Annotated in this window: 52 protein-coding genes and 4 tRNA genes (2 of these 56 cut by a window edge); 12 read left to right on the top strand and 44 right to left on the bottom strand. The window is 63.3% G+C overall.

Features of this window, described 5'->3' with window-relative positions; translation table 11 throughout:
* The 6 genes from greA to gloB all read right to left on the bottom strand — a co-directional run.
* On the bottom strand, positions 1-42 hold the 5' end (the start) of the coding sequence (greA, locus tag AWB65_RS12550; RefSeq protein WP_087667479.1) for a transcription elongation factor GreA. The gene continues 435 nt to the left of window position 1, outside the view; 42 of the gene's 477 nt are visible here — the first part of the coding sequence; the start codon lies at positions 40-42; its stop codon lies off the left edge, out of view.
* A gap of 121 nt (positions 43-163) precedes the next feature.
* Entirely contained in the window at positions 164-3,418 is a 3,255-nt protein-coding gene (carB, locus tag AWB65_RS12555; RefSeq protein WP_087667480.1) for a carbamoyl-phosphate synthase large subunit, read from the bottom strand.
* Between the two features lie 45 nt (positions 3,419-3,463).
* Positions 3,464-4,606: a glutamine-hydrolyzing carbamoyl-phosphate synthase small subunit gene (carA, locus tag AWB65_RS12560; RefSeq protein WP_087667481.1), complete on the bottom strand. Its 1,143-nt coding sequence runs from the start codon at positions 4,604-4,606 to the stop codon at positions 3,464-3,466.
* Positions 4,607-4,983: 377 nt separating this feature from the next.
* Positions 4,984-6,216, bottom strand: a complete 1,233-nt coding sequence (locus tag AWB65_RS12565) for an MFS transporter (RefSeq protein WP_087667482.1) — start codon at positions 6,214-6,216, stop codon at positions 4,984-4,986.
* A gap of 106 nt (positions 6,217-6,322) precedes the next feature.
* Entirely contained in the window at positions 6,323-7,948 is a 1,626-nt protein-coding gene (locus AWB65_RS12570) for a transglycosylase SLT domain-containing protein (protein WP_087667483.1), read from the bottom strand.
* 159 nt (positions 7,949-8,107) lie between these two features.
* Positions 8,108-8,920, bottom strand: coding sequence for a hydroxyacylglutathione hydrolase (gene gloB, locus AWB65_RS12575; protein WP_087667484.1), 813 nt, complete (start codon positions 8,918-8,920; stop codon positions 8,108-8,110).
* A 30-nt stretch (positions 8,921-8,950) separates the two neighbouring features.
* Here gloB and AWB65_RS12580 point away from each other — a divergent pair, with 30 nt between their 5' ends.
* The 4 genes from AWB65_RS12580 (at position 8,951) to AWB65_RS12595 (ending at position 11,133) form a co-directional block, all read left to right on the top strand.
* Positions 8,951-9,787 carry a class I SAM-dependent methyltransferase gene (locus AWB65_RS12580; protein ID WP_087667485.1) on the top strand — a complete coding sequence of 279 codons (837 nt, stop codon included), beginning with the start codon at positions 8,951-8,953 and terminating at the stop codon, positions 9,785-9,787.
* Entirely contained in the window at positions 9,787-10,242 is a 456-nt protein-coding gene (gene rnhA, locus AWB65_RS12585; RefSeq protein ID WP_087667486.1) for a ribonuclease HI, read from the top strand. Before AWB65_RS12580 ends, rnhA begins: the two co-directional genes overlap by 1 nt.
* Before the next feature lie 15 nt (positions 10,243-10,257).
* Positions 10,258-10,992: a DNA polymerase III subunit epsilon gene (gene dnaQ, locus AWB65_RS12590; protein ID WP_087667487.1), complete on the top strand. Its 735-nt coding sequence runs from the start codon at positions 10,258-10,260 to the stop codon at positions 10,990-10,992.
* Between the two features lie 66 nt (positions 10,993-11,058).
* A tRNA-Val gene (locus AWB65_RS12595) sits at positions 11,059-11,133 on the top strand.
* A gap of 84 nt (positions 11,134-11,217) precedes the next feature.
* Here AWB65_RS12595 and AWB65_RS12600 read toward each other — a convergent pair.
* From AWB65_RS12600 to AWB65_RS12610, 3 genes are all read right to left on the bottom strand, one after another.
* Complete coding sequence (locus AWB65_RS12600; protein WP_200821713.1) at positions 11,218-11,691, bottom strand: DUF2214 family protein; 474 nt, start codon at positions 11,689-11,691, stop codon at positions 11,218-11,220.
* 62 nt (positions 11,692-11,753) lie between these two features.
* A complete protein-coding gene (locus AWB65_RS12605; RefSeq protein ID WP_087667576.1) occupies positions 11,754-12,611 on the bottom strand; it encodes a hypothetical protein in 858 nt (285 codons plus the stop codon).
* A gap of 235 nt (positions 12,612-12,846) precedes the next feature.
* Positions 12,847-13,911 (bottom strand): glycosyltransferase family 4 protein, encoded by a 1,065-nt coding sequence (locus AWB65_RS12610; protein WP_087667488.1) that lies wholly within the window; start codon positions 13,909-13,911, stop codon positions 12,847-12,849.
* A 778-nt stretch (positions 13,912-14,689) separates the two neighbouring features.
* On the opposite strand from AWB65_RS12610, the gene AWB65_RS12615 reads away from it, so the two are divergent.
* Positions 14,690-16,507 carry an ABC transporter ATP-binding protein gene (locus AWB65_RS12615; RefSeq protein WP_087667489.1) on the top strand — a complete coding sequence of 606 codons (1,818 nt, stop codon included), beginning with the start codon at positions 14,690-14,692 and terminating at the stop codon, positions 16,505-16,507.
* A gap of 37 nt (positions 16,508-16,544) precedes the next feature.
* Here the strand turns inward: AWB65_RS12615 and otsA are convergent, their stop codons facing one another.
* From otsA to uvrC, 8 genes are all read right to left on the bottom strand, one after another.
* Positions 16,545-17,924, bottom strand: a complete 1,380-nt coding sequence (gene otsA, locus AWB65_RS12620; protein ID WP_087667490.1) for an alpha,alpha-trehalose-phosphate synthase (UDP-forming) — start codon at positions 17,922-17,924, stop codon at positions 16,545-16,547.
* Positions 17,921-18,673, bottom strand: coding sequence for a trehalose-phosphatase (otsB, locus tag AWB65_RS12625; RefSeq protein WP_087667491.1), 753 nt, complete (start codon positions 18,671-18,673; stop codon positions 17,921-17,923). Before otsB ends, otsA begins: the two co-directional genes overlap by 4 nt.
* A gap of 308 nt (positions 18,674-18,981) precedes the next feature.
* A complete protein-coding gene (locus AWB65_RS12630; RefSeq protein WP_087667492.1) occupies positions 18,982-19,464 on the bottom strand; it encodes a GNAT family N-acetyltransferase in 483 nt (160 codons plus the stop codon).
* Between the two features lie 139 nt (positions 19,465-19,603).
* Positions 19,604-19,677, bottom strand: a tRNA-Cys gene (locus AWB65_RS12635).
* Positions 19,678-19,762: 85 nt separating this feature from the next.
* Positions 19,763-19,838: transfer RNA gene (locus tag AWB65_RS12640), tRNA-Gly, on the bottom strand.
* A 58-nt stretch (positions 19,839-19,896) separates the two neighbouring features.
* A tRNA-Gly gene (locus AWB65_RS12645) sits at positions 19,897-19,972 on the bottom strand.
* Positions 19,973-20,096: 124 nt separating this feature from the next.
* Positions 20,097-20,693, bottom strand: coding sequence for a CDP-diacylglycerol--glycerol-3-phosphate 3-phosphatidyltransferase (gene pgsA, locus AWB65_RS12650; RefSeq protein WP_087667493.1), 597 nt, complete (start codon positions 20,691-20,693; stop codon positions 20,097-20,099).
* A gap of 112 nt (positions 20,694-20,805) precedes the next feature.
* Positions 20,806-23,136, bottom strand: coding sequence for an excinuclease ABC subunit UvrC (gene uvrC, locus AWB65_RS12655; RefSeq protein WP_087667494.1), 2,331 nt, complete (start codon positions 23,134-23,136; stop codon positions 20,806-20,808).
* Between the two features lie 125 nt (positions 23,137-23,261).
* On the opposite strand from uvrC, the gene earP reads away from it, so the two are divergent.
* The 4 genes from earP to AWB65_RS12675 all read left to right on the top strand — a co-directional run bounded on the left by earP (position 23,262) and on the right by AWB65_RS12675 (position 27,294).
* Positions 23,262-24,452, top strand: coding sequence for an elongation factor P maturation arginine rhamnosyltransferase EarP (gene earP / locus AWB65_RS12660; protein ID WP_235007610.1), 1,191 nt, complete (start codon positions 23,262-23,264; stop codon positions 24,450-24,452).
* 147 nt (positions 24,453-24,599) lie between these two features.
* On the top strand, positions 24,600-25,157 hold the full coding sequence (gene efp, locus AWB65_RS12665; RefSeq protein ID WP_087667496.1) for an elongation factor P: 558 nt from the start codon (positions 24,600-24,602) through the stop codon (positions 25,155-25,157).
* Positions 25,158-25,421: 264 nt separating this feature from the next.
* Positions 25,422-25,757 (top strand): BON domain-containing protein, encoded by a 336-nt coding sequence (locus AWB65_RS12670; protein ID WP_087667497.1) that lies wholly within the window; start codon positions 25,422-25,424, stop codon positions 25,755-25,757.
* A 151-nt stretch (positions 25,758-25,908) separates the two neighbouring features.
* Positions 25,909-27,294 carry a sigma-54-dependent transcriptional regulator gene (locus AWB65_RS12675; protein WP_087667498.1) on the top strand — a complete coding sequence of 462 codons (1,386 nt, stop codon included), beginning with the start codon at positions 25,909-25,911 and terminating at the stop codon, positions 27,292-27,294.
* Positions 27,295-27,364: 70 nt separating this feature from the next.
* Here AWB65_RS12675 and nagZ read toward each other — a convergent pair whose 3' ends face one another.
* From nagZ to AWB65_RS12795, 23 genes are all read right to left on the bottom strand, one after another.
* Positions 27,365-28,393: a beta-N-acetylhexosaminidase gene (gene nagZ / locus AWB65_RS12680; RefSeq protein WP_087667499.1), complete on the bottom strand. Its 1,029-nt coding sequence runs from the start codon at positions 28,391-28,393 to the stop codon at positions 27,365-27,367.
* 22 nt (positions 28,394-28,415) lie between these two features.
* A complete protein-coding gene (acpS, locus tag AWB65_RS12685; RefSeq protein ID WP_087667500.1) occupies positions 28,416-28,820 on the bottom strand; it encodes a holo-ACP synthase in 405 nt (134 codons plus the stop codon).
* Between the two features lie 12 nt (positions 28,821-28,832).
* Positions 28,833-29,600 (bottom strand): pyridoxine 5'-phosphate synthase, encoded by a 768-nt coding sequence (gene pdxJ, locus AWB65_RS12690; RefSeq protein WP_087667501.1) that lies wholly within the window; start codon positions 29,598-29,600, stop codon positions 28,833-28,835.
* On the bottom strand, positions 29,597-30,481 hold the full coding sequence (gene recO, locus AWB65_RS12695) for a DNA repair protein RecO (protein WP_087667502.1): 885 nt from the start codon (positions 30,479-30,481) through the stop codon (positions 29,597-29,599). The genes pdxJ and recO overlap by 4 nt, the downstream gene beginning before the upstream one ends.
* Entirely contained in the window at positions 30,468-31,367 is a 900-nt protein-coding gene (era, locus tag AWB65_RS12700) for a GTPase Era (protein WP_087667503.1), read from the bottom strand. Before era ends, recO begins: the two co-directional genes overlap by 14 nt.
* 62 nt (positions 31,368-31,429) lie before the next feature.
* Positions 31,430-32,458, bottom strand: a complete 1,029-nt coding sequence (gene rnc, locus AWB65_RS12705; protein ID WP_235007611.1) for a ribonuclease III — start codon at positions 32,456-32,458, stop codon at positions 31,430-31,432.
* A gap of 174 nt (positions 32,459-32,632) precedes the next feature.
* Positions 32,633-33,526 carry a signal peptidase I gene (lepB, locus tag AWB65_RS12710; protein WP_087667504.1) on the bottom strand — a complete coding sequence of 298 codons (894 nt, stop codon included), beginning with the start codon at positions 33,524-33,526 and terminating at the stop codon, positions 32,633-32,635.
* Positions 33,527-33,580: 54 nt separating this feature from the next.
* On the bottom strand, positions 33,581-35,371 hold the full coding sequence (gene lepA / locus AWB65_RS12715) for a translation elongation factor 4 (RefSeq protein WP_087667505.1): 1,791 nt from the start codon (positions 35,369-35,371) through the stop codon (positions 33,581-33,583).
* A 163-nt stretch (positions 35,372-35,534) separates the two neighbouring features.
* A complete protein-coding gene (gene ltrA / locus AWB65_RS12720; protein ID WP_087667506.1) occupies positions 35,535-37,235 on the bottom strand; it encodes a group II intron reverse transcriptase/maturase in 1,701 nt (566 codons plus the stop codon).
* A gap of 1,098 nt (positions 37,236-38,333) precedes the next feature.
* Positions 38,334-38,585: a glutaredoxin family protein gene (locus AWB65_RS12730; protein ID WP_087667508.1), complete on the bottom strand. Its 252-nt coding sequence runs from the start codon at positions 38,583-38,585 to the stop codon at positions 38,334-38,336.
* Between the two features lie 7 nt (positions 38,586-38,592).
* On the bottom strand, positions 38,593-40,134 hold the full coding sequence (locus AWB65_RS12735) for a DegQ family serine endoprotease (protein WP_087667509.1): 1,542 nt from the start codon (positions 40,132-40,134) through the stop codon (positions 38,593-38,595).
* A gap of 18 nt (positions 40,135-40,152) precedes the next feature.
* Positions 40,153-41,196, bottom strand: coding sequence for a MucB/RseB family sigma factor regulatory protein (locus AWB65_RS12740; RefSeq protein ID WP_087667510.1), 1,044 nt, complete (start codon positions 41,194-41,196; stop codon positions 40,153-40,155).
* Between the two features lie 3 nt (positions 41,197-41,199).
* Positions 41,200-41,823: a sigma-E factor negative regulatory protein gene (locus AWB65_RS12745; protein WP_087667511.1), complete on the bottom strand. Its 624-nt coding sequence runs from the start codon at positions 41,821-41,823 to the stop codon at positions 41,200-41,202.
* An 81-nt stretch (positions 41,824-41,904) separates the two neighbouring features.
* Complete coding sequence (gene rpoE / locus AWB65_RS12750; RefSeq protein ID WP_087667512.1) at positions 41,905-42,504, bottom strand: RNA polymerase sigma factor RpoE; 600 nt, start codon at positions 42,502-42,504, stop codon at positions 41,905-41,907.
* Between the two features lie 96 nt (positions 42,505-42,600).
* Positions 42,601-43,041 (bottom strand): protein YgfX, encoded by a 441-nt coding sequence (locus AWB65_RS12755; RefSeq protein ID WP_235007612.1) that lies wholly within the window; start codon positions 43,039-43,041, stop codon positions 42,601-42,603.
* Between the two features lie 34 nt (positions 43,042-43,075).
* Positions 43,076-44,314: a beta-ketoacyl-ACP synthase II gene (gene fabF / locus AWB65_RS12760; protein WP_087655683.1), complete on the bottom strand. Its 1,239-nt coding sequence runs from the start codon at positions 44,312-44,314 to the stop codon at positions 43,076-43,078.
* 146 nt (positions 44,315-44,460) lie between these two features.
* The gene (gene acpP / locus AWB65_RS12765) at positions 44,461-44,700 is read right to left on the bottom strand and encodes an acyl carrier protein (RefSeq protein ID WP_004197638.1); all 240 of its coding nucleotides are present in this window, start codon (positions 44,698-44,700) and stop codon (positions 44,461-44,463) included.
* Between the two features lie 230 nt (positions 44,701-44,930).
* Positions 44,931-45,671: a 3-oxoacyl-ACP reductase FabG gene (gene fabG, locus AWB65_RS12770; protein ID WP_087667513.1), complete on the bottom strand. Its 741-nt coding sequence runs from the start codon at positions 45,669-45,671 to the stop codon at positions 44,931-44,933.
* 18 nt (positions 45,672-45,689) lie between these two features.
* Positions 45,690-46,622: an ACP S-malonyltransferase gene (gene fabD, locus AWB65_RS12775; RefSeq protein ID WP_087667514.1), complete on the bottom strand. Its 933-nt coding sequence runs from the start codon at positions 46,620-46,622 to the stop codon at positions 45,690-45,692.
* 79 nt (positions 46,623-46,701) lie between these two features.
* The gene (locus AWB65_RS12780) at positions 46,702-47,691 is read right to left on the bottom strand and encodes a beta-ketoacyl-ACP synthase III (protein ID WP_087667515.1); all 990 of its coding nucleotides are present in this window, start codon (positions 47,689-47,691) and stop codon (positions 46,702-46,704) included.
* Entirely contained in the window at positions 47,691-48,845 is a 1,155-nt protein-coding gene (gene plsX, locus AWB65_RS12785) for a phosphate acyltransferase PlsX (RefSeq protein WP_087667516.1), read from the bottom strand. The genes AWB65_RS12780 and plsX overlap by 1 nt, the downstream gene beginning before the upstream one ends.
* A 129-nt stretch (positions 48,846-48,974) precedes the next feature.
* The gene (gene rpmF, locus AWB65_RS12790) at positions 48,975-49,154 is read right to left on the bottom strand and encodes a 50S ribosomal protein L32 (protein WP_087655688.1); all 180 of its coding nucleotides are present in this window, start codon (positions 49,152-49,154) and stop codon (positions 48,975-48,977) included.
* A 104-nt stretch (positions 49,155-49,258) separates the two neighbouring features.
* A complete protein-coding gene (locus AWB65_RS12795) occupies positions 49,259-49,900 on the bottom strand; it encodes a DUF177 domain-containing protein (protein WP_087667578.1) in 642 nt (213 codons plus the stop codon).
* Positions 49,901-50,156: 256 nt separating this feature from the next.
* On the opposite strand from AWB65_RS12795, the gene AWB65_RS12800 reads away from it, so the two are divergent.
* Complete coding sequence (locus AWB65_RS12800) at positions 50,157-50,765, top strand: Maf-like protein (protein ID WP_087667517.1); 609 nt, start codon at positions 50,157-50,159, stop codon at positions 50,763-50,765.
* Positions 50,762-51,481, top strand: a complete 720-nt coding sequence (locus tag AWB65_RS12805) for an SAM-dependent methyltransferase (RefSeq protein WP_087667518.1) — start codon at positions 50,762-50,764, stop codon at positions 51,479-51,481. Before AWB65_RS12800 ends, AWB65_RS12805 begins: the two co-directional genes overlap by 4 nt.
* A gap of 119 nt (positions 51,482-51,600) precedes the next feature.
* Here the strand turns inward: AWB65_RS12805 and AWB65_RS12810 are convergent, their stop codons facing one another.
* From AWB65_RS12810 to rluC, 4 genes are read right to left on the bottom strand one after another with little or no spacing between them, the layout of a single operon-like run.
* Positions 51,601-52,587 carry a S49 family peptidase gene (locus tag AWB65_RS12810; RefSeq protein WP_087667519.1) on the bottom strand — a complete coding sequence of 329 codons (987 nt, stop codon included), beginning with the start codon at positions 52,585-52,587 and terminating at the stop codon, positions 51,601-51,603.
* A 40-nt stretch (positions 52,588-52,627) separates the two neighbouring features.
* On the bottom strand, positions 52,628-53,008 hold the full coding sequence (locus AWB65_RS12815) for a Rieske (2Fe-2S) protein (protein ID WP_087667520.1): 381 nt from the start codon (positions 53,006-53,008) through the stop codon (positions 52,628-52,630).
* The gene (locus AWB65_RS12820; protein ID WP_087667521.1) at positions 53,005-53,664 is read right to left on the bottom strand and encodes an HAD-IA family hydrolase; all 660 of its coding nucleotides are present in this window, start codon (positions 53,662-53,664) and stop codon (positions 53,005-53,007) included. The genes AWB65_RS12815 and AWB65_RS12820 overlap by 4 nt, the downstream gene beginning before the upstream one ends.
* Complete coding sequence (rluC, locus tag AWB65_RS12825; protein WP_087667522.1) at positions 53,665-54,669, bottom strand: 23S rRNA pseudouridine(955/2504/2580) synthase RluC; 1,005 nt, start codon at positions 54,667-54,669, stop codon at positions 53,665-53,667.
* 877 nt (positions 54,670-55,546) lie between these two features.
* Between rluC and AWB65_RS12830 the strand changes: the two genes are divergently transcribed.
* A protein-coding gene (locus tag AWB65_RS12830) for an Rne/Rng family ribonuclease (RefSeq protein ID WP_087667523.1) crosses the window boundary here: on the top strand, positions 55,547-57,671 show its 5' portion. The gene runs 1,187 nt beyond the window's last position; the window shows 2,125 of its 3,312 coding nt (coding positions 1-2,125); the start codon lies at positions 55,547-55,549; its stop codon lies off the right edge, out of view.

Raw genomic sequence — 57,671 nt, forward strand, 5'->3', positions numbered from 1 at the left:
CAGGAGTTCTGCGCCGCGCTTCGTCAATGGAACTGTGCTCATAAACAACTCGAAGAACAAAAAACAGCCGTAAAAAAATTACCGCGGTTAAGTGCATCTCCCGGTAAGAAGGGAGACGCCGCTTAACCGCGGCCCATGAAGCCAAAAACCAATAATCGAGGCCTTAGTTTAGGCGAGCATGCAGACCTTGTAAATCATAGACTTCCAGGTCCTTCAGATAACGCAGCCCCTCGACCGCCGCCCGCGCGCCCGACATCGTCGTGTAGTACGTGACCTTGTTGGCCTGCGCGCTCATGCGGATCGAGCGCGAATCGGCAATTGCGGCGCGCGTTTCGTCGACGGTCGTGAAGACGAGCGCGATCTCGCCGTTCTTGATCATGTCGACGATGTGCGGACGGCCGTCCTTCACCTTGTTCACGACCTTCACCGGGATGCCCGCCGCCTGGATCGCGGCGGCCGTGCCCTTGGTCGCGGCGATCGGATAGCCGAGCTCGTGCAGCATGCTCGCGACTTCGACCGCCTTCGGCTTGTCGGCGTCCATCACGGTCAGAAGCACCGTGCCGGACTCCGGCAGGCGCGAGCCCGCCGCGAGTTGCGACTTGAAAAGCGCCTCGCCGAACGTGCGGCCGACACCCATCACTTCGCCCGTCGAGCGCATTTCGGGTCCGAGCACCGGATCGACCGCCGGGAACTTGACGAACGGGAACACCGCTTCCTTGACGCTGAAATACGGCGGAATCACCTCCTTCGTGACGCCCTGCTCTGCAAGCTTCTGGCCGACCATCGCGCGCGCGGCGATCTTGGCGAGCGGCAGGCCGGTCGCCTTCGACACGTACGGCACCGTCCGCGACGCACGCGGGTTCACTTCCAGCACGTAGATGACATCCTTCTTCGAGCCGTCTTCCTGCGGCACTTGCTGGATCGCGAACTGCACGTTCATCAGGCCGATCACGTTGAGCGCCTTCGCCATCGCCCCGGTCTGGCGCTTCAGCTCGTCGACAGTTTCCTGCGACAGCGAGTACGGCGGCAGCGAACAGGCCGAATCGCCCGAGTGCACGCCCGCCTGCTCGATGTGCTCCATCACGCCGCCGATGAACACCGCTTCGCCATCGGAAATGCAATCGACGTCGCATTCGATCGCGTCGTTCAGGAAGCGGTCGAGCAGCACCGGCGAATCGTTCGATACTTTCACGGCCTCGCGCATGTAGCGTTCGAGATCGCGCGGCTCGTGGACGATTTCCATCGCGCGCCCGCCCAGCACGTACGACGGACGCACGACGAGCGGATAGCCGATTTCCTCGGCGAGCTTCAGCGCTTCGTCCTCGGCGCGCGCCGTGCGGTTCGGCGGCTGGCGCAGGTTCAGGTCCTGCAGCAGCTTCTGGAAGCGCTCGCGGTCTTCGGCGGCGTCGATCATGTCCGGCGACGTGCCGACGATCGGCACGCCGTTCGCTTCCAGATCGAGCGCGAGCTTGAGCGGCGTCTGCCCGCCGTACTGCACGATCACGCCAACCGGCTTCTCCAGATCGACGATTTCGAGCACGTCTTCGAGCGTCAGCGACTCGAAATACAGGCGGTCGGACGTGTCGTAGTCGGTGGAGACTGTCTCCGGATTGCAGTTGACCATGATGGTTTCATAGCCGTCCTCGCGCATCGCGAGCGCCGCGTGCACGCAGCAGTAGTCGAACTCGATGCCCTGCCCGATCCGGTTCGGGCCGCCGCCCAGCACCATGATCTTCTTTTTGTCCGTGGGATTCGCTTCGCACTCGTCCTCGTAGGTCGAGTACATGTAGGCGGTTTTCGTCGCGAATTCGGCGGCGCAGGTGTCCACGCGTTTGTAGACCGGGCGCACCTTCAATTCGTGACGGCGGCGGCGCACGGCGGTCTGATTCGAGCCGGTGAGCTTCGCCAGTCTGCGATCGGAAAACCCGCTCTGCTTCAGATAGAGCAGTTCTTCCTTCGAAAGACTCTCAAGCGTGCGGCCTTGCAGCGCCTTTTCCTTGAGAATGATCTGTTCGATCTGCGCGAGGAACCACGGGTCGATCGACGTTTCCTCGAAGATTTCCTGCGCCGTGAGGCCCAAACGGAACGCATCGCCGAGGAACCAGATACGGTCCGGGCCCGGCTCGCCGATCTCGCGGATCGCTTCGTCGCGGCTGGTGGTCTTTTCGTCGAGACCGTCGACGCCGACTTCCAGCCCGCGCAGCGCCTTCTGGAACGACTCCTGGAACGTGCGGCCGATCGCCATCACTTCGCCGACCGACTTCATCTGCGTCGTCAGGCGCGAATCGGCTTCGCGGAACTTCTCGAACGCGAAACGCGGAATCTTCGTGACGACGTAGTCGATCGTCGGTTCGAACGAGGCCGGCGTCTGTCCGCCGGTGATTTCGTTCTTGAGTTCGTCGAGCGTGTAACCGACGGCCAGCTTCGCCGCGACCTTCGCGATCGGGAAGCCTGTCGCCTTCGATGCCAGCGCCGACGAACGCGACACGCGCGGATTCATTTCGATCACGACCATGCGGCCGTCGTTCGGGTTGATCGCGAACTGGACGTTCGAGCCGCCGGTATCGACGCCGATCTCGCGCAGCACCGCGAGCGACGCGTTGCGCAGGATCTGGTATTCCTTGTCGGTAAGCGTCTGCGCCGGGGCGACCGTGATCGAATCGCCCGTATGCACGCCCATCGGGTCGAGGTTTTCGATCGAGCAGACGATGATGCAGTTGTCCTTGGTGTCGCGGACCACTTCCATCTCGTATTCTTTCCAGCCGAGCAGCGACTCTTCGATCAGCAATTCGCGCGTCGGCGAAAGATCGAGCCCGCGACGGCAGATTTCCTCGAACTCTTCCTTGTTGTACGCGATTCCGCCGCCCGAGCCGCCCAGTGTGAACGAGGGACGGATGACGGTCGGATAGCCGCCGCTGCCGGTTTGCGCCGCGATAATGGCCTGCACCTGCAGCGCTTCTTCCATCGAATGCGCGATGCCCGACTTCGCCGACCCGAGGCCGATCTTCGTCATCGCGTCCTTGAACTTCTGGCGGTCTTCGGCCTTGTCGATGGCTTCCGGCGACGCGCCAATCAACTCGACCTTGTACTTTTCCAGCACGCCGTGATGGAAAAGATCGAGCGCGCAATTGAGCGCGGTCTGGCCGCCCATCGTCGGGAGGATCGCGTCCGGGCGCTCCTTGGCGATGATCCGCTCGACCACTTCCCACGAAATCGGCTCGATGTAGGTGACATCGGCCGTGTTCGGGTCGGTCATGATCGTCGCGGGGTTGCTGTTGACGAGAATGACCTTGTAGCCTTCTTCACGCAGCGCCTTGCACGCCTGCGCGCCCGAATAGTCGAACTCGCACGCCTGGCCGATGATGATCGGTCCCGCGCCGATGATGAGGATGCTCTTGATGTCTGTCCGCTTCGGCATAACTGCTCTCGGTAATGTGGTTCTGTTGCGTGCTTTGCGTGCTATTTACGCTGCGACTTTCTGCGTTTCCATCAGCTTGACGAAGCGGTCGAACAGATACGCGATGTCGTTCGGTCCCGGCGACGCTTCCGGATGGCCCTGGAAGCAGAACGCGGGCTTGTCGGTAAGCGCGAAGCCTTGCAGCGTGCCGTCGAAGAGAGAAACGTGCGTGACCTTCGCGTTCGCGGGGAGCGTCGCGGCATCGACGGCGAAGCCGTGGTTCTGCGACGTGATCACGACGCGCCCGTCTTCGAGATCCTTCACTGGATGGTTCGCGCCGTGGTGGCCGGTCTTCATCTTCATCGTCTTCGCGCCGACGGCGAGACCCATGATCTGGTGGCCGAGGCAGATGCCGAACGTCGGAATGCCGCGCTCGATGAATTCACGCGTCGCGCGGATCGCGTAGTCGCACGGTTCCGGGTCGCCGGGGCCGTTCGAGAGGAACACGCCGTCGGGGTTGAGCGCGAGGGCGTCGGCGGCGGTGGCTTCGGCCGGCAGCACGGTGACGTGGCAGCCGCGCTCGGCGAGCATGCGCAGGATGTTGTGCTTCACGCCGTAGTCGAACGCGACGACGCGGTACTTCGGCGCTTCCTGCTTGCCGTAGCCGGACTCGAGCCGCCATTCGGTTTGCGTCCAGTCGTAGCTTTCCTTCGTCGATACGACTTTCGCGAGATCCATGCCCGCGAGACCCGGGAACGAGCGCGCGAGTTCGAGCGCTTTCGCTTCGTCGGTCGGACCGGCGAGGATGCAGCCGTTCTGCGCGCCCTTGTCGCGCAGGATGCGCGTGAGCTTGCGCGTATCGATGCCCGCGATCGCGACGACGCCTTGCGCCTTCAGATAATCGCCAAGCGATTGCTCGGAGCGGAAATTGGACGCGAGCACCGGCAGGTCACGGATGATCAGGCCGGCGGCATGGACTTTGGTGGCTTCGACATCCTCGGCATTCACGCCGACGTTGCCGATGTGCGGATAGGTCAGCGTGACAATCTGGCGGGCGTAGCTCGGATCGGTGAGGATCTCTTGATAGCCGGTGATCGCGGTGTTGAACACCACTTCGCCGATCGTCGAACCGGTGGCGCCGATCGAATGACCACGAAAGACCGTGCCGTCGGCGAGTGCGAGAAGTGCTGGGGAAAATGACGGCAACACGGGAGGCTCCTTGGGGAACACCCTGTTGCCGACCTGTCTGTCCGACTTCTGGGGGTTGCGCGCAGCCTGTTTGGTGGCGCGCGCAGACCCGCATCGCGTGATTTGTGACGGGGCGCATGGTTCGCGGCGTGGCTGGCCCGGTCTTTTTCCGCATGGAGCGGGACAGTCGGCGCAGAGGGTCGGCGGCATGCGGCGCGTGCTACAAGGCGCGGCGGATGAACGGTATGTGGGAGGTAGGCGCTAGGGTGCGGGTTGATGTGCTCAAACCTTCGAATTATAGCGCGGAACCGCCCTTTCCGCCAAATTTTGAGACTCACGCAATGCAAGAGGCGTTCCAGGAACGCCTCGGGACTTGCCCGGACGGCGCATGCATCCGATTACGAGACGGCACGCCCGGTCTTCTGCAACACGCGGCTCGGGAGGACGTACCAGATCGCGCTCGCGATTTGCAGCGCAATCAGCACGCCCCATGCGGTCAGATGCGCGGCGGCGGGGTAATGTCCATCCTCGATCGGCCACTGCGAAAGCACGCCGCCGATTCCCACCTGGAAGCCGAAGATCAGCACGAAGATGACAAGCGTGAGCGTCGTGTTGGTCCGCCCGATCATGTGCGACGGAAAGTATTCGGCGAGGACGGCGTAGCTCAGGATGCCGGTGCCACCGAAGATGCCATAAGCGGCGAGCAGCGCGGCCGGCGGCAGCGGCGCGCGAAACACCATCAGCAGTTGCACCAGGACGAAAAGCCCCATGCCGATGCCGCAGAACGCGTACACCGGGACGCCCCGTCGCTCCAGGCTGCGCGCCGCCGCGCCGAAGCCGATGCAGCCCGCCATCATCGCGAAGCCGAGCACCGAGACGAGCGCCGCCGCGTGGCTCGCGTTGAGGCCCATCACGTCGAGCAGATAGGGTCGGATCCAGAGCGACTGCATCGCGTAGAAGACGCCTTGGGTCACGACGGAAAACGACGCGATCTTCCAGAACGCCGCGCTGCGCAGGATGTGCCAAGTGCCCTTGAACTGCGTGACGATGTCGGCCTGATGATGCGCGTCGCGTTTCTCGGGCGCGAACAGCAGAATCGCGCCGGCGACGACGAGCGTGAACACGCCGAGCCCCGCGCACACGCCGCGCCAGCTCGCGACGGCCAGAAGCGAAGCCAGCGGCGAACCGACGACGACGCCGCCGAGTCCGCCCATCGCCATCGTCAGGCCGTTGACGAGCGGCAGCCGCGCGACGGGGAAATACTGCGCGGACGCCTTGAACGCCGCGCTCAGGCACACCGAAACGCCCACGCCGATCAGGAGCCGCCCCGCCATCATGCCGGCGAGCCCGTGCGCCATGCCGAACACCCAGATGCCGAGCGCCGCGAAAACCAGCATGCCGCCAGTGACACGGCGCGGGCCGAAGTGATCGAGCAGCACGCCGACGGGAATCTGCGCGGCCGCGAAACCGATGAAGTAGAGCGAGGTGAGCAGGCCGAGGTCGGCGGCGGAGAGGCCGAGATCGTGCGTGATGAGCGGCGCGAAGCCGAGATTGACGCCCCGGAACACGTACGAGACGAAGTAACCGGCGGCGAACAGGAAAAAGACACGCAGACAAACGGAGGGCGTCATTCGGTGCAGGCGCTTAATTTGGCTTTAAAGCGGGAGTTTATCTGCGCGACCAATTGAAAACGCCGTCACCTTGGTGACGGCGTGGGATAAAGGCATCGCGCGCGGGCTATTTCTTCTTGGTCTTCGCGGTCGCCGTTTTGGGCGCAGGCGCCGCGGCCTTGGGCTCGCTCTTGGAAGACACTTTCGTCACCTTGGCTGAAGCCGTCCCAGCCGATTTCCCCCCGCGCGACGATTTCGATTCCGGCGCGCTCGTGCCGATCTTCGTCACGCCGCCCCGGTTGCGGCTTGACGCCGACACGGTCTGTACACGCACCGGACCCGGCTCGGCCGGCACCGCGCGTCCGTACGGCACGTGCAGCACCATCACCTGACCCGGCATGATCGCGTCGCGACGCGTGCGGTTCCATGCCCGCACCTGCGCGACCGACACGTCGTAACGATCGGCAAACGTCTCGATCGATTGCTGGCGGCGCACGCGGATCACCATGCGGCGCGTGTCGGGCACGTCCGGCTCGACCGACAACACGGCGCTTTCGGCGACGTCGGCGCTGATGTCTTCGTCGTCATCGTCGTTGCGCGGCACGACGATCGTCGAGCCCGGTTTCAGACGCATGCCCGCGGGAATGCGGTTGACCGACATCAGCGTGTCGGCATCGACGCCGATCTTCTCCGCGATCGCGGCCGGGCGCGAGCGCTCGGTGACGGTATAAGTCGTCCACGACGATAGCGCCCCGTTATACGTCTTGAGGTTGCGCTGGAACGCGGTGGCGTTGTCGAAGGGCAGCAAAATCTGCGGGTTCGTCGCGCCGAGAATCACCGGCTTCGAAAACGACGGATTCAGCGAGCGGAATTCCTCCATCGGCATGCCGGCGAGCTTCGACGCCATCGTCACGTCGATGTCGCGCGCCGTGGTGACCGTCACAAAATAAGGGTGATTCGGAATTTCCGGAAGCGTCAAGCCGTACATCTGCGGATTCGCGACGATGTTCTTGACCGCCTGCAGCTTCGGCACGTAGTTGCGCGTCTCATTGGGCATGCGCAGGCTTTCGTAGTCGGTCGGCAATCCCGCCGCTTCATTACGCGCGATCGCGCGCTGCACGTTGCCCTCGCCCCAGTTGTACGCGGCGAGCGCGAGATGCCAGTCGCCGAACATGTCGTGCAGGCGCGTGAGGTAGTCGAGCGCCGCGCTGGTCGAGGCCAGCACGTCGCGCCGGTCGTCCTGCCACATGTTTTGCTTCAGCTTGTAGTCGCGGCCGGTGCCCGGCACGAACTGCCACATCCCGGCCGCCTTCGCGACGGAAAGCGCCTGCGGATTGAACGCCGATTCGATGAACGGAAGCAGCGCGAGCTCGGTCGGCATGTGCCGTTGCTCAAGCTCTTCGACGATGTGATACAGATATTTCTGAGAGCGCCCGGTCATGCGTTCGACGTAGTCCGGACGCTGCGCGTACCAGGACACCTGCATGTCGACGAGGTCGCTTTGCAGATCGGGAATCTGGAAGCCGCCGCGAATCCGGCCCCACAGATCGGCGTCGCGGCCCGCGAGCGAATCGACCGACGTCTTGTCGACGTTGATGGTTTCCTTGGCGGCGGCGGTTCGTCGGATCGTGTCGGCTACGGCTTGCTGTTTCGAAGCGGAAGGCAGTGAAGAAAGGGAATTGGGCGCTGTCGGTCCTTGGCTGGCACATGCGGCTAGCGTGAGGACGAGTAGCGCACTAAGAATCTGTCGCATGAACGTCTCGGGATTCCAAAAAATATGCTTGGAAATTTGGAGCCGATGGTACGGAAGCGTACAGCCGTCGTCAATATAAAAGACGGAAAAGCCAGCAAAATCCAGCCTCTGGCGACGTTTCCAACGTTTCGGATGAAGTTCGCTTCCAGTTCGCTGGGGTTAGCGGAACTTATCTTTCCAGCCGCGCATCAGGCGAAACGCTTCGAGACGATCGGTGACCGGGTGGTTGTAGTGAGCAGCGAGTGTCGCCTGGATGTCGGCTTCGTCGACGCGCAAGAACGGGTTCACCGATTTCTCGTGGCCGATGGTCGTTGGCAGCGTCGGTTGGCCGGCTGCACGCATGGCTTGGGCGTCGTCTTGCCAGCGGGCGAGCGCGTCGTTGGCCGGTTCGCAGGCGCGCGCGAAGCGGATGTTCGAGAGCGTATATTCGTGGGCGCAGTGAACCTGCGTATTCTCGGGAAGCGCGGCGAGGGCATCGAGAGAGGTCAGCATCTGTTGCGGCGTGCCTTCGAACAGGCGACCGCAGCCGCTCGCGAAAAGCGTATCGCCGCAGAATAGATGCGGCGTGCCGCGCGGATCGAGTTCCTGAAAATAAGCGATGTGGCCAGCGGTGTGGCCGGGGACGTCGATCACGGAGAAGTCGAGCGCCGGACTCCCGATGCTCACCCGGTCGCCCTGTTTCAGGCGCTGCGTCAGGTGGTCGATTCGCTCGCCGGCCGGGCCGTAGACGGGAATCGCGCCGTTCGCGCGCTCGGCCGAACGGCTAACGAGCAGGTCTTCGACGCCGCCGACGTGGTCGTGATGATGGTGCGTGAGTAAAATAGCGGTCAGCTTCCAGCCGCGTTTCGCGAGATAGGCCTCGACGGGCGCGGCGTCGCCGGGATCGACGACCACGGCGTCGCTGCCGTCCGACACGAGCCAGATGTAGTTGTCTTCGAAAGCCGGCACCGGCACGTACTCAAGCGTTTTCATAGCGAGCTCTTCAAGGCGGCAATTCCGAACATGTCTGACCGATCGATTATAGACTGGCCCGCCTGGACCGGCTCCGCGCCCGGACGCTATGTCCTCGACTGGGAGCAGGCGCAGCTCGATCGCGTGGTGTCCGACATCTTCGGCTACCACGCGCTGCAACTCGGCATGCCGCAACTCGACGCGCTGCGCGAGAACCGCATGACCGGCCGCGCGATCGTCCTCGATCCCGCGAGCGGCGCCAGCGCGCCTTATACGTATCCGCCTGCGAATCCGCGGCCGGGCGTCGCGTCGCTGCCGTCGGCCAGTCGCGGATTGCACGCGCCGGCGGGACGCAGCACCGTCTGGTGCGACCTGCTCGATCTGCCGTTCGAGGCGCAGAGCGTCGATCTGCTCGTACTGCCGCATACGCTCGAATTCACGAGCGATCCGCATCGGCTGTTGCGCGAAGCCGAGCGCGTACTGATGCCCGAAGGCCAGTTGATCATCCTCGGCTTCAATTCGCTGAGCCTCTGGGGCGCGCGGCAATCGTTCGGGAAGGTTGCCGGGCGGCCGTTCGTGCCAGATGCGCACGACATGATCGCATTCACGCGGATCAAGGACTGGATCAAGCTGCTCGGATTCGACCTTGAACGCGGGCGCTTCGGCTGCTATCGTCCGCCGCTCGTCGCTGAAAAATGGCTGCAACGGTATCAGTTCATGGAAGCAGCCGGCGACCGCTGGTGGCCGATCTTCGGCGCCGCCTACATGATCACGGCGATCAAGCGCGTGCGCGGCATGCGCCTGATCGGCCCGCGCAAGCTGAAAAAACCCGCACTCGCGCCGGGGCTCGCTCCGGTCGCGGCACCGCACACTCGCAACGAGCATTGATGACTTCAGACTCCGCAAAGGTAATCGACATCTATACCGACGGCGCCTGCAAGGGAAATCCCGGCCCCGGTGGCTGGGGCGCCCTGCTGCGCTTCGGCACGCAGGAAAAGGAATTGTTCGGCGGCGAGCCCGCCACCACGAACAACCGCATGGAACTGATGGCCGTGATCGCCGCGCTCGAGGCGTTGAAGCGACCGGTCCACGCCGTGATCCACACCGATTCGCAATATGTGCAAAAAGGCATCAGCGAATGGATTCACGGCTGGAAAAAGAAGAACTGGATGACGGCCGCGAAGACGCCCGTCAAGAACGCCGATCTCTGGAAGCGGCTCGACGCGCTCGTCGTGCAGCATCAGATCGAATGGCGCTGGGTCAAGGGCCACGCCGGCCACCCGGAAAACGAACGCGCCGATGCGCTCGCGAATCGCGGCGTGACATCGCTCGCCGACAGCTAACTATTCAATAAACCAATGCGCCAACTCGTACTCGATACCGAAACTACCGGCCTCAATGCCCGCACGGGCGATCGCATCATCGAAATCGGCTGCGTCGAGCTGATCAATCGACGGCTCACCGGCAACAACCTGCACTTCTACATCAACCCGGGCCGCGACAGCGATCCGGGCGCGCTCGCCGTCCACGGCCTGACGACGGAATTCCTCAGCGACAAGCCGAAGTTCGGGGAAATCGCCTCAGAGCTGCGCGAATTTCTCGCGGATGCCGAGCTGATCATTCATAACGCGCCGTTCGACATTGGCTTTCTGGACGTCGAATTCGGGATGCTCGGGATGCCGCGCGTGACGGAATGCTGCGGCGGCGTGATCGACACGCTCGTGCAGGCGAAGCAGATGTTCCCCGGCAAACGCAATTCGCTCGACGCGCTGTGCGACCGCTTCGGCGTGAGCAACGCGCACCGCACATTGCACGGCGCGCTGCTCGACTCGGAGTTGCTGGCGGAAGTCTATCTGTCGATGACGCGCGGCCAGGAAAGCCTCGTCATCGATATGCTCGGCGACGTGCCGGCGGCCGGTGCAACGCTTTCGCCGCGTATCGCGCTCGATGATCTCGATTTGCTGGTGATCACAGCATCGGCCGAGGAACTGAGCGCCCACGACACCGTGCTCAACGATCTCGATAAAGCCGTCAAAGGCACGAGCGTGTGGCGCGCCGAACCCGTGGTGGAAAATGCCGAGGCAGCCGCATAAATTCGTGCAATGCTTTAATCAATCGCTTTACGAAGTCGAATATCTCTGACATAATTTCGTTTCTTCGGGTGGTTAGCTCAGCGGTAGAGCACTGCCTTCACACGGCAGGGGTCACTGGTTCGATCCCAGTACTACCCACCACGATAGAGGCAAGCGTTTTCAGTCCGGAACGCTTGCCGGAAAACCCCGGTGCCGAAAGGCGTCGGGGTTTTTTCTTTTTCTCCCCTACCCCGCCCAAACCCCCCGCGCCATCCCGCTCGCCGCAACCACCATCACGATCACCAACCCCGCTTCCAGATCACTCATCCAGGCAAAGCGCCGCGCGCGCCCCAGATCGATCGCCCCGCCGTGTCCCGCCGCGACGCGCCAGCGGATCAGCGCCATCATCGGCGAGATTTCGATGGCGACAATCAGCGCCAGCGCCGTCATCTTGAGATGGAACAGCGGCTCATGCAGATAGTAAGAACCGCCCTTTTCAAATCCGCCGAAAGCGCGCATCAGGCCGCTAATCAGGAGAAAAAGCGCCGTGACGCCCCACATGCTGTCGGCGCGAAAGACATCGCGCAGAACCACCGCGTTGGCGTGCACCGAATTCGACGCATCGAGGCGTCGCAAAGCCCGCGCTCGCGCCAGCACCGACGCCAGCGCGAAACCGAATGCGAGCAGATGAATCGCTGCGAGCAACCAACGTATCAGCATGCTTTCCTCCCTGCGTTCGACAAGAAAGACGTGGACTGCATGACTACGCGAAATCGACGAAGCTAGGCGACCCGACCGCCATCGAAAGTGATGAGCGGTACCGGCGGCGCACCCGCATTGACCTGTCGCAACGTGCTGTCGAGCGCGCGCGCGGCGCTCCGGTCGCCCTCGGTGACGAGCGGCGCGCGGAACACCGTCGTGCGATTGTGACCGGCCGCGGCCGGCGAATCCCACAGCAATTCCATCTTCGGTCGATTCGGTAACAAGCCCCGCCAGCCGCGCCGCCGCGCGGGCGCAAGCGACGGCGCAGGCACGGCATAAACCGCATCGCCGGACGGCGGCCACTTCACCGACAACTCCCGCGCGTCATACTGCCCGAGCTTGCGGCTTTCGGCCCAGACGACGGCGGTGCGCGTCAGTGGATCGAGCGAAATCGCGTACCGGCCGATCGCGAAGCGCCGCGCGGCGATATTCGTGCGCCAAAGCGCGCGCGGCCGGCAAATCCACATCACGACCGCATACAACGCAGGCGCCACAGCAAGCCAGCCGTTCGACTCGCCAAGCGCATGCACCGCGCGCCGCCAGCCGGCCTGCCACGTGAATAATCCGACGGAAAATACCGCGAACCCGAAGCTCAGCAGCGCAAGAAACCGCAGGGCCTGCCGCAGCCACTGCGGCAACGGATGCAGCGGCCGATCGGCACGCGCTCGCGCGCCGGGCACAAAAATCAGCAGGAAAAGAAGCACCAGATTGACGCAGGCCCAAGGCGAAGAAGTCATCGCGCGCAATGACGACAGATACCCCATCTGCGACATCGAAAAGATCCAGCGCGCGGCGAGCACCAGTCCGATCGCCCGCAGCGCGAAGACGGTGCCGGCGCCCGGTGCCGGGCTCGCGCTGGTGTGCTTCGTTCTCGCCAAAACATTCGCTCCTGTCCACGATTCATGCGGACCGCGCGCCAGATGCGCGGCAATCGGCCGTCGAAGGGGACGATCCGGCCCGCTTTGCGCGAGCCCGGACATTATATGAAGATTGCCGCATCAACTTTCGATTTCGTGCGCGCACGCGGTATTCCGCACGCAGAGCGTCCGATTGTGACAACGCCCCGGCGCCAGACGGCGCACGGGGCGTTGTTGCGGTCAAAGCAACCGGCTTTTACTTCGCGTTGACTTCGCGCAGCACGGTGCGGCGCTTCTGCCGCAGCAGTTCTTCATACGACTGGACATAGCGCTCTGCCATCACCTTCGACGAGAAGCGCGTTTCGAACGCCTTGCGCACCTTGGCGCGCGGCAGCGTGTCGAGGCGCTTGACCGCCGCGATCGCGCTCAGTTCGTCTTCAACCACGAAGCCCGACACGCCGTTCTCGATCACTTCAGGCACCGAACCGCGATTGAACGCGATCACCGGCGTGCCGCAAGCCATCGCCTCGATCATCACCAGGCCAAACGGCTCCGGCCAGTCTATCGGGAACAACAGCGCATGCGCGTTGCCGAGGAATTCAGTCTTCTGCTGCTCGTTGATTTCGCCGATGTATTCGACGTGCGGCAGTGCGAACAGCGGCTTGATCTGCTCTTCGTAATAGGCGCGGTCGGCCTTGTCGAGCTTCGCCGCGATCTTGATCTTCATGCCCGCGGCTTGCGCGATGCGGATCGCGCGGTCGACACGTTTTTCCGGCGAAATGCGGCCGAGGAACGCGAGATAGCCCGGTTCGACGTTCGGAATCGGCTTCAGCAGGTTTTCCGGCAGGCCGTGATACACGGTCGACAGCCAGTTTGCCTGCGGCAGCGGCTGACGCTGGTTGTCCGAGATCGAAACGACCGGCACGTCGCTGAACGTGTTGAAGATCGGCTGCAGTTCGGGCAGGTCGAGACGGCCGTGGAGCGTCGTCAGGAACGGCACCGGCTGGCGCGCGAACAGCGAAAACGGGTAGTAGTCGATGTGGAAGTGCAGCACGTCGAACTCGTCGGCGCGGCGGCGGACTTCTTCGAGCAGCAGCATGTGCGGCGCCATCGTGTCGCGGATGGTCGGGTCGAGGCGCAGCGCCTGCGGCCAGAACGCTTCGAGCTTGGCCGACGTTTGCGAATCACCGCTCGCGAAGAGCGTGACGTCATGTCCGGCATCGACCAGAGCTTCGGTCAGGTAGGACACCACGCGTTCCGTGCCGCCATACAGTTTCGGCGGAACGGCTTCGTGAAGGGGCGCGATTTGAGCGATTCGCATATCGGAAACTCCTAATAAAAATTCAGGCTAAGGACTACGTGTCGTGTCGAAGTATCGGAAGCGAATCGCTCGGCTCGGGCGGAAGTTCACGCTGGAAAACAGCGGTGTGTCTGTTGCTCGAGTGAAAAAGCGTGAGTTCGCTGATCACCAGGTTTCGTGCGGATTGGCAGACTAGAGCAAGTTCGATTCCATCTCTAAATTCGCCGCGCACCTGCAATAAACGCGTAAGTGGCGGCAGGGTTGACCGGAACCTACAAAAACCTGTCAAAAAATCTAGGTGGAAACCCGACGCAAAGTATGGAGGTTTTTACACGTCCACCGCGTACCCATTTCAACTTATTTACCTTGTTACAAAGGGGAAACACTTTGCAAACCCCTGTTTATTAAGGCTGTTCTACATTGGAGGTCGAATGTTCGCGCGGGCGGCGGGCCGCAGGCCTCTCGCCCTCATCTCCTCTTGACGCGCCGGTCCGGCAACCGGCAGCGGGCCCGCGTTGTGCTGCGCCGCTCGTTCGACGCTGAGTCACCCGGTGCAGGGCCGCATTCTGACCCGCATTGCTTACAATGCGCCCGCCGAGCGCCGCGGGTATCGCGTTTCATACCCGGCGGAAGGCGAAAGCATCGCAACACGGCGATTTGGCCGCTTCGACCCATCTCATAACTGGCTACAATTCAGCCAGGGATCGCATGCCGGCGCCGCGCCGCTTTTTCAAGACGACGGCGACACCAGACTCAGGCGCACTACGAGCTCAACCGATCTACGACCAAAAACGACCAATTGGACCAACTCACCGTCTCCCAACGTAACGCGCACAACGAAAAGCTGGCGAGCTATGCGCATCGTCCGCTGGCGTTCCTGCTCCGTTACATCCGCCGTCATCCGATCGCCCACGCCACGGTTCTCACGAGCGTGTTCCTCGCGGTCGGTTGCGCCCTCGCCTCGCAGTACGCGATCAAGCATCTGATCGACGTGCTTGGCCAGGGCCGCGGACATCCGGGCCCCCTGTGGGGCGCATTCATGATCCTGGTCGGGCTGATCGCCGCCGACAACATGCTGTGGCGCGTGGGCGGCTGGGTCGGCGCGCACGCGTTCGTCACCGTGACGGGCGACTTGCGGCGTGACCTCTTCCAGTACCTGAGCGGACACTCGCCGACCTACTTCTCCGAGAAGCAGCCGGGAATGCTCGCGAGCCGCATCACCGCGACGTCGAACGCGATCTACACGTCCGAAAACGTGATGGCGTGGAACGTTTTGCCGCCGTGCATCGCGGTGCTCGGCGCGATCGTGATGATCACGAGCGTCAATCCGCTGATGGCGGCTGGCCTGATGACCGCCTCCGCGATCCTCGCGTTCATCCTCTACCGGCTCGCCAAGCGCGGCTCGGCGCGGCACCACAATTTTGCGTCGAAGGCGGCATCGGTCGATGGCGAACTCGTCGACGTGATCGGCAACATGGCGCTCGTGCGCGCCTTCGGCATGACGTTTCGCGAGCAAAAGCGCTTCGGCTCGACGGTCAAGGCCGAAATGGTCGCGCGCCAGCAGAGCCTGCTGTATCTCGAAAAGCTGCGGCTGTTCCACGCGGTTGTGACGGCGATTCTGTCGGCGGGGCTGCTCGGCTGGGCGCTGTGGCTGTGGTCGCTGGGCCGCGCTACTTCGGGCGACATCGTGCTCGTCAGCTCGCTCGGTTTCACGATTTTGCATGGCACGCGCGATCTGGCCGTCGCGCTCGTCGACGTAACGCAGCACGTCGCGCGGCTGTCCGAAGCCGTCCAGACGCTGCTCGAGCCGCACGGCATGCCGGACCGTTCGGACGCGACCGAGCTCGTGTCGCAGGGCGGACGCGTGGATTTCGAAGGCGTGACGTTCGCGTATCCGCGCCGCCGGCCGATCCTCGACAACTTCCACCTGCATATCGAACCGGGCCAGCGCGTCGGGCTGATCGGCAAGTCGGGCGCGGGCAAATCGACCGTGCTCGCGCTGTTGCAGCGTTTCTACGAACCGCAGGGCGGCGTGATCCGGGTCGACGGGCAGGATATTTCGTCGATCACGCAGGACAGCCTGCGCCAGTCGATCGCGCTCGTGCCGCAGGATATTTCGCTCTTTCACCGCACGGTTTACGAGAACATCGCGTACGGGCGGCCGGAAGCGAGCCGCGAGGAAGTGCTCGCGGCGGCCCGCGAGGCCCGCTGCACCGATTTCATCGAGGCGATGCCGGAAGGTTTCGATACGATCGTCGGCGACCGGGGCGTGAAGCTCTCCGGCGGACAACGCCAGCGAATCGCGATCGCGCGCGCCATCCTGAAGAACGCGCCGATCCTGCTGCTCGACGAAGCGACTTCCGCGCTCGACAGTTCGTCGGAGGAAGCGATCCAGCAGGCGCTCGACCGGCTGATGGTCGGCCGCACGGTGGTCGCGATCGCGCACCGGCTGTCGACGCTGCAGAATTTCGACCGGATCATCGTGATGAGTTCGGGCAAGGTCATCGACGACGGTTCGCCGCAGGAATTGCGCGACCGGCCGGGCTTGTATCGCGAATTGCTGTCAAAGCAGCATGGCAAGCTGCCGGCGGTCGTTGCGCCGACGCAGCCGGCCTGAAGCGAAACGGGGCCCTCGACGCCCCGTTTTTTGCAGCTCAGTCCCGCAGATCCCGCATGAAGTTGTCCCGCCACACGGACACGTTGTTCTCCCGCAGCGAATCGAACATTTCCCGATAACGCGCCTGCCGATCCGCGAGAGGCATCGCGAGCGCGGTTGCCAGGGCGTCAGCCATGCCGTCGATGTCGAGCGGGTTGACGATCAGCGCCCCGTTCAGCTCACGCGCCGCGCCCGCGAACTGCGACAGCACGAGCACGCCGGGATCGGCCGGGTCCTGCGCCGACACATATTCCTTCGCCACCAGGTTCATTCCGTCGCGCAACGGCGTGACGAACCCGACGTGCGATTCGCGAAACAGCGCCGCAAGCACCGGCCGCTCGTACTGGCGGTGGATATAGCGGATCGGCGTCCAGTCGAGTTCGGCGTAACGGCCGTTGATCCGTCCCGATTCGGCTTCGAGTTGCAAACGGATGTCGCGATACGCATCGACATCGGAGCGCGTCGGCGGCGCGATCTGCAGGAACGACACGTTGTTGCGCTGCTGCGGCGCGTGCTCGATCAGCCGCTCGAACGCGCGAAAACGCTCCACGAGGCCCTTCGAATAATCGAGCCGGTCGACGCTCATCACGAGCTTGCGCTGATGCAGCGTCGCCTTGACGGTGCGCACGTCACGGCCGCTTTCGCCGTCCTTCGCGAGCGCGGCTATCTCGTCCGGATAGACACCGATCGGATACGCCGCCGCCTTCAAGGTCTTGCCGAACGCGCTGATTTCACACGGTTTCGACGCGTGACGCTCGATCGACCCGTTCGCCTCGCACTCAATGTAATCGCAAAAAGCGCGCAGATCGGGCGCGGTCTGAAAACCGAGCAGATCGAAGGAACAGAGCGCCTCGGCGAGTTCGCGATGACGCGGCACGGACAGCAGAATCTGCGACGCCGGAAATGGAATGTGCAGGAAAAATCCGATCCGGTTCGTCACGCCGATTTCGCGCAGCGCCTGCGCGAACGGAATCAGGTGATAGTCGTGGACCCAGATCACATCGTCGGGCTTCAGGAGCGGCGCGAGCTGTTGCGCGAGCCAGCGGTTCACACGGCAATAGCCGTCGAATTCGTGGCGGTCGAACTGGATCAGGTCCGGCCGGTAGTGGAACGCGGGCCAGAGCGTCGCGTTCGAAAAGCCGCGGTAATACTGGTCGTAATCGCGTCGCACGAGGCCGATCGTCGCGAAGGTCACCGGCCCGCGCTCTTCCAGCGTGATGCCCTCCGGCGGCGCCGACACCACGTCGCCGCTCCAGCCGAACCACATGCCGCCGGTTTCCTTGAGCGCATCGTAGACGCCGACCGCGAGCCCGCCCGCCGCCGGGCCGCCTTCGGAAATCGGCGCGACGCGGTTCGACACGATGATCAGACGGCTCACGCGCGCGGCTCCGCGTCGCCCGCGATTTGCTGGAGCCAGTCGAGAAACGCCGGCACCGACTCGATGCGCGCGTGCGCGATCGTATCGCCGGCGCCGACCTTGATCGACAGCCCGCCGGTTTCGTTGACGACCGCGAAGCCCTTTTCGTCGGTCAGATCGTCGCCGACGAACACCGGCCGGCGGCCCGTGAACGGCGGCTCGCTCAGGAACGCGCGCACCGCGCGGCCCTTGTCGACGTCCTTCGGCTTGATCTCGTAGACCATCTTGCCGGGCTGCAGCACGTAGGCATCGGCGTATTCGCGCACGAGCCGCTCGGTGGCCTCGCGCGCGGCCGGCTCGCGATCCGGCGCATTGCGGTAGTGCAGCGCGAGCGCCGCGCCCTTGATTTCGAGCAGCATCCCGGGATGGCGGCTGACCACGTCTTCGAGGATATGCTCCATGCGGAGCAACCGCTCGTCGTTGAAGCCGATGCGCTGCACGTCGCCGTTCGAATCGCGCCGCTCGGCGCCGTGCAGGCCCGCGATCGGCAGATCGGGAATCGCGAGGTACGTGTCGATGCTGTCGATGCCCCGCCCCGATACCACCGCGACGGCGCCGTTCGTCGCGCGCCGGAGCGTCGTCAGAAGGTCGGGCACGACGCGCGGCACGACGATGCCATCGGGCGTCGGCGCAAGCTCGACGAGCGTGCCGTCGAAGTCGAAGAAGAACGCGGTATCGGCGAGGGAGAGTGTGCGAGGGAGAGCTTGCATCGATGGTTGCCTTTGCACCGGAGATGACCGGAAAAGTTTGCGCATCTTACCGCGAGCGATGGGGATTTCGAGATGCGGGCGGGCGATCGTTCAGTCGCGAAGGTGGGTTTGCTTTTGCGCGTGTCCGTTATAGCGTCTTGATACGCGAGCATCATCGCGATGATGCACCCTGACAGTGCTGAAGCCGTTTTTTTGCGATACGACTTCAGCGCCGCCTCATCTGATCGAGTCAGAATGGGGTTTTTTGTTCCGGGCGCGAGGCAGCGATGAGGGCGCGGATTGAGGGGGCGAAGAGTCTCGGCAACGGCCTACGAACGCCGCATCCAGACATGCAGGATGCCGTCCTCATCATGGACATCGGAGATCGGCTCGAAGCCGAACGCCCCGTAGAACTTCTGCAGGTGCGCCTGTGCGTGCAGACGAATCGGCTGCTGCGGCCATTGCGCGACGATCTGCCCGAGCACGCGCTCGAGCATCGCGTTACCGAGCTTCAGGCCACGATAACCGGCCGTCGTCAGCACCCGGCCGATGCGTATATCCGTTTCCGAGCGATCCCACTGACCCGGCAAAAGCACGCGCAGATAGGCTGCGAGTTCGGGACGCTTGTCGCCCTCGCCGTACACCAGCAAATGCCACGCGTCGATGTCGAGCCCGTCGATATCGTTGTAGAGACAGTCCTGCTCGACGATGAACACGGCGCTGCGCGCCGCGAGCATGTCGTAGACCTCCATGGCCGAGAGATCGTTGAAGTGTTTCCAGCGCCAGTCGAAACGAGAGAGGTGGTCGGTCATGTTTGATCGCGGGCCGGGCGGCATCATCGCGCCCCGCCGATGAGAAAGTCTGCAATTATGCCGCGATGTTGGCGATGCGAAGCACGCACCGGACGCGCAAAAAGAAAAAGCCCTGACAAGTCAGGGCTTTTTCTCTTACTGGAGGCGCGAACCGGAGTCGAACCGGTCTAAACGGCTTTGCAGGCCGCTGCATAACCGCTTTGCTATCGCGCCGTAAGCGGTGTCTGGTGTCGGCCGACGTTCAGAAGCATTCGGCCGGTCCACCAAACAAAAAGGGAAGCCTAGCTTCCCCTTTGATTGGAGCGGGAGACGAGGCTCGAACTCGCGACCTCAACCTTGGCAAGGTTGCGCTCTACCAACTGAGCTACTCCCGCATTGTCCTGCATTTCCTGCCGTGCCACCGATGCGCCATACACCGACGGCTTCAAAACCTGGAGCGGGAGACGAGGCTCGAACTCGCGACCTCAACCTTGGCAAGGTTGCGCTCTACCAACTGAGCTACTCCCGCATTCACTACTTTTCCGCCTTGCGTGCGCTTCGTTTCAGCGCTCACTCGACAGAAACGAGATTATGTAGAAGCCCTGAAGCCCTGTCAATAGTTTTGTATGCGCCCTTTCACTCTGCGACGCAATTTATAGCATCCCGCCCCGCTCGCGGATTTGCGGCCACGCGAGCTTCATGTAATAGAGCATCGACCACACCGTCAGGAAGGCCGCGACGTAGATGAGCAATAGGCCCCAGACGCGCGTATCGATCACCCACTGCGTGCCCGCGATCCGCAACTGCCCGTAGAAAAGCAGCATTGGAATGGCGACCATCTGGCAGACGGTCTTGAACTTGCCGAGCGAGTTCACGGCGACGCTCTTCGACGCGCCGATCTGCGCCATCCATTCGCGTAGCGCCGAAATCGTGATCTCGCGACCGACTATGACAAGCGCGATCACCGCGTTCAGGCGCATCAGTTGCACGAGGACGAGCAGCGCTGCGGTGACCATCAGCTTGTCGGCGACGGGATCGAGGAACGCGCCGAACGACGACGTCTGGTTGAGCTTGCGCGCGAGAAAGCCGTCGAACCAGTCGGTGAGGGCGGCGAGCACGAAGATGATCATCGCGAGCAGATTGCGATGCTCCGGGCTCATCATCACGTCCGGCAAGTAGAAGATGCCCACGACAAGCGGAATCAGCACGATTCGCAGCCACGTCAGGAAAATCGGGAGGTTGAACGGCATCGGCTGAGGCGAGGCATCGTGTGAGGGAGGTGCCATTGTGCCGCGTCGACCCTCATGTCACAAGGCGAGGGGCGGGCGCCAGGCTGCGCGGCGCACTGCGGTTCGCCCCACCTCAATGCAACTGCCGATAAATCTGCTCGGCGAGTGCAAGCGAAATCCCTTCGACGCTCGCCAGATCCTCGACGCTCGCCGCCTGTACGCCGCGCAGTCCGCCGAAACGCGACAACAGCCGCTGCCGCCGCTTCGCCCCAACGCCTTCCAGCTCCTCCAGCCGCGACGTCTGCCGCGTCTTCGCGCGCTTTGCGCGCATGCCGGTGATCGCGAAGCGGTGCGCTTCGTCGCGGATCTGCGCCACGAGCATCAGCGCCGCGCTCTCCTTGCCGAGTTCGAGCGGCGCCCGGCCGTCGGCGAAGATCAACGTCTCCAGCCCGACCTTGCGCCCCTCGCCCTTCGCGACGCCGACCAGCATCCCGCGATCGAGTCCCAGTTCCGCGAACACTTGCCGCGCGATTTCGACCTGCCCTTTGCCGCCGTCGATCAGGACGATATTCGGCAACAGGCCGCCCGCCGCGACGGGTTCGGCCGCGTCCGGCGTGACGTTGGGATCGGCGGCGTCTTCGGGCTGGAGCGTCGTGGCTTCGTCGGCAGCGTTGGCGGCGGCTTGCGCGAGCATCTTCTCGTAGCGGCGCGTGAGGACCTGACGCATCGCGGCGTAATCGTCGCCGGGGGTGATGCCGGTGATGTTGTAGCGACGGTACTCGCCCGACTGCATCTTGTGCCGGTGATAGACGACGCACGACGCCTGCGTCGCCTCGCCCATCGTGTGGCTGATGTCGAAACACTCGATGCGCAGTTGCGCGAGGTCGTCCATTTCCAGGCTCAACGTGTCTGCGAGCGAGCGCGTACGGGCTTGCTGCGAACCCTGTTCGGACAGCAGACGCGCGAGCGCGAGTTTCGCGTTCTGCTCGGCCATCGAGAGCCACACGCGCTTCTGGCCCTGCGGCTGGCGCAGCAGCGTGACCTTGTGGCCGGCCTGCTCGATCAGCAGATCGACGAGTTCGCGGCTCGCGGGCGCGTGGCTCACGACCAGTACCGGCGGTACGCGATTGCCGATGTAGTGCTGCGCGATGAATGCTTCGAGCACTTCGGATTCGAGGGCGCCTTCGCGGGCGGGGAGTGTGGGTTCCGGGCCGGCGTCGGCGGAGTCGGGAATATTGTCAGCCGCAGTTTCCGGGCGAGCGTCCCCGGCGGCGGTGGAAAACGCTTTGTCGGCGCGTGTGGAAATAAGGTGCCGCGATGCGGCTCCAGTGCCGACGTCCTCGTCGGCGCCGGAAATCTCCGCGCCCGAATGCACCGCGTCAAGCTGGTCCGCCGTCGCCGCTGCGCGAACCTCCTCGCCCACGGTAGAAAGTGGCTCGGCACCCGCCCCAACCGCCGCGTCCGCGCCGATCCCGTCGTCAGCACCGGCAAGCGCTTCCTCCGCCCCCACCTCCTCCACCACGATCGGCGCGATCCCTTCGATCAACTCCCCCTCGTCATCCTCGCCTACCGCATCCCCGAGTCCGAGTGCCGCTTCGACATGCGTCGGGAAATACGCCTTGTCGCCGAGGTGCCGCCCGCCGCGCACCATCGCGAGGTTCACGCAGATTTTGCCGCCCAAGGCGACCACCGCAAGGATATCGACGTCGTTATCGCCGCCGACTTCGATCGCCTGCTGATGCAGCACCGTCGACAGCGAACTCATCTGGTTGCGCACCGCCGCCGCCTGCTCGAACTTCAGCTCGGCGGCGAACCCGTGCATCTTCTGCTCAAGCTCCTTCATTACTTCGCTCTGCCGCCCGAGCAGAAAGCGCGACGCGTTCGCGACGTCGCGGGCGTAATCCTCCTCGCTTACCAGCCCGACACACGGCGCCGTGCAGCGCCCGATCTGATGCAGCAGGCACGGCCGCGTGCGGTTCGTGAAAACCGAGTCCTCGCAAGTGCGCAACTGGAACACGCGCTGCAGGATCTGGATGCTCTCGCGCACCGCCCACGCACTCGGAAACGGTCCGAAATACTGGTTCTTTTTATCGACAGCCCCGCGGTAATACGCCATGCGCGGAAACTGATGGCCCGTCAGCTTCAGATATGGATAAGACTTGTCGTCGCGGAAGAGGATGTTGTAGCGCGGCGTCAGAGCCTTGATTAGATTATTCTCAAGCAAAAGCGCTTCGGCTTCGGAGCGCGTGACGGTCGTCTCGATCTTGCGGATACGCGTCACCATCATCGCGATGCGCGGCGAATGGAGCGTCTTCGTGAAATAGCTCGATACGCGTTTCTTCAGGTTGCGCGCCTTGCCGACGTACAGCACGGCGCCCTCGGCGTCGTAGTAGCGGTACACGCCGGGCAGGTGGGGCAACTGGGCGAGAATCTTCCTGGGATCGAAAACGTCGGTGTCTGTCATGCAGAAGAATGCAGCGGATGGGTGCGGATGCCGGACGCGCGGTGCTGTAAAGCAATCAGCACTGTCCTAGAATCGCCAGTTTAGATCATTCCGCGGCGCTCTCGCCGCGCAAGGCGTCCATGTCCATGATCAACGCATCGCCCGCTCCGGAAATCGCCTGCGACATTTTCTGCGAGGTCATCGACAACTTCGGCGACATCGGCGTCTGCTGGCGGCTCGCGCGCCAGCTCGCGGCGGAGCACGGCTGGCAGGTGCGCCTTTTCGTCGACGACCTGAAGGCGTTTCACGCGCTCTGCCGCGACATCGATGCGGGACGCCCCAGGCAGGAGGCGGCGGGCGTCGTGATCGAGCACTGGCACGAGCCGTCGCATGCGGGCGAGACGCTGGAAATCGCTGATGTCGTGATCGAGGCGTTCGGTTGCGAACTGCCGCATGTCTACGTCGCGGCGATGGCCGAGCGCGGGCGGCGACCGGCGTGGATCAACCTGGAGTATTTGAGCGCGGAAGACTGGGTCGCGGATTTTCACCTCAGGCCGTCGCCGCATCCGCGCTATCCGCTCGTCAAGACGTTTTTCTTCCCCGGCCTCGGTCCGAAGACCGGCGGCGTGTTGAAAGAACGCGACCTCGACCGCGACCGGCTGGCCTTCGATCGCGACGCATGGTGGCAGGAGCGTGTCGGCGTTCCGGCGCCGTCCACCGACAGCACGGTCGTCTCGCTGTTCTCCTACGAGAATCCCGCGATCGACAAATTGCTCGCGCAGTGGCAGAACGCGCCGTCGCCGGTCGTGCTGCTCGTGCCCGAAGGCCGCATTTCGGGCGCGATCGCGCGCGGCTTCGGCCTGCCGCATTTCGCCGCCGGCGCGACCGCGGGCCGCGGATCGTTGCGCGCGCATGCGCTGGGTTTCGTCGAGCAGCCGCGATTCGACGCGTTGCTCTGGGCATCCGATGTCAATTTCGTGCGCGGCGAGGATTCGTTCGTGCGCGCGCAATGGGCGCAGAAGCCGTTCGTCTGGCACATCTACCCGCAAGCCGACGACGCGCATCTCCCCAAACTCGATGCCGCCCTCGCCCACTACGCGGACGGCCTGCCCGACACGGCCCGCGACTCCGTGGCGCGCTTCTGGCATGCGTGGAACGGGGCCGGATCGCCGGACTGGGCGGATTTCTGGCGGCATCGCACGCTGCTGGAAGCGCGTGCCGCCGATTGGGCACTGGAGCTTGCCGCCGTCGGCAATCTGGCGGCAAATCTGGCCGCCAGCGTCGCCGGGAACTTGTCTGCAAATGTGGCCGATCAGCCAAAAACTCAGTTAAAATAAGCGGTTATCCCACGGCTGACACCCTCGAACCACTGGCTGCGTCATCAGACATAGCCCGAAATCAAGGTTGAACGCCGTCTAGATTTTGCTGGCGTCCGCCCATTGAAGCGGGCGTTTGAAGATAGAAACCACAGGACTGTTTTAGATATGAAGACCGCACAAGAACTCCGCGTTGGCAACGTCGTGATGATCGGCAGCGATGCCATGGTCGTGCAGAAGGCCGAATACAACAAGTCGGGCCGCAACTCGGCCGTCGTGAAGATGAAGTTCCGCAACCTGCTGTCGGCGGCGAACATGGAGTCGGTCTACAAGGCCGACGACAAATTCGACGTCGTCCAGCTCGACCGCAAGGAAGTAAGCTATTCGTACTTCGCCGACCCGATGTACGTGTTCATGGACGCCGATTACAACCAGTACGAAGTCGAAGCCGAAATGATGGGCGACGCGCTGCTCTATCTCGAAGATGGCATGCCGTGCGAAGTCGTGTTCTACAACGACAAGGCAATTTCGGTCGAACTGCCGACCACGCTCGTGCGCGAAATCATCTACACGGAACCTGCCGTCAAGGGCGACACGTCGTCGGGGAAGGTGCTCAAGACCGCGAAGATGAACACCGGCCTCGAACTGCAAGTGCCGCTCTTCTGCAATATCGGCGACAAGATCGAAATCGACACGCGGACCAACGAGTACCGCAGCCGCGCGTAAAAACGCGCGCCGCAGCACGGGCGGGCGCATCGCGCGCCGGCCACGTCGGGAAATGTCTCCGCGACGCCACGAATAAAAGCGCCCTTTATGGGCGCTTTTTCTTTTGCGTGAAGTTTTTGACATCTTCAGGCAAACTTTACCGGCTCAATCTCATAAAGATGGCGATATTGTCATGGAGCAGCCAGCGAAAACAGGTCTTTTGTTCGAAAAGTGCCATTGGCATGAATTCTGCTGTAAGGGTGGGTCTCCACTCGACAACGAACCATGTCCAAACACAATACCGTTGCCGTCCGGCTTCTGATCGCCGTCGCGCTCATCGCGCCTGCGTTCGCGATCACCGCCGGGTGCTCATCGACGCCGACGAGCGAATCCGCTGGCGAATACGCTTCCGACAGCGCGATCACCGCCCAGGTCAAAACGGCATTGCTCGCTGATCCCGGCCTGAAGTCACTTGCCGTCAGCGTCGAAACGTATCGCGGGGCGGTTCAGTTGTCGGGATTCGTGAATTCGGAGGTGCAGATCCAAAAGGCGGTCGCCGTGACGCGAAGCGTGTCGGGCGTGCAATCCGTCAAGAACGATCTGCACGTGAAACCGCAGTAAGGGAAGCGCAAGGACGCAGGAGACCGGAGCGGCGTCGACCGCTCGCAGCATCGCACGCGCCGCCATCGGCAATTGCGTACGGCTGCCGGCTGCCCAGTACGGGCGCCGGGCCTCGAGCGAATTACAGACCATTTGATACGTTGTGTCCGCCATGCCACACGCCCTGATTGTCGAAGACGATCCCAATAGCCTTTCCGGCCTGTCCGCGATCCTGGCGGCAGACGGTTTTTCCGTCGATACCGCCACGACGCTCGCCGAGGCGCGCGCCGCGCTCACGCGCTTCATTCCCGACGTGGTGCTGATAGACCTGAACCTGCCCGACGGCAGCGGCCTCGATCTCCTGCCGAGCCTGCCCGCGCACGCGCCCGATGGCGCGCTGCCCGTCATCGTGATGACCGGCAACGCGACGGTCGAAAGCGCGATCGAAGGCTTGCGGCACGGCATCTGGGACTATTTGCTCAAGCCGGTGAACATTCCGCGCTTGCGCAGCCTGCTCGCGCGAATACCGCGTCCCTACGAACTGACCGAGGAAGTGCAGGCACTGCGCACGACGCTGCGCGACCTCGGCCATTTCGGGCCGATGCTCGGCCGCAGCAGTTCGATCCAGCACGTCTACGACCTGATCGAGCAAACCGCGCCGACCGAAGCCGCCGTTTTGATCTGCGGCGAACCCGGTACCGGCAAGAAGATCGCAGCGCGCACGCTGCATGAACTGAGCCGCCGTCGCAAGGGTCCGTTCGTGGCGTTCGACTGCGCCGCCGCGCGCGATTCCGGCCAGCGCACGATGGAAAGCCTGCTGTTCGGCCATGAACGCGGCGCGTTCGCGGGTGCGGAGAACCGCGAACCGGGCCTTCTCGAACAATCGGGCGGCGGCACGCTCTTTCTCGAACAGATCGACGCGCTGCCCAACGCGCAACAGGAAGCGCTGCTGCGCGCGCTTGATTCGCAGACGTTCATGCGCGTCGGCGGGAGCAACCGGATCATGACCGACTTCCGCCTGATTGCCGCGACGCGCACGCCGGTGCGTCAAGCCGTCACCGATGGCGCGTTGCGGGAGGATCTTTACCTGCGGCTGAACGCATCGTCGATTGCGCTGCCGCCTCTGCGCGAGCGCGACGACGACGCCGCCCTCTTCGCCGAACAATTCGTCGACGAGCTCAATCGCGAGAACCATATCGTCGGAGTGACGAGCGGGTCGCCGAAGCGCATCAGCCCGGCGTTCATCCGCGAATGTCTCGCGAACGAGTGGCCGGGGAACGTGCGCGAACTGCGTGAACGCGTGCGGCGCGCGTACCACGCGTCGGGCGACGTGATCGAGACGCTGCGCATCGACGAGCAAGGCGGCCCGAACGGGCGCGGGCTGAACGGCAGCAGCGTGCAGGTGACCGTTGGCACGGCGCTCGCGGACGTCGAGGACATGCTGATTCGCGCAACGCTCGAAGCGGTCGGCGGGACGCGGCATAGGGCGGCGACGCTGCTCGGCATCAGCCCGAAGACGCTTTATAACAAGTTGCAGCGGATGAAGCTGGAGCCTTAGAAAGCCAGCGGCTCAGAAAAAACGCCACTGCAGCAATGCCGTGGCGTTTTGTTTTCGAACGGCCAGAAGTTCAGCCCAAGGCGCTTTTCAACAAAGCTTTCGCCTGCTGATACTGCACCTGCGATTGCAGCTTGCTCCAGCTCGTCGCCTTCCCGCGCGGGCGCATCTTTTTGAGACGATGCACCGACGCCTTGGACTGCGTGAATCGCAACTGCTCCAGCACTTTTTCCGCTTCCTCCGGCTGATTGCAGATCAGGACCATGTCGCAGCCCGCCGTGAGCGCGGCCGTCGCCGCTTCGGTCAGCGTGCCGCCGGCGCGCGCCGCTTCCATCGAGAGATCGTCGCTGAAGATCGCGCCCGCGAAGCCGAGCCGGCCGCGCAGGATGTCCTGCAGCCACACGCGCGAGAACCCGGCCGGCTTCTCGTCGACCTGCGTGTAGATCACATGCGCCGGAATCACCGACGCGAGCGCCATGCCGAGCCAGTCGTACGGCTTGACGTCGGCGGCGAGGATTTCGTCGAGCGGGCGGTCGTCGGTGGGCAGCGCGACGTGCGAATCCGCCGACGCAAACCCGTGCCCCGGAAAGTGCTTGCCGCAGTTCGCCATGCCCGCGAGCAGCAAGCCGTGATTCAGGTTCTTCGCGAGCGTCGCGACGACGCGCGGATCGCTGTGCAGCGCACGATCGCCGATCACCTTCGACTGTCCGTAGTTCAGGTCGAGTACCGGCGTGAAGCTCATGTCGATGCCGCACGCGCGCAGTTCGGCGGCGAGCACGTAGCCGAACGCAGTCGCCGTTTTCGTCGCGAGCAGAACGTCGTGGTCCCACAGCTCGCCGAGCGTGCCCGGCGCGGGCAGCACGGTGAAGCCGTCGGTGCGGAAACGCTGCACGCGCCCGCCTTCATGATCGACGGCGATCAGGATGTCGTCGCGCACGGCGCGGATCGCGTCGGTGAGCGCCACGAGCTGCGCGCGGTCCGTGAAATGGCGCGCGAACAGGATGATGCCGCCCGTCATCGGATGGGTGATGCGGCGGATGTCGGCGTCGGTCAGCGTGGTGCCGATCACGTCGAGCATGACGGGTCCGGGAGTGCGTTTCATTGAGTCCAAATCAGGGTTCTTTTTAGGGTAAGTCGGGAGTTTCGGCGATCACGAACGACACCGCGTAATCACGCTCGTCGCTGACGGTGACTTTCGCCGTGATGCCGCGCGCGTCGAGCCATTCGGCCAGTTCGCCCGATGCCACGACGACCGGCTTGCCGCTCGCTTCGTTGAGCGTCTGCAGCGCGCGCCAGGTCATCGGCCAGCGCATGCCGAGACCGATCGCCTTGGAAAACGCTTCTTTCGCGGAAAACCGCGTCGCGAGGAACGCGAGGCCGCGCACTTCCGAGCGGGCGCGGCGCGCGTGATAGATGCGCAGTTCGTCGGCGCCGAGCACTTTTTCGGCGAAGCGCCCTTTCGTGCGCTCCATGACGGCCGCGACGCGGCTCACCTGCACGACGTCGGTGCCGATTCCGTAGATCGCCATGGCGCGGCCCGGTCAGCGGGACGCCGCGAGACGCGACGCGACCATGATCGCCTTCATCTCGCGCACGGCGTTGTCCCAGCCGGCGAAGATCGCATGCGCGACGATCGCGTGGCCGATGTTCAGCTCGACGATGCCTTCGAGCGCCGCGATCGGCTGGACGTTCGTGTAATGCAGGCCGTGGCCCGCGTTCACCTTCAGCCCGAGCGAATTGCCGAAATCGACGCTTTTCGCGACCCGTTCGAACTCGCGCTGCTGCTCGGCTTCGTCGTGCGCCTCGGCGTAGCGGCCGGTGTGCAGCTCGATGACCGGCGCGCCCGCTTCGTGCGCGGCGCGGATCTGCGTTTCGTCGGCGTCGATGAAAAGCGAGACGCGCGCGCCCGCATCGGCGAGTTGCCGGCAGGCGGCCTTCACCGCCTCGAACTGTCCGGCGACGTCGAGGCCGCCTTCAGTCGTCAGTTCCTGGCGTTTTTCGGGCACGAGACAGACATCGTGCGGCTTCACCTCGCACGCAATGTCGAGCATCTCCTTTGTCACCGCGCATTCGAGGTTCATGCGCGTTTTCAGGAGCGGCCTCAGCGTGCGCACGTCCGCATCGACGATGTGGCGGCGGTCCTCGCGCAGATGAAGCGTGATGACGTCCGCGCCGGCTTCCTCGGCAGCGAGCGCGGCGCGGATCGGATCGGGATACTTCGTGCCGCGCGCGTTGCGCAGCGTGGCGACGTGGTCGATGTTCACGCCGAGATCGATCACATTCGACGATGACGACAGAAAGCAGCTCATAGATTTTGCAGGTCGATCAGGATCTGACGGGTGGCGAGCGGCGTACCGCCCAGATAGACGTTGAGCAGAAAACGCATCAGCGTCTTGCTTTGCGCCGCCGTTTGCGGGCGGCTGTAGTCGTCCTGCTCCATGTCGAGGAGCGTCTGGCCGGCGATCACCGGCCATTGCGACGGCAGTTCGTCCGACGCCTCGCGCACGCCGCGCTCGGGATCGAACACATATTTACGATCGGTGACTACCGGCTGGCGCGTGATCGTCCGGTTCAGCGCCATTGCGTAGCCGGTTTCGCGCAGGAGCACGCGTTCGAACGAACGCAGCACCTGCACGGGCGGTTCGTCGTGGGCGAGGCGCGAGAGCGTCAGCACGTAGTGGTTGAAGAGCGCAGGATGCGCATCTTCGCGCGCACAAAATTTGACGAGCAGCTCGTTGACGTAGAAGCCACAGAGGAGCGCATCGCCCGCGAGGGGCAGCATGCCGCCGACCCATTCCGCCGTCGTCAGCGTGCGGACTTCGCCCTTGCCGGTCCACGAAAGGCCGAGCGGCTGGAACGTTTGCAGCACGCCGCGCAGCGCGGAATGCGGACGCTTCGCGCCTTTCGCGACGAGCGCGATCCGGCCGTAGTCGCGCGAAAACACGTCGATGACGAGACTCGTCTCACGATACGGATAGCTGTGCAGCACAAAGCCGGGCTGCTCGGCGATGCGGAAATCGGAACGCGGCGCGGCGCGCGGGCGCTTCGCCGCGGGAGCTTCCGCGGAGGAAGAAGCACGTCGCTTTTTAGGCGCAGCGGGCAACGGCCCGGCGTCGAAGTTGTCGTCGTCGAGCCGTTCGGTCGGGTCGGTGTCGGGGCTGCGGGTCATCCACGCGTCATTCGTACCCATACGCGCGCAATCCAGCTTCGTTGTCCGCCCAGCCGCTCTTCACCTTGATGAAGGTTTCGAGATAGACGGGGCCGTCGAACAGCCTTTCCATGTCGAGCCGCGCTTCGGTGCTGATCTGCTTGAGCTTTGCGCCCTTCTGGCCGATGATCATCGCCTTGTGGGTATCGCGTTCGACCAGAATCGTCGCGAAGATGCGGCGCAGGCGCCCTTCCGTTTCGAATTTGTCGATCAGCACCGTGCTCGTGTACGGCAGTTCGTCGCCGGTCCAGCGGAACACCTTTTCGCGCAGGATTTCGGCGGCAAGGAAGCGCTCGCTGCGATCGGTCAGGTCGTCTTCGCCGTAGATCGGCTCGCCTTCGGGCAGATACGGCTTCACGACGTCCATCAGCCGCTTGATGTCGTCGACGTTTTTCGCCGACATCGGCACGATTTCCTTGAACTCGTGCAGCGCGCTCGTCTTCTGCATGAAGGGGTAGAGCGTGCTCTTGTCGCTCACGTGATCGAGCTTGTTCGCGATCAGCAGCGTGGGCGTGCCTTTCGGGATCAGGTCGAGCACTTTCTGGTCGTCCGGGCCGAAGCGGCCGGCTTCGATCACGAACAGGATCGCATCGACGGAACTGAGCGTCGAGGTCACCGCGCGATTCAGCGAGCGGTTCAGCGCGCCGCTGTGACGCGTCTGGAAACCGGGGGTATCGACGAAGATGTACTGCGCGTCTTCGAGCGTATGGATGCCGGTAATGCGGTGGCGCGTCGTCTGCGCCTTGCGCGATGTGATGCTGACCTTCTGGCCGACGAGCGCGTTCATCAGCGTCGACTTGCCGACATTGGGCCTGCCGACGATTGCGACCATGCCGCAGCGGAAACCAGAGGGAGTGGGAGCGTTCATAGTGATGTGCGGTGCGGCAGGTTCGTGAGGCGCGCTGGGGCGCCGGGACTCGGGATGGCGCGTCAGCGGCCGGTATCGGCGGCGCGCGCGACCTGGTGCTGTTCGTCGTGGTTCTGCTGCGGTTCGGTGCTTTCGGGCGTCTTTTCGGCGTTGGCCGGAGCCTCGCCGCCCTTCTCCGCCCGATGAATCGTATGCCGCTCGGACTTCTCCCCACCAGCATACGATCCCGCCGACGGCTCCGCGTGCGCCGCGCGAATCACCGCGACCGGCGCTGCATCGGCGACGCGCTGCCGCTCCTTCTTGTCAGGGGAGCGCAAATCGAGCGCCGTCTGCACGCCGGTGACGCCCGGCACGACTTCCGCCTCGGCGTGCTTCGCTGCGCGCGCGCCCTTGCGCTTCGGCTTGACGGCGAGCGCGGGCGCGGCGGCCATCACGTCGTCGAGCGCTTTCTTCGCCGCCGCCTGCTCGGCCGCGCGACGGCTCGCGCCGGAGCCGGACACCTTCACGTCGAGCTTCGGCACCGTGCATTCGACTTCGAATTGCTGATTGTGCGCGGCGCCATGCGTTGCGACGACGGTATAAGTCGGCAGCGCGATCTTGTGGCCTTGCAGATATTCCTGGAGCAGCGTCTTCGCGTCCTTGCCGATCGTGCGTGGATCGATGTGATCGAGAATCGGCGTGTAGAGACGCTTGATGACCGTATGCGCGGCGTCGAAACCGCCGTCGAGGAAGACCGCGCCGAAGATCGCTTCAAGTGTGTCCGCCAGGATCGACGGACGGCGAAAACCGCCGCTGCGCAGTTCGCCTTCGCCCAGCCGGAGTGCTTCCGACACGTTCAGCGCCTGCGCGATCTCATAAAGCGACTGCTGTTTGACGAGATTGGCGCGAACGCGGGAAAGATCGCCTTCGTCGAGTTTTGCGAATCGTTGGAACAAAAGCGCAGCCACCACGCAATTTAGAACGGAATCGCCAAGAAATTCAAGCCGTTCGTTGTGCGTGGCACTGTGACTGCGGTGGGTCATCGCCTGGCGCAGCAATTCCGCATTGCGAAATTCATACCGCAGCCGGCTTTCCAACGGAGTTGAGGGCATGGACAGAGTATAACGCGGGCGCCGGAGAGGCGAATCCGGCCGGCCGCCGGGAAAAGCGCACAGGAAACTGCGCGGCGTAGAGACTTTAGCTGCGCTTCTTCACGCAGTTTCGAAGCACGGATATCGGGCGAAACGCGCCGCTGGTGATGCGGCGCGTCTCGTTTCAAGCGAGTGTCACTGGAACGAGCCGATGCGCTTCAGATTGCTGAAGTTCATCCAGATGAAAAACGCGCGTCCGACGATGTTCTTGTCCGGTACGAAGCCCCAGTAGCGGCTGTCGGCGCTGTTGTCGCGGTTGTCGCCCATCATGAAGTAGTGGCCCGCCGGCACTTTGCACGTGACGCCCTGCGCGTTGTAGACGCAGTTGTCGCGATACGGGAAATCATCCGCGCCGATGACGAACGGCGGCACTTGCGGATTGTTGAGGATCGCGTTCCTGCGGCCGTCGAGGTCTTCGACGAACTGCTTCGCGTAGCCGATGCGTTCGTCGTCGAAGTAATCCGGCTGCTGCGTCTCGGGCACAGGCTTGCCGTTGATCGTCAGCTTCTTGTTCTCGTACGCGACGGTATCGCCCGGCAGGCCGATCACGCGCTTGATGTAGTCGACCGATTCGTCCTTCGGATAGCGGAACACGACTACATCGCCGCGCGTGAGCGGCTTGCCGTCGGTCAGCTTCGTGTTGATGATCGGCAGACGCAGGCCGTATTGGTACTTGTTGACCAGGATGAAGTCGCCGACCAGCAGCGTCGGCACCATCGATCCCGACGGAATCTTGAACGGCTCGACCACGAACGAGCGCACGACGAACACCACCAGAATCACGGGGAAAAAGCTCGCCGTGTATTCCAGCCACCACGGTTGCCGCAGTTTGTCGTCACGCAGGCGCGCGCGCGTCTGCGCGGCGTTTTCATCGGCAAAGCGCTCGCCGATGCGTTCCTGCTGCCGGTCGAATTCCGCGACTGCGGCGTCGGCGGCGCGGCGCCGTTGCGGCTGAAACACCAGCTTGTCCAGCACCCATGCGATCCCTGTCAAGACGACGAGGATCAAAAGAATCAACGCAAAATTCATCAATCTTTTCCGGTTGTTATCGTTTTCTGGCGAGCGGCGGCGTGAGCGCCGCCGTCAGTCGTCGACGCGCAGGATGGCGAGGAACGCCTCCTGCGGAATCTCGACCGAGCCAACCTGCTTCATCCGCTTCTTGCCCGCTTTCTGTTTCTCGAGGAGTTTCTTTTTCCGCGAGATGTCGCCGCCGTAGCACTTCGCCAGCACGTTCTTGCGCAGCGCCTTGATGTTCTCGCGCGCGATGATGTTCGCGCCGATCGTCGCCTGGATCGCCACGTCGTACATCTGGCGCGGGATCAGTTCGCGCATCTTCGACGCCACTTCGCGCCCGCGATGCTGGCTCTGCGAGCGGTGCACGATAACCGACAGCGCATCGACCTTGTCGCCGTTGATCAGCATGTCGACCTTGACGACGTCCGCCGCGCGGTATTCCTTGAACTCGTAATCCATCGACGCATAGCCGCGCGACGTGGACTTCAGCCGGTCGAAGAAGTCGAGCACGATTTCCGCCATCGGGATTTCGTAGGTCAGTTGCACCTGACGGCCGTGGTACTGCATGTTGATCTGCTGGCCGCGCTTGTTAGTGCAGAGCGTGATGACCGAGCCGACGTACTCCTGCGGCATGTACAGGTTCACCGTGACGATCGGCTCGCGTACTTCCTCGATCTTCGGAGGCTCCGGCATCTTCGCCGGATTCTCGACCTGGATCGTCGTGCCGTCGCGCTGGAAGACCTCGTAGACCACGGTCGGCGCGGTTGTGATGAGGTCCATGTCGAATTCGCGCTCCAGTCGCTCCTGCACGATTTCCATGTGCAAGAGCCCGAGGAACCCGCAGCGGAACCCGAAGCCAAGCGCCTGCGACACTTCCGGCTCGTACTGCAGCGAGGCGTCGTTCAGCTTCAGCTTTTCAAGCGATTCGCGCAGCGCGTCGTACTGGTTCGCCTCGACGGGATAGAGCCCCGCGAACACCTGCGGCTTCACTTCCTTGAAGCCCGGCAGCGGTTCGGGCGCGGGCTTCGCGGCGAGCGTGACGGTGTCGCCGACCTTCGCGGCCTGCAATTCCTTGATGCCCGCGATGATGAAGCCCACCTGCCCGGCCGACAGCGAAGCCAAATTTGTCGCCTTCGGCGCGAACACGCCGAGATGCTCGACCGGATACTGCGCGCCGGTCGCCATCATCTTGATTTTGTCCTTCGGGCGCAGCGTGCCGTTCTTGATGCGCACGAGCATCACGACGCCGACGTAGTTGTCGAACCACGAATCGATGATCAGCGCCTGCAGCGGCGCGTCCGGGTCGCCCTTCGGCGGCGGCACCTTCGCGATCAGCGCTTCGAGCACGTCCTCGACGCCGAAGCCGGTCTTCGCGCTGACGCGCGTGGCGTCGGTGGCGTGAATGCCGATTACGTCCTCGATTTCCTCGATCGCGCTTTCGGGATTGGCCGCCGGCAAGTCGATCTTGTTCAGCACCGGCACGACTTCGACGCCGAGTTCAATTGCCGTGTAGCAATTGGCGACGGTCTGCGCCTCGACGCCCTGGCTGGCGTCGACGACGAGCAGCGCGCCTTCGCACGCTGAGAGCGACCGGCTGACTTCGTACGAGAAGTCGACGTGGCCCGGGGTATCGATCAGGTTGAGGTTGTAGATCTGGCCGTCGCGGGCCTTGTAGGTGAGCGCCGCGGTCTGCGCCTTGATGGTGATGCCGCGTTCACGCTCGAGATCCATCGAATCGAGAACCTGCGCTTCCATTTCACGGTCGGACAAGCCGCCGCACAACTGGATGATGCGGTCGGCCAGGGTCGATTTCCCGTGGTCGATGTGCGCAATGATCGAAAAGTTGCGAATATGATTCATTCAGTGCCGATCAAGCAAAAAAGGCGCGCCCTGACGAAACGCGGGACACGCCTTGAAAATAGGGGGAGTAGGGTAGCCCCTCTTCCTTGCGGAAGAAGGGCCCCCTAAGAACTGTACGTGCGAGTTTCCCCGCATACAGCTCAAGCCTACATCTAAGCCCCGCCTACCCGGGGACCGGCTTAGTTACCACCAGATTCCCAGCGTGCACTTGCTGGTGACAGTACGGATGGAGCAACACTCTGTTGGACAGCGCGTCGGTACCGCCATGCATCCGGTACACCAGATGGTGGTCGTGCCAACCTGTTTCCAAGGTCAGAGCGCAGCCGCAAAAGGCACAAAGTCCGCTCTGCGACATGAACAACTTGCCCAACTGCTTCCGATGGCGCACGCGTTCCCACATGCGCTTCTGTCGCAATTGTTCACCATACTGCTCCCACTGCGGGTCAAAGGGGTTGTATTCCCCTTTAATCTTCGTCGGATACTTGATTGCCGTCCCGCTGAGCGAGTACAGCTCAAGCAGCCGCCGACTGCCATCTTCGTTGACTACGGGAACACCGAACACCCAATTCCGTTCGCCAACCGAGTGAAAATACTTCTTTCGAACCCAGTCCGCGCCCTTCTGCGGGTGCCGGCGCTTGGCCCACCGCCAGAGCCTCTGATGAACTAGATGCTCCATACGGCTGAACGTCCGCTTGGCAGATACGCGGTGATGATATTCCGCCCACCCACGTAACATCGGATTCAGCAGACGGATCAGGTCCTCCTGCTTCACCGTCTTGTTCCCGCTAATCGCTTCCGCCACCTTGCGATAGAACGTTTTCACGCTCTTCTTGCTCGGTTTCATGAGCATCTTTCCCGAGTACTTCCGGAAATTCCACCCAAGGAAGTCAAAGCCTTGGTCAATGTGGGTTATGTGCGTTTTCTCCTCCGATAGCTGCAATCCCCGAACTGCAAGGAATGCTTCAACCCAAGGTCGGACCTCGTTCTCTAGGACCTCTTTCGAGACGCCCGTGATCACAAAGTCGTCAGCGTATCGCACCACATTGACTTTCAACTTCTTGGCCTTCGCGATCCCGAATTTGGCACCGAGGTGCTTCTCCAGTTCTCGTTCCAGCCCGTTCAGCGTCACATTTGCCAGCGTCGGGGAAATGATGCCCCCTTGCGGCGCTCCGGCCTCGGTCGCCTGCAACTCGCCTTTGTAAATCAGACCAGCTTTTAGCCATTTCCGGAGGATCACCGTGTCCATCGGGACATTGCGTTCCATCCAAGTGTGGCTGAGGTAATCGAAGCAGCCTTTGATATCCGCTTCCAGCACCCATTGGGACGAATCCTTTTGGGACATGCAAACGCGTATCTGGGCCATGGCATCGGCCGTCGAGCGGTTTTGTCTGAATCCATAGGAGTTCGGATCGCTCGCCGACTCTGCCACGGGCTCCAAGGCCAGCAAGTACAGAGCTTGCATCGCCCTGTCCAACATGGTCGGAATGCCCAGCGGGCGTTCCTTTCCATTGGCCTTGGGGATAAAAACCCTCCGTAAAGGCAAAGGCTTGTATCCGCGCCGCTTCAACCTGCCGACGGCAAGCCGTCGGCTCTCAGGCGAATCCCATAGCTCGCGATCGACTCCCGCCGTTCGCGCACCCTGGTTCTGTGTAACACGTCGTACCGCGTACAGCTTGGCGGACAACGTGCGAGTCAACATCCGTTGCAGGGCTTTCACCCTGCGCCATTTGCCTTCCCGCGTCGCCTTCGCAATTCGAATCTGCATTCCCCTCACGTTCCGTTCAACCCGACGCCAATCGACGGCGTACCAGTTGTCCGGCGCGTGGGAAAGCGCAGATCCAGTCTTTCGACCAGATACTTTCATGCTGCTCTCCTACTTGGAAAAGTCCCCAAGCAGAAGACGCATCTCCCCCAGCGGGGCAGATACGCCCCGCTGGGGAACAACAATTGCACTCAGTACGGACGCATGCATCCGTACCTCACCAAATTACCAAGGGTCAGTCAGCCATCTTGCGACGGTAGACCAGACGGAAGTCTGCCCGCTTTCACGTGGGGTGATGTCCCAACCCCTATCCGGACCATTAACGCCCGGCATTCGCTTTTTCCGTCGTCCCATACCCGCACAATCAACAGCGTTCCTTACGGTCCGCCTGCCAGCCAATCAGCACCGGCGAAAATACGGGCTTACCACGTTCCCAGCGTGTCACATGACTGACTTAGGTTCTGCCTTTTCACCGGCGGCGCTTCGACGACGTGTCCCGAGGGTCCAACGGGAGAACCGGCCGCTTACCATTTTGGTCAGTGCCCAGTAGCTTTGGCACTACAATGCTAACGATGTTTATCAGCAGTTCACTTACATTAACCATATCAGCCAGCCTAGCGCCTAGGTCCCACGCTACTAGGGACCGCTGGACGAAAACCTCACGATTCTCGTCCACCCGACCTTCCGGGGGCTACATTGTCAGAAGAGCTTCACACCCCACCGTTACCAGTGACGCATGTCCTCCTAGGCTACTGCTAGTCGCATAGCAGGTTCACTATCCGCGCCCAGAAAGCAGGAGCGGGTCGAACAATGACACACCGAGCTTTCGCTCGTATCGCGTAGCGAATCCGTTGCATGACGCGCGGGACTTGCAAACATCAATCCGCCTAGTCGGCGGGGATGAAGCCGCTGACTGGGCGGTACCTGACGGTAATCAGGTAATTACAATGCGATTCTCGGCACTGAACGACATACCGAAGTTTCGCCTGCGGCGAAACCCAATATGCCCAACCGGGTTTCGCTTCTCTACAAGTTGTTGGCCACAAGGTGCCAACCAATGGTCAGCTTTCGCCGACGAGGTCGATGCCCGTAACGAGGGCTGACGGACACGAGCGTGCGTGTCGCACAAACCCCAGCATTTTAGCCGAAACGGGGTCTGCCCGGCGTTTTTTGCGGCCGGGGCCCGGGGCGGGCGCTTTTTCAGGATGACGCGGCGCGCGCTTCGAGCGCCGCGCGCACGCGCGGGGCGTCCAGACGGTAGTGGCACAGCTCCGTGCCGTCGAGCACCAGCACCGGCACGCGCTCGTCGTAGCGGGCTTCGAGCGTGGCATCCGTGTCGATGTCGATCCACTCGATGTCCGCGCCGAACTCTGCCGCGAGCGGTTCGAGTTCGGCCTTCATGTCGTCGCAGAGGTGGCACCACGCGCGCCCGTAGAGCGTGAACGATGCCATCTCGCGCTTACTTTTGCGGCTGCGCGCGCGGACGCAGCGGCACGAACTGCGTATTGTCGCCGCGCCGCACGAGGACGGCGACCATCTTGCTCGCATCGACGTTCTGCGCGACGGCCTCGAACTGCTTCGCGCTCGTAATGTCCGTGTCGCCGATGCGCAGGACGATGTCGCCCTTCTGGAAGCCCGCGCGCGCCGCCGGCCCTTCCACCGCGTCCACCATCACGCCGTTCGTCAGCTTCAGCGCCTTTTTCTGCTCGGCGGAGATGTCGCTGACGGCCATGCCGAGCGCGTTGCTCGCGCGTTCCTTCGGCACCGGCGCCTTCTTCTGCTCGGTCTTCGCGACCTTGTCCGGCTGCATCTCGGCGATGGTGATCGGCAGGTCGCGCGTCTGGCCCTTGCGCCACACGGTGATCGTCGCCTTCGAGCCGGGTTTCGTGTCGCCGACCATGCGCGGCAGGTCCGTCGCGGTCTGGACGTCGTGCCCGTTGTATTTCAGGATGATGTCGCCCGGCTGGATGCCCGCCTTGTCGGCCGGGCCGCCCGCTTCCACGCTCGACACCAGCGCGCCCTGCGCCTTCGGCAGGCCGAGCGAATCGGCGACGTCCTTCGTCACCTCGCCGATCGCCACCGCGATCCGGCCGCGCACGACCTTGCCGACCGTCTTCAGCTGATCGGCGACGCGCATCGCCTCGTCGATCGGAATCGCGAACGAGATGCCCATGAAACCACCGGTGCGGCTATAAATCTGCGAGTTGATGCCGATCACCTCGCCCGCCATGTTGATGAGCGGGCCGCCCGAGTTGCCCGGGTTCACCGCGACGTCGGTCTGGATGAACGGCAGGTAATCGCCCGTATCGCGCCCTTTCGCGCTGACGATGCCGGCCGTCACCGTGTTGTCGAGCCCGAACGGCGAGCCAATCGCCAGCACCCATTCGCCGACGCGTACCTTGTTCGAATCGCCGATGGTGATCGCCGGCAGGTTCGACGCGTTGATCTTCACGACCGCGACGTCCGTGCGTTCGTCGACGCCGACGAGCCGCGCCTTGAATTCGCGCTTGTCGGTGAGCGTGACGTAGATGGTGTCTGCATCGTCGACGACGTGGGCGTTCGTCATCACGTAGCCGTCCGTCGAGAGGATGAAGCCGGAGCCGACGCCGCTGCTTTGCTCGGAGTTGTCCTGGCTGTCGTCGGGCAGCGCGCCGCGTCCGCCGCCGCCTTTGCCGCCGTCGCTTCCACCGCCACCACCGCCGCCGCCACCGCCACGGGGCGCGCCCGGCTGGCCCGGCATCGGAATGCCGAAGAAGCGCCGGAAGAACTCGGACATGTCGCCTTCGTCGAGGCCGGGCGGCAGGCCGCGCAGATCGCTGCTCGTGCCAACGCGCGAGGTCGTGCGAATATTGACGACCGACGGCCCCACTTTATCGACGAGGGTCGTGAAATCGGGCAAGTTCACTACAGGTGTTGCCGCGACAGCCGCGCTAGAAACGAACGGCAGACACACGGCAAGCGCCGCAGCCGCGAAAAACTTGCGCAGCGAGGAATTGCTCATATCAAGAGGGCCGAGGGATTACTTGGAAGGCTTGTATTCTATGGCAGAAGCAAATTGCTGCAACGTGGCTTGCGGCACTTCGCCAAGCAAAGTAATCCAGAAATCCCCGCGGCGCTTTACGAGCACGTGCGTGGCGCCGGTATTTCCCGCGCCTTCCTTGCGAGAATTCTTCTCAACCGGCTCGACGAAAATCGAGATGGCGGCGAGACCATCGGAGAACACGGCCTGATCGACGGGAATCGGCGGCTGGCCTTCTTCGCGCGACGCCATCGGACGGCGCAGTTCGCGAATCTTCTTGAATCCGGCGATATTCGGAGTCAACTGCCAGCCCTGCGCTTCCATATCGACCGGCTGGACCGGCGGACGTACGATCGTCCAGCCCGACGTGTTCCGGATGCCGTTTGCGATCGCGGTCTTGTCGACCGGGCCGCCGATGCGCACCTGTGAAAACGATAGCTGCTCGAGCACCTGGCCGTCCGGATCGAGCGTCTGCGCGCGCAGAAGCAAGCCGGTCTTGGCATCGGCCCAGAGTTTGTAGGCGAAACGATAAGAATCTTTGGGATCGAGCTCGATGACCTGGCTGTCCAGGCCCGCGACGCGGTCCGTGCCGAGCATTTTCGGCTCATAGACGGAGAGCACCTGATCGCCGCTCGTGGCGAGCAGCGCCGGGAACGAATCCTTGTTCTGCCGCTTTTCGACCACGCACAAATGCCGCTCGGGAACGAACGTGAACATGTCGTCGTCGTGGCGGAGCATTTTGCGCGGCTTGCCGTCAAGGCTTTCGAGCGACTCGTACTCGCCGTCGCCGCGCGCCGCCGCGTGCGTGATCCGCGACGATTGCACCGTCGCGCCACGCTGATAAACGAACGTGCCCTCGTAATTCTGCTGCTGAGCCGCGAGATGGATGCGGTTGAGCAATTCCGCTGCGGCACGCCGCGCGGCGACGGGATCGTCGCCTTGCGCGAAAGCACCGGATGCTGCGGTCAACAACGCGGCTGCACAGAACATCAATGCCGGCAGCCGCCCCCAATACGCTGTTTTGTTCAACCGCAATCTCTGCATCGATTATTGGCCTTGCGAGATGGCGGCTGCGCGAATCAGAGGCATCGAGCCGGGCACGACGGGCTGCTGCGAGAACTGTTGATGCGCTTCAAGATACTGGTCGAGGCTCGCATCACGGATGATGTTCGCTTCGGTCAACACCGGGCGCGCCGTGGCAGCCGGAATCGACGCCATCGCCACGCGCTGCATCGAATCGGTCGAAACGCTCGCGACCTGCGCGCCGCCGCGGCTATCGACGCCCTGCAACTGCGGAACGACGATCCACGTGAGCGTGGCCGCAGCAGCCGCGACCGCGAACGCCGGCATGACGCGCCGGCGCATGACGCCCTGGCGCTTCGCCGCCGCTGCTGGCAGCGCGGCGGGCGCGAACACGTGCGCTTCGGATTCGAAGCGCTGCGTGAACGCCGCCATGAACGCGCTACTGGTGGCGGGACTAACCGCCAGATCGTCGGAACGCAGCGCGTCGCCGATCAGGTGGTATTCCGACCACTGCGCGCGGTCCTGATTCTTAAAATCCGCCAGAAACTGACTGATGTTCCCAAGCTCGTCGAGCGATTCCCCGTCAACGAACGCCGACATACGCTCGCTGCGCGAGCCCGCTTGCGATTGCATCGAGACCGACCCCATGATGCTCCCCATCTTGACTACACCCCGTAGTGACACCAACTAACCCAGATATTGCGTCCCTGTCCCGCGCATTCTCGCCGCTTACCAGCGCTTGCCTTCAGGAGTGTCCAACAACGGACGCAATTTTGCCGCAATGGCTTCGCGAGCACGGAAAATTCTCGATCTGACGGTCCCGATCGGACAATTCATCATTTCGGCGATTTCCTCGTAGCTCAGTCCCTCGATCTCTCGAAGGGTTATGGCGGTGCGCAGTTCTTCCGGTAAAACCGCCATCGCAGCATTGACCGTCTGTGCGATCTGCTTGCTCATCAACATCGATTCAGGCGTGTTGATATCCCTTAGTTGGTCCGCGTCGGAGAAAGTTTCCGCTTCTTCTGCGTCAGCTTCGGTAGAAGTTGGGGCGCGACGGCCCTGCGTGGCAAGGTAGTTCTTCGCGGTGTTGACCGCAATCCGGTAAAGCCACGTATAAAACGCCGATTCGCCGCGAAATTGCGGCAACGCGCGGTAAGCCTTGATAAAGGCGTCCTGGGCGACGTCCTCGACCTCGGCGGGGTCCCGCACGAGGCGCGAGATCAGTCGAATGATCTTGCGGTGGTATTTGGCAACCAGTAGCTCGAACGCTGCCTTGTCGCCTTTCTGCACGCGTTCGACCAGAGCCTGGTCGATTTCTTTTTCGCTCACCTGGGAAATCCGTTAACTTTGGGGGTGCTACGCGGACGGCTATTGTAGCGTTCCCGCCGATGCACCACTTCCGGTGCTCATGAGCCGTTACAGTCTTTACAGATAGGCCTGGGCGCCGCGCCGGGCCCGCACGGCGAGTTCCCGGAAGACGCCGCGCTCGACGGCATCGGCGGCGACGAGGAGATGGCTCGCACGTCCGTCGGCCGAAAGCAGGGTCAGGGCGAGCAGACGGTCACTCCACTGTGCGCAGCCTGAGATTCGCCGATTCTGCGCCATGCCAGTGCGATCCCATGTGGTGAGGCCATCGGAGGCGAGCCGGAACTTGACCGGCTGCTTGCGCTGCCACGAGCGAGCACAAGCGCCCAATGCAACGACGCAGGTCAATGCGACGACGCCGCCATCGAAAAACCCCGATCTGGCCGCGACGCACTGAAAAACCGCCGCGACCGCCACACCGATAAAGCCGAGCGTCGCGCCAAACAGCATCCGCGACGGACGAATCGCAAAGGTGTCGTGGTGGTCGAATGCGCCCGGCAAAGCCTTCCCCCCGACGATGCCGAGCGCCAGCCGCTCAGTGACGCTTGAAAACGAGCGTGCCGTTCGTTCCGCCGAAGCCGAACGAGTTTTTCAGCGCCACGTCGATCTTCATCTCCCGCGCGGTGTTCGCGCAGTAGTCCAGGTCGCAGGCCGGGTCCTGGTTGAAGATGTTGATGGTCGGCGGCGATACCTGATGGTGGATCGCCAGCACGGTGAACACCGATTCCAGCCCGCCCGCGCCGCCGAGCAAGTGCCCGGTCATCGACTTCGTGGAATTCACGACCATGCTCTTCGCGTGATCGCCGAACGCGCGCTTGATGCCGGTGGTTTCGGCGATGTCGCCGAGCGGCGTCGAGGTGCCGTGCGCGTTCAGGTAGTTCACTTCGTCCGGATTGACCTTCGCGTTCTTCATTGCGTTGATCATGCTGCGGCGGCCACCGTCGCCGTCTTCGGGCGGCGCGGTCATGTGGTACGCGTCGCCGCTCATGCCGTAGCCCGACACTTCGGCGTAGATCTTCGCGCCGCGCGCCTTCGCGTGCTCGTACTCTTCGAGCACCATCACGCCCGCGCCTTCACCGAGCACGAAGCCGTCGCGATCCTTGTCCCACGGACGGCTCGCCGTCGCGGGATCGTCGTTGCGCTGCGAGAGTGCGCGCGCCGCGGCGAACCCGCCGACGCCAAGCGGCGACACAGTGGCTTCCGAGCCGCCCGCGATCATCACGTCGGCGTCGCCGTATTCGATCAGGCGCGAGGCCTCGCCGATGCAATGCAGGCCCGTCGTGCACGCAGTGACGATCGCGAGATTCGGGCCTTTCAGGCCGAAGCGGATCGACAGATGCCCGCTGATCATGTTGATGATCGACGCCGGCACGAAGAATGGCGAGATGCGGCGCGGACCGCGGTTGAGCAGCTCCGTCTGCGTGACTTCGATCATCGGCAGGCCACCGATGCCCGAACCCACGACCACGCCAACGCGCTCCGAGTTTTCCTCGGTGATCTCGAGGCCGCTGTCCTGCATCGCCTGCACGCCCGCTGCGATGCCGTAATGGATAAAGGTATCCATATGGCGCGCTTCCTTGCCGGGCATGTATTCCTCGACATTGAAGCCCTTCACTTCGCCGGCGAAGCGGGTGGAGAAGTTCGACGCGTCGAACTTCGTGATCTCGGCAATGCCGGATTTGCCCGCCAGCAAATTGGCCCAGCCGTCGGCAACGGTATTGCCAACAGGCGAAATCAGCCCAAGGCCTGTAACAACGACTCGACGACGGCTCACGGTAACCCCTTATCCATAGATGACAAAAATGCGAAAGCCACAGCGGCCACAGGAAACTGCCCTGTTAGCCCTGTGGCTGTTATATCGGTCTCGGTCGCGACAGAGCGTCAAGCTCGAGTGCGAAAGGTCGCTGGCGCGTCCGGCCCTTAGGCCTTGACGTTCGCGCGAGCGTAGTCGATCGCTTGCTGAACCGTCGTGATCTTCTCGGCTTCTTCATCGGGGATTTCCATGCCGAATTCGTCTTCCAGTGCCATCACCAGTTCGACGGTGTCGAGCGAGTCAGCGCCCAGATCGTTGACGAACGAAGCTTCGTTCTTGATTTCAGCTTCGGCGACGCCCAGTTGTTCGGCGACGATCTTCTTCACGCGCTGTTCGATATTGTCCATGCAGCCCTCCGAGGGAAATTAGGTTCAAAGTTGCGAGTGCGCGCATTTTATCAGGTTTGCAACTGTAAAAAGCGGCACTTCGAGTTCATGCTTTCACCGCGTGCAACCAAGCGCGAGGCCGGTCACGCGCGATCCATCGACTTCTTCATTACAGCGCAAATCCGGGGCCAGCGCGATGCCCGCAAGCATTTTGCGCGCCGCCCGCGGCGCGCATATTAAACGAACGCCTATTACATGTACATGCCGCCATTCACGTGCAGCGTGGTGCCGGTGATATAACCCGCGAATGGCGACGCGAGGAAAGCCACAGCATGCGCGATATCGTCGGGGCTGCCCAGTCGGCCGAGTGGTATCTGCGCGGTCAGTGCCGCGCGCTGTTCTTCGGGCAGGACCTTCGTCATATCGGTATCGATGAAACCCGGCGCGATGCAGTTCACCGTGATCCCGCGGCTGCCGATCTCGCGTGCCAGCGCGCGCGTCATGCCCGCGACGCCCGCCTTGGCGGCTGCGTAGTTCGCCTGCCCCGGATTGCCCGACGAGCCGACCACCGACGTGATATTGATGATCCGTCCGCCGCGCGCCTTCATCATCGGGCGTAGCACCGCGCGCGAGAGGCGGAACACGGCGCGCAGGTTCGTATCGATGACGGCGTCGAATTCCTCGTCCTTCATGCGCATCGCGAGCTGGTCCTTCGTGATGCCCGCGTTGTTCACCAGCACGTAGAGCCCGCCGAATTCCTTCACGGTCGCGTCGATAAAGGCGTCGGCGGCGGCTGCGTCGTTTACGTTCAGCACCGCGCCGCGTCCTTTCAGGCCCGCTTGCCCGAAGGCTTCGGTGATGCCCGCCGCGCCGCTTTCGCTCGTCGCCGTGCCGATCACGGTCGCGCCCTGGCGCGCGAGTTCCAGCGCGATCGCGCGCCCGATGCCACGCGATGCGCCCGTGACGATGGCTACCTGCTTGTCCAAGTTCATGTCGTTGTCCTTCTGGGGTTACGCCGTGAGCAACTTGCGCGCTTCGTCGAGCGACGCCGGATCGAAAACCGACGTGCCGACGAGCGAGCCGTCGATCCGCTTCGTCAAGCCCCCGAGCACCTTGCCCGGGCCGCATTCGATCACGTGCGTAACGCCGTCGCGCGCCATCGCCTGCACGCATTCGACCCAGCGCACGGGGCCGGCCGCCTGGCGCACGAGCGCGTCCTTGATCGCGGCTGGATCGGAGACGATCGCGACATCGACGTTATTGATCAGCGGAATCTGGGGCGCCTTCACGTCGACTTTCGCGAGATAGTCGCGCAACTGGTCCGACGCGGGCTTGAGCAGCGACGAATGGAACGGCGCCGACACCGGCAGCGGCAGCGCGCGTTTCGCGCCTTTCGCCTTGGCGATTTCGCACGCCTTCTCGACGCCCGCCTTTGCGCCCGCGATCACGACCTGCGCGGGCGCATTGAAATTGACCGCCTCGACGACACCCGCCGATGAGGCTTCCGCGCAGACCGCGCGCACAGTGTCGTCGTCGAGGCCGAGAATCGCCGCCATGCCGCCGACGCCCACCGGCACCGCGTTTTGCATCGCCTGCGCGCGAAAGCGCACGAGCGGGACGGCGTCGGCGAAATCGAGCGCGCCGGCCGCGACCAGCGCCGTGTACTCGCCGAGGCTATGGCCTGCGACGATCGCCGGTTTCACGCCCGCTTCCTGCTCCCACACGCGATAGATCGCGTAGGCGGCCGTCAGCATGACGGGTTGCGTGTTGGTCGTGAGATTGAGTTCTTCCGCCGGGCCTTCCGCGATCAGCTTCGCGAGATCCTGGCCGAGCGCGTCGGACGCCTGCTGGACGGTCTCGCGTACCACGGCGTGATCGGCGAATGCGTTGAGCATGCCGACCGTTTGCGAACCCTGCCCGGGAAAAACGAACGCAAATTTCATATCGTCCTCGATGAATTGGGAAGGCTGAAGCGGGCGCGACAGGGAGCGCGCGATGGCGCTCCGCTTCGGTCAGTTTCGCTCAGTAGCGGAAAACCGACGCGCCCCAGGTGAAGCCGCCGCCGACGCCTTCGATCAACACGTTCTGGCCGCGCTTGATGCGGCCGTCGCGCACGGCGACGTCGAGCGCCAGCGGAATCGACGCCGCCGACGTATTGCCGTGCTCACCGACCGTCACGACCATGCGCTCCTGCGGCAGGCGCAGCTTCCGGCACGTGCTCTGCATGATGCGGATGTTGGCCTGATGGGGGATCAGCCAATCGATGTCTTCGGCGGTGAGTTGGGCCTTTTCGAGCGCTTCGACCGCGACTTTTTCCAGCACGTTGACGGCGAGTTTGAAGACCGCCTGGCCGTCCATGTGCAGGAACGCGCTGCCCGCGACCACGCCGCCGTTCACGTTGCCCGGCGTGCAGAGGATGTCGGAATAGCTGCCGTCGGCGTGAAGCGCGCTCGCGAGTACGCCCGGTTCGTCGGAGGCCTGCATGACGATGGCGCCCGCGCCGTCGCCGAACAGCACGCAGGTCGTGCGGTCGTTGAAATCGAGAATGCGCGAGAAGGTTTCCGCGCCGACGATCAGCGCCGTGCGATGCGCGCCGCTGCGAATCAGGCTATCGGCGATCGCGACGGCGTAGGCGAAGCCCGAGCAGACCGCCTGAACGTCGAACGCCGCGCCGTTGTTCTTGATGCCGAGCTTGTTCTGCAGCAGGCACGCCGTACTCGGAAACACGAAATCCGGCGTGGAGGTGGCGACAATGATCAGATCGATCGACTGCGGATCGACGCCCGCGGCTTCGATCGCGTTATTCGAGGCGAACAGCGCGAGGTCGCTCGTGGTCTGGTCGGCGGCGGCGAAGTGCCGGGCGTGGATGCCGGTGCGCGCCACGATCCATTCGTCGCTCGTCTCGACGCCCTGCTTCGCGAGACGGTCTGCCAGATCCTGATTCGTGACGCGGTCCGCCGGCAGGTAGCTGCCCGTGCCGAGCACGCGTGAGTAGAGATTGGATTGAGCCATTATGCCTTCGAGGGTAGCGCGGCGCCGGGCTCGCCCGGCGGGGGCGGATTGGTGCGGCTCGCGGCGACGCCGTCCTGCAGCGGCTGAACCGCGTCAGATCCGGTAATGCCGTTCGCGCGGCCGGCTTCGAGCGCGGCCTGCCGCATGGGCGCGGCGTTTTCGTCCATCGCGCGCACGAGGCGTTCGAGCACGCCATTTTTGACGGCATCATACCCGCGTTTGATGGCCCACTCAAACCCGTAGGCCTCGGCCGATCCGTGGCTCTTGATGACGAGCCCGCGCAGGCCGAGCAACGCGGCGCCGTTGTACTGCGCCGGGTCGACGCGCCGCTTGAAGCGCTTGAGCACCGGCATCGCGACGAGCGCCATCAGCTTCGTTGCGAATGAGCGGCCGAACTCTTCCTTGATCATGTCGGTGAGCATCTTCGCGAGCCCTTCCGACGTCTTCAGCGCGACATTGCCGACGAAACCGTCGCACACGACGACATCCGTCGTACCTTTATAGATGTCGTTGCCTTCCACGTTGCCGTAGAAGTTGAGTGTGCTCGCGCGCAGCAATTCGCCCGCGCGCTTGATGGTTTCGTTGCCCTTGATGACTTCTTCGCCGATGTTGAGCAAGCCGATGGTCGGCCGCTCGCGTCCTTCTATCGCGGACACGAGCGCGTGGCCCATCTCGGCGAATTGCAAGAGATGCTGCGGTTCGCAATCGACGTTCGCGCCGAGATCGAGCACGGTGGTGTAGCCGCGCTGGCTCGGCATTGCGAAGGCGATCGCCGGCCGCTCGATGCCGGCGAGCGTTTTCAGGACGTATCGGGAAACCGCCATCAGCGCGCCGGTGTTGCCGGCGGAGATGCAGGTCTGAGCCTCGCCTTCCTTGACGAGATTCAGCGCGACGCGCATCGACGAATCTTTTTTCCTGCGCAGCGCGACCTCGACCGGATCGTCCATCGCGACGACTTCGCTCGCGGGAACGACCGTCAGGCGCGGTTCGTCGACAGCCTTGCTTTTCTTGAGTTGCGCGCGGATCGCGGGTTCGATGCCCACGAGCAGCAGATGTGCGTCCGGATGCGAACGCACGAAATTGACGGCAGCGGGAACCGTCACGGCCGGGCCGTGGTCGCCTCCCATGCAGTCGATGGTGATCTTTACAGTCATGGAGTGCGACGAATTTCAGGCACAAAAAAGCGGCAGTGAAATGCCGCCTTCTTGTCGTACCGAGGAAATGTCAAGCGCGAGCGACCGTAATTCAAGACGGTGACGCGAGACGCAGCAAGCGTCGTACGCTTAGTCGTTCTTCGTCTTGATGACTTTCTTGCCACGATAGTAGCCGTTCGGGCTCACGTGGTGACGCAGATGCACTTCACCCGTGCTCGGCTCGACGCCCAGCGGCGCTGCGGTGAGGTGGTCGTGCGAACGATGCATGCCGCGCTTCGACGGCGATTTCTTGTTTTGCTGAACTGCCATGATAACTCCAGAAAAATTTTGCGAATTCTAACACAGCTCGACATGCCGGCGACCCAAGGCCCAGAGGCCAGTCACGGTGCCAAATGCGCGTCGCGCCAACTGATTTAATGCTTCTTGTCGCCGGGGCCGCCCTGCTTGAGCTTTTCGAGCGCGGCAAACGGGTTGGGCCGCGCGGGTTCGTCACCCGCTGCGCCTTCGCCATTGTCCTCGTCGGGCTCGCCTTCGATGCCTTCGGCGCCTGAAACCAGGCTCTCATGCACTTCAGGACACGCCTCGTGCTTGGGCACGAGCGGCAAGGACAGCAACAACTCCTCTTCGATCAAGTCGACGAGATCGAACTGGCGCGAGCCAACAATCACTTCGACTTCATCGTCGTCGAGCGGAAACTCGTCGGCTTCCTCTTCCGTCTTGACGATGCGATAGGTTGCATCGACATCGAGATGCTGCGAATACGGCGAAAGGCAGCGCTGACACTCGATCCACACCGAACCGTGCACGGCGAGCCGCAAATAAGGCTGCGGCGCTTCCACACCGTCGTCCTGAAGCTCGGGCTGCGTGGAGCCTTCGCCCTGCCAGGTGAACACGGAGTCGCGGTCTGGCGCTTCCGCCGGGACTTCGTTTAACATGCGCGGCAGTTGCGAGACGCGCACGGCGCCGGCCGCCTGCCTGCCGCTCTGTGCGAATTCGAAGATGTCGAGCGCGCGCAGATCGGCGGGGCTCGCAGGTTTGCCAGGATTTTGAGTCATGTGCGCTTCCTGCATGTGCCAAGGATTCGTCAGTATGCACTGCGCGCTGCGCTCCGGCTGGTGTGGTTTGCCCGCATTTCTGCTCGCGGATTCACGACTGCCGGTTTTGCCTACAGCTCTGCTTGCAACTTTGCTTGACAGCGATACATACCGATGAAAAGCCCAAAACTATATCGGTTTTGTCGTTACGCGTCAAACACTTAAGGGACGGCTGCTGCCGCCCCTTCTTGCCACCGCTTTCCGGTCGACTTTTCTCATGCCCGTTGCCTCAAACAGCCCGCCGCGCCTCGTTCTTGCGTCGAGTTCGCGCTATCGCCGCGAATTGCTCGAACGCCTGCGCATTCCCTTCGATGTGATCGCGCCCCACATCGACGAAACGCCGCTCGACGGCGAGACGCCCGAAGCGACGGCCGTCCGGCTGTCGATCGCGAAGGCACGCGCGGCCGCAGCGAAAGCACCGGGCGCGCTCGTGATCGGCTCGGATCAGGTCGCAACGTTCGACGGCCGGCAGATCGGCAAGCCCGGCACGCACACGAAAGCGGTCACGCAATTGCAGGCGATGCGCGGACGCAGCGTCGATTTTCACAGCGCCCTATGCCTTTTCGATAGCCGAACAGACGACGTCCAATCGGCGGATATCGTCACGCGGGTGCAGTTCCGCGATCTGTCGGATGCCGAAATCGAAGCCTATGTGCGCGCCGAGACGCCTTACGATGTCGCCGGGAGCGCCAAATCCGAGGGCTTAGGCATCACGCTGCTCGAAGCGATCGATTCGAGCGATCCGACCGCGCTCGTCGGCCTGCCGCTGATCGAACTGTCGCGCATGTTGCGTCGCGCCGGCTTTCCCTTGCTGGAGGCGCGATGAGCGGCGTCCTGTACCTGATCCCGAATACGCTCGGTGACGGCGACGCCGCCGCGCTCGCCGAAGTCCTGCCCGAGCCGGTCCGCGCGCGCGCCGCCGCCCTCTCTTATTACATAGGCGAAAACGCCAAGACGACGCGCGCGTTCCTGAAAAAAGTCGGCACCGAGCGGCCAATTCAGGAAATCGAGGTGCGCGAGTTGAACGTGAACACGCCGCCCGGCGAAATCGAAAAGCTGCTCGCGCCGATCCTCGCGGGCACGGACGCGGGTCTCGTGTCGGAGGCGGGCTGCCCCGCCGTCGCCGATCCGGGCGCGCTGCTCGTGCGCTGCGCGCATGAGCGCGGGGTCAAGGTGGTGCCTTTCGTCGGGCCGAGTTCGATTTTGCTTGCACTGATGGCGTCGGGCATGAACGGACAGAGTTTCGCGTTCAACGGTTACCTGCCAGTCGATCCAGGCGAGCGCGCGAAGCGGTTGCGCGAGTTGGAGCAGACCTCGCGCAAGGCCAATCAGACGCAAATTTTCATCGAGACGCCGTATCGCAACCGCGCGCTGCTCGACACGCTGATCGCTACCTGCGCGCCATCGACGCTCGTGTGCGTGGCCGTCGATCTGACGTTGCCCGCCGAAACGATCGTCACGCGGACGGTCGCGGAGTGGAAAAAAAAGCCGGCGCCTGATTTGCACAAGCGGCCGGCGATTTTTCTGCTGCTCGGCGCGTGAAATTCGCGCCGGTCGTAAGGCTCGGAGATTGACGCCGCTCGCCGCGCAACTCGACGGGCCGATGACAACCCATGGTCGATTCCGCGGTTAAGCTGTTTTTAAGCACCAACCGTAAAAAATCACCGCAACTGCATTTTCCCGTTGAGCATCATCGTGTGGACGGCGGCATTGCCCACCGCCGCCCCGAACTTGCGCACCACGCGCTCGCCGATGCTCTCCTTTTGCGTGTAATCGACGATATCCGGCTGCTTGATCACCTCGCGCGCGACGTAATCGGCGTCGCCGAAGCCGTCTGCGAGACCCAGCGCCACGCCCTTTTCGCCCGTCCAGAACATGCCGGTGAACAACTCCGGATCGTTTTTGAGACGCGCGCCGCGCCCTTGTTTCACAGCGTCGATGAACTGCGTATGGATCTGGTCGAGCATTTCCTGCGCGTGCGCCGTCATTTGCGGTGTTTCCGGCGAAAACGGATCGAATGCGCCCTTGTTTTCACCCGATGTGTGAATTCGACGCTGGATGCCGAGCTTTTCCATCAGCCCCGTGAAGCCGAAGCCGTCCATCAGCACGCCGATCGAGCCGACGATGCTCGCCTTGTCGACATAAATCTTGTCCGCCGCCGCCGCGACGTAATAGCCGCCGGATGCGCACATGTCGTCGACGACCACATACAGCGGCTTCGACGGATATTTCGCCCGCAAGCGCCTGATTTCGCGATAGATGATGCCCGCCTGCACCGGCGACCCGCCCGGGCTGTTTACGCGCAGGATCACGCCGGCGGTGGCATCGTCCTCGAACGCGCTTTGCAGAGCCGCGTTGATGTTGTCGGCGCTCGCGTTGCTGTTCGCGGCGATTTCGCCTTCCAGTTCGACTAGAGCGGTGTGGCGCGTGGTCTTCGACACCTTTTCGCCGGTGAAGTCGAACAGCCCCCAGACCACCAGCGGCGCCAGTCCCAGCGCCACGAAGCGGAAGAAGATGCGCCAGCGCCGCGCGGCGCGTTGCTCGGTGATCGCCGCGAGCGCGATGCGCTCAAGCGCGGCGCGCTCCCAGTTCTCAGCAGGCGGCGGGCGTTTCGAATCGGAAGGATCGTTCGGGAATTGATCGGACATGCGGGGTCTGCTTTTGGAGTATGAGGGATGAAGGAAGGAATCAGGCGGGGCGCAACGCGTCGTCCGGGACCCAGAAGACGGCGCGGCCTTCCGGCGTGTCGCGCTCCTCGACCTGCACCGGCCGCAGGCGCGCGCCGCGGCACGGGCCGCCGACGCATTTGCCGGTGTCCGGCTCGTAGATCGCGCCGTGGGTGGCGCACATCAAGTATAGGCCCGAGCTTTCGAAGAACTGGCCCTCATTCCAGTCGAGTTCCATCGAGACGTGCGCGCAGCGGTTGAGATAGCCGTACGGCTTGCCTTCATACCGAACGAAAAACACGACCGATTCCCCGCCCGACTTTTCGACGGCATCGCGGCGCACGCCCATCCCGCCGTCGACGAGATCGTCCGCCGCGCAGATCCGGACCGCCCCGTCGCTCATGCGTGCTCCCGCAGCCAGCCGAGGAGCGACGCGACGCTATCGGCGCAGAATTTCGGCTGGAGCGCCACGAGCGAATCCGCAGGATGGGCGCCGTAGCCCACGCCGATGCCCGCCGCGCCCGCGTTGATGGCCATTTGCAGATCGTGCGTCGTGTCGCCGACCATTACCGTTCGGCCGAGATCCTGCCCCAGTTCACGCGTGAGTTCGTGCAGCATTGCGGGATGCGGCTTGGAGAAGGTTTCGTCGGCGCAGCGCGTGCCGTCGAAAAGGCTCGTGAGCCGTGACTGGTCGAGCGCGCGGTTCAAGCCCACGCGGCTTTTCCCGGTCGCGACGCCCAGCAGATAGCCCTCGTCGCGCAGTTCCTGAAGCATGCCGCGCACGCCGTCGAAGAGTTCGGTCTGCTGGTCCTTCACCAGATAGTGGAAACGATAGCGCTCGGCGAGACGCGGGTAATCGACGGGATCGAGCGTAGGCGCTGCGATTTCCAGCGCGTCCCGGAGACCGAGGCCGATCACATAGCTCGCCGCCTCGTTGGAGGGCACCGGCAGCCCCAGATCGCGGCACGCGGCCTGGATGCTGCGCGTGATGTGCGCCGTGGAATCCATCAGCGTACCGTCCCAGTCGAAGACGATCAGATCGAATTGCTGCCGCGCCATTTATTGGGTCTCGTTCGAAAGCTGCTTGAGTTGGTCGATAAAGCGTTTGCATTCGGCGGGAAGCGGCGCGTCGAGCTGAAGCACGTCACCGGTCGCCGGATGGGTCAATTTCAGCCGATATGCGTGCAAAAACATGCGTTTGAGCGACGGTTTCGCGTTCGGCCGCGCCAGATCCTTGTTCAGCGCGAAGTCACCGTACTTGGCGTCGCCGGCAATCGGCAGGCCAATGCTCGCCATATGAACGCGGATCTGATGCGTGCGCCCCGTCTTGAGTTCCGCCTCGACCCACGCGTATTCATCCCAGCGCTCGATCAGGTTGAACACCGTGTGAGACGGCAGCCCGTCTTCCTGGATACGCACGCGCCGTTCCCCGTCGCCCGCTACGTATTTGTGCAGCGGCGCCTTCACGATGCGCCGGCGGCCCCAGTCGCTCGCCCAGTCGCCGTGACCGACCGCGTAATAGCGCTTGTCGATGCGGTTTTCGCGAATCTGCTCGTGCAGGTTCACGAGCGCCGAGCGCTTTTTCGCGAGCATCAGCACGCCGGACGTCTCGCGATCCAGCCGATGCACGAGTTCAAGAAACTTCGCGTGCGGACGCGCATTGCGCAGTTGTTCGATGACGCCGAACGCCACGCCGCTGCCGCCATGCACGGCGACGCCGGACGGTTTGTCTATGACGATCAGGTGGTCGTCCTCGAAGAGGATCGGGAATTCGGCGGCGGGCGCGTTCGACGAAACGTGCGTTTCATCCGGCTGCGCGACGCGAATCGGCGGTACGCGCACGAGATCGCCCAGTTCGAGGCGGTACGCCGCATCGATGCGGCCCTTGTTCACGCGCACTTCGCCGCTGCGCAAAATCCGGTAGATATGGCTCTTGGGTACGCCCTTGCAGACGCGCAGGAGGAAATTGTCGATTCGCTGGCCGGCCGAGCCTTCATCGATTTCGATCATCGAGACCTGCTCGCTTGCGACCTTTTTCTGGGATGTTTTGCCTAACTCATTCATTATGAATATAATTTGCGAGCAATCTGAAAAGACGAAAAAACTTCGTCGCGATTTATCAGACTGTACAGGTGCAAGCGATAAACCATCATTTTACTTGCGCCCAGGGTCCGTTGCTCACCCGCGAAACGAGCAACGAGTTGCACGCACGGCGATATCGCGTGGCAGGGACGGCGCCCACAGGCGCGTTCGGTCGGGTCGATCGCTGATCGGTAACGGATTTTTGGTACAAGAATTTTATTGGCGAGAGGCGAGGTGTCCGGTCTAAAACCGGAGGCCATTCCTACCCGGCTCGGGTATCCAGAGGTATCGAGCGGACGGAAAATCGAAGCTCGCTGATTGCGAACAACGTCGACGGGAAACGCTGCTGCGCTGAAACGTGCGAAGCGCGAAGACCGTCGCAAATGAGGCGAGACACCCAAGGCAGGTCGCCGGGAGCTTTCGACGCCCACGATCTGTCGCCGCGGCCTGGCCGCTGCTTCGACGTCGTCGGTCACTGAGTATTCGCGCCGTTTTCGCGCGGACCGCCAGCGGCGAAGCCGCATCAGGAGGAACACGGCTCTTTTCGCGCCCGGCGGTCCGGCGCGTCTGGTCGTCACGGACGCGCGCGGTCACCCACCGTGCCGTCGAGGCGAGCCGCGTCTGATTCACGGCGTGTCGAAGCCGTTTTCGCATGTGCCCCCAGGGCTTGGCCGCGGCGCGTTTCGTCGCGTGGCCGAAGTCTCTCTCCAGGCAATTCTCCCCGCCAGAACTCCCGCTCCAGCGTGCTTTGTGACAACACACACAATAAGCGCGGCATGCCCGCCCTCCCGCTTTGCGCGCCTGACAACCGCGCGAATTCGCTGAATGAGGGACGGCAGAGCCGCTCTGGAGCCGTTCAATGAAACGCATGCTGTTTAATGCGACGCAGCAGGAAGAGCTGCGCGTCGCCATCGTCGATGGGCAAAAACTCATCGACATCGACATCGAAACCGCCGGGCGCGAACAGCGCAAAGGCAATATCTACAAGGGAGTCGTCACCCGCATCGAGCCCTCGCTCGAGGCCTGTTTCGTCAACTACGGCGAAGACCGCCACGGTTTTCTGCCATTCAAGGAAGTCGCCCGCCAGTATTTCCGTGACGGCGTCGACATGCGCTCCGCCCGCATCCAGGACGCGTTGCGCGAAGGCCAGGAACTGATCGTCCAGGTCGAAAAGGAAGAGCGCGGCAACAAGGGCGCGGCCCTCACCACGTTCATCTCGCTCGCCGGACGCTATCTTGTCCTGATGCCGAACAACCCGCGCGGCGGCGGCGTGTCGCGCCGGATCGAAGGCGACGAGCGGCAGGAACTGCGCGAAACCATGGCGCAGCTCGACCTGCCCGACGGCATGAGCATCATCGCGCGCACGGCGGGCATCGGCCGTTCGGCTGAAGAACTGCAGTGGGACCTGAACTATCTGATGCAACTGTGGCGCGCGATCGAAGCGGCGTCGCAGAGCGGCGTCGCGGGTACGCCGATGCTGATTTATCTCGAATCGAGCCTCGTCATTCGCGCGATTCGCGACTATTTCCAGCCGGATATCGGCGAAATTCTCATCGATACGACCGAAATCCATGATCAGGCGCGCGCCTTCATGGACATCGTGATGCCCGACAACCTCTCGAAGGTGAAGCGCTATCACGACGACGTGCCGCTTTTCTCGCGCTTCCAGATCGAGCATCAGATTGAAACCGCGTACTCGCGCACGGTACCGCTGCCGTCGGGCGGCGCGATCGTGATCGACCACACGGAGGCGCTGGTCGCCATCGACGTGAACTCGGCTCGCTCGACCAAGGGCGCGGACATCGAGGAAACGGCCACGCGCACGAACCTCGAAGCCGCCGACGAAGTCGCGCGCCAGTTGCGTCTGCGCGATCTGGGCGGGCTGATCGTGATCGATTTCATCGACATGGAATCGGCCAAGAGCCAGCGTGAAGTCGAGCAGCGCCTGAAAGATGCGCTCAAGCACGACCGCGCGCGCGTCCAGATGGGCAAGATTTCGCGCTTCGGGTTGATGGAACTGTCGCGTCAGCGGCTGCGTCCGGCGCTCTCCGAAGGCAGCCACGTGACCTGCCCGCGCTGTAACGGCACGGGTCACATTCGCGATACGGAATCGTCCGCGCTGCAAGTGCTTCGGATCATTCAGGAAGAAGCGATGAAGGAAAACACCGCGGCGATCCATTGCCAGGTGCCGGTCGAGGTGACTGCCTTCTTGCTGAACGAAAAGCGCTCGGAAATCAACAAGATCGAGTCGCGCTTCAAGGTCAACGTCGTGTTGATCCCGAACAAGCATCTCGAGACGCCGCATTACAAGCTCGAACGCCTGCGGCACGACGACGCGCGTCTCGACGACCCGCGCGCCTCGTGGAAGATGGCCGTGGAAGCCGCGACCGAGATGGAATCCGAGACGGGCTACAGCAAGCGCACCGAAGAAGTGAAGCCGAAGCAGGAAGCGGCGGTCAAGGGCATCACGCCGGCTTCCCCGGCGCCGAGCGCACCGGTCAAGCCGGCTCCGGCCGAGGCTCCGGCAGCGGCCCCTGTCGCAGCGGCAGCTCCGGCTGCGGGCGGCTTCATCGGCTGGTTGAAGAACCTGTTCGGCATGCAGCCCGAAGTGAAGCCGGCACCGGCTCCTGTCGAAGCGACGCCGCCTGCGCGGCCCGTGCGCGAGCGAGGCGAGCGCACGGAACGCGGCGAGCGTCCGGGCGGGGATCGGAATCGGAATCGCCGGGGTGGCGCTGCTGCCCGTGATGGCGCGCCGGCGGGTGCCAATGGCGCGAGCGCGGGTGGCCGTCCGGGTGGCCGTCGCGAAGAACGGGAACCGCGTGAAGCGCGTCCGGGCCGTGAGCCGCGCGAGGCACGTGAAGGTCGTGAGCCGCGTGAAACTCGCGAGCCGCGTGAACCGCGTGAGGTCCGTGAGCCGCGTGAATCTCGCGAGCCGCGCGAACCGCGTGAAGGCCGTGAACCGCGTGAGACTCGTGAACGTGGCG

Source organism: Caballeronia humi (assembly GCF_001544475.1).
GTDB classification, from domain to species: Bacteria; Pseudomonadota; Gammaproteobacteria; order Burkholderiales; family Burkholderiaceae; genus Caballeronia; species Caballeronia humi.

Bases quoted from the DNA above. Each gene is read 5' to 3' on its own strand.
- recO (WP_087667502.1), bottom strand. From the start codon at position 30,481: ATGGGTACGAATGACGCGTGGATGACCCGCAGCCCCGACACCGACCCG.
- lepA (WP_087667505.1), bottom strand. From the start codon at position 35,371: ATGAATCATATTCGCAACTTTTCGATCATTGCGCACATCGACCACGGG.
- rpmF (WP_087655688.1), bottom strand. From the start codon at position 49,154: ATGGCAGTTCAGCAAAACAAGAAATCGCCGTCGAAGCGCGGCATGCAT.
- AWB65_RS12630 (WP_087667492.1), bottom strand. From the start codon at position 19,464: ATGACCGACCACCTCTCTCGTTTCGACTGGCGCTGGAAACACTTCAAC.
- pgsA (WP_087667493.1), bottom strand. From the start codon at position 20,693: ATGCCGTTCAACCTCCCGATTTTCCTGACGTGGCTGCGAATCGTGCTG.
- ltrA (WP_087667506.1), bottom strand. From the start codon at position 37,235: ATGAAAGTATCTGGTCGAAAGACTGGATCTGCGCTTTCCCACGCGCCG.
- fabG (WP_087667513.1), bottom strand. From the start codon at position 45,671: ATGAACTTGGACAAGCAGGTAGCCATCGTCACGGGCGCATCGCGTGGC.
- AWB65_RS12565 (WP_087667482.1), bottom strand. From the start codon at position 6,216: ATGACGCCCTCCGTTTGTCTGCGTGTCTTTTTCCTGTTCGCCGCCGGT.
- nagZ (WP_087667499.1), bottom strand. From the start codon at position 28,393: ATGAAACGCACTCCCGGACCCGTCATGCTCGACGTGATCGGCACCACG.
- AWB65_RS12800 (WP_087667517.1), top strand. From the start codon at position 50,157: ATGCCCGTTGCCTCAAACAGCCCGCCGCGCCTCGTTCTTGCGTCGAGT.
- AWB65_RS12610 (WP_087667488.1), bottom strand. From the start codon at position 13,911: ATGCGAATCGCTCAAATCGCGCCCCTTCACGAAGCCGTTCCGCCGAAA.
- AWB65_RS12780 (WP_087667515.1), bottom strand. From the start codon at position 47,691: ATGGCTCAATCCAATCTCTACTCACGCGTGCTCGGCACGGGCAGCTAC.
- gloB (WP_087667484.1), bottom strand. From the start codon at position 8,920: ATGAAAACGCTTGAGTACGTGCCGGTGCCGGCTTTCGAAGACAACTAC.
- AWB65_RS12735 (WP_087667509.1), bottom strand. From the start codon at position 40,134: ATGAGCAATTCCTCGCTGCGCAAGTTTTTCGCGGCTGCGGCGCTTGCC.
- era (WP_087667503.1), bottom strand. From the start codon at position 31,367: ATGAACGCTCCCACTCCCTCTGGTTTCCGCTGCGGCATGGTCGCAATC.
- AWB65_RS12670 (WP_087667497.1), top strand. From the start codon at position 25,422: ATGTCCAAACACAATACCGTTGCCGTCCGGCTTCTGATCGCCGTCGCG.
- acpP (WP_004197638.1), bottom strand. From the start codon at position 44,700: ATGGACAATATCGAACAGCGCGTGAAGAAGATCGTCGCCGAACAACTG.
- acpS (WP_087667500.1), bottom strand. From the start codon at position 28,820: ATGGCGATCTACGGAATCGGCACCGACGTCGTGCAGGTGAGCCGCGTC.
- AWB65_RS12570 (WP_087667483.1), bottom strand. From the start codon at position 7,948: ATGCGACAGATTCTTAGTGCGCTACTCGTCCTCACGCTAGCCGCATGT.
- rnhA (WP_087667486.1), top strand. From the start codon at position 9,787: ATGACTTCAGACTCCGCAAAGGTAATCGACATCTATACCGACGGCGCC.
- otsB (WP_087667491.1), bottom strand. From the start codon at position 18,673: ATGCAAGCTCTCCCTCGCACACTCTCCCTCGCCGATACCGCGTTCTTC.
- AWB65_RS12730 (WP_087667508.1), bottom strand. From the start codon at position 38,585: ATGGCATCGTTCACGCTCTACGGGCGCGCGTGGTGCCACCTCTGCGAC.
- AWB65_RS12810 (WP_087667519.1), bottom strand. From the start codon at position 52,587: ATGTCCGATCAATTCCCGAACGATCCTTCCGATTCGAAACGCCCGCCG.
- fabD (WP_087667514.1), bottom strand. From the start codon at position 46,622: ATGAAATTTGCGTTCGTTTTTCCCGGGCAGGGTTCGCAAACGGTCGGC.
- lepB (WP_087667504.1), bottom strand. From the start codon at position 33,526: ATGAATTTTGCGTTGATTCTTTTGATCCTCGTCGTCTTGACAGGGATC.
- AWB65_RS12805 (WP_087667518.1), top strand. From the start codon at position 50,762: ATGAGCGGCGTCCTGTACCTGATCCCGAATACGCTCGGTGACGGCGAC.
- earP (WP_235007610.1), top strand. From the start codon at position 23,262: ATGATCAACGCATCGCCCGCTCCGGAAATCGCCTGCGACATTTTCTGC.
- AWB65_RS12795 (WP_087667578.1), bottom strand. From the start codon at position 49,900: ATGACTCAAAATCCTGGCAAACCTGCGAGCCCCGCCGATCTGCGCGCG.
- efp (WP_087667496.1), top strand. From the start codon at position 24,600: ATGAAGACCGCACAAGAACTCCGCGTTGGCAACGTCGTGATGATCGGC.
- plsX (WP_087667516.1), bottom strand. From the start codon at position 48,845: ATGACTGTAAAGATCACCATCGACTGCATGGGAGGCGACCACGGCCCG.
- rnc (WP_235007611.1), bottom strand. From the start codon at position 32,458: ATGCCCTCAACTCCGTTGGAAAGCCGGCTGCGGTATGAATTTCGCAAT.
- carB (WP_087667480.1), bottom strand. From the start codon at position 3,418: ATGCCGAAGCGGACAGACATCAAGAGCATCCTCATCATCGGCGCGGGA.
- AWB65_RS12745 (WP_087667511.1), bottom strand. From the start codon at position 41,823: ATGGGGTCGGTCTCGATGCAATCGCAAGCGGGCTCGCGCAGCGAGCGT.
- AWB65_RS12740 (WP_087667510.1), bottom strand. From the start codon at position 41,196: ATGCAGAGATTGCGGTTGAACAAAACAGCGTATTGGGGGCGGCTGCCG.
- rluC (WP_087667522.1), bottom strand. From the start codon at position 54,669: ATGAATGAGTTAGGCAAAACATCCCAGAAAAAGGTCGCAAGCGAGCAG.
- AWB65_RS12580 (WP_087667485.1), top strand. From the start codon at position 8,951: ATGTCTGACCGATCGATTATAGACTGGCCCGCCTGGACCGGCTCCGCG.
- dnaQ (WP_087667487.1), top strand. From the start codon at position 10,258: ATGCGCCAACTCGTACTCGATACCGAAACTACCGGCCTCAATGCCCGC.
- AWB65_RS12600 (WP_200821713.1), bottom strand. From the start codon at position 11,691: ATGCTGATACGTTGGTTGCTCGCAGCGATTCATCTGCTCGCATTCGGT.
- AWB65_RS12675 (WP_087667498.1), top strand. From the start codon at position 25,909: ATGCCACACGCCCTGATTGTCGAAGACGATCCCAATAGCCTTTCCGGC.
- pdxJ (WP_087667501.1), bottom strand. From the start codon at position 29,600: ATGAGCTGCTTTCTGTCGTCATCGTCGAATGTGATCGATCTCGGCGTG.
- uvrC (WP_087667494.1), bottom strand. From the start codon at position 23,136: ATGACAGACACCGACGTTTTCGATCCCAGGAAGATTCTCGCCCAGTTG.
- AWB65_RS12815 (WP_087667520.1), bottom strand. From the start codon at position 53,008: ATGAGCGACGGGGCGGTCCGGATCTGCGCGGCGGACGATCTCGTCGAC.
- AWB65_RS12820 (WP_087667521.1), bottom strand. From the start codon at position 53,664: ATGGCGCGGCAGCAATTCGATCTGATCGTCTTCGACTGGGACGGTACG.